We start from the raw sequence: 44,246 nt of genomic DNA, 5'->3' as shown, positions 1-44,246 counted from the left end.
TACGTACGGTTCTGTAAGAGGGATGAGGCGGTAACGCCTCACCCTACTTGATATGGGTTTAGAAAACGACAAGCAAAAAAAAGCCCAAGCCAACAAGGGGTTTGGGCGGATACAAATAGGAGTTAATAAGAAAAAAGCAGCATGTAATCAACAAAAAGGAAAAACAGTGGCATCAGAAACTCATTCTTTGCTGACTACACTTTAATAGACCCACCAGATCAAAATTAGTTCACACAAAAAGCAAAAAAATATCGAAAACTTCAAAGCCCCTTAAAAACAGTCTCTTGAGAAAGATGTCCGACCAGTGTGTGAAAGTTTGATGTTAATCACTTGTTATCTTGGTGTTGCGGGAGTATATTCAAACATATGTTTGATACGGACGATTGAAATGACGACGAGACTTACCACTAAAGACAAAATTCTGGACGTCGCTGAAGCGTTATTTGCAGACGGCGGCTTCAACGACACATCATTGCGTGCCATCACCAGTAAGGCGAACGTGAATCTAGCGTCCGTTAACTACCATTTTGGTGATAAAAAGACACTGGTTCGTGCGGTGCTAAATCGTTACTTGGAAGCGTTTATGCCGGCAGTGGAAACGGCGCTGTACCAACTTAACGAGCGAGAAGACTATGACATGGTTGACGTATTCCAGTCTCTCAAAGAACCACTGTTAGCGCTTAACGATCTTAAGCCGGGTGGTGCGAGTCGCTTTATGTCGCTAGTCGGGCGTGGTTATACAGATGTGCAAGGGCACCTACGCTGGTTCATTACGACTCGATACACAGAAACATTGGCGATGTTTACTCACTCAGTCATGCGTGCCAATCCTAAATTAGATGCTGAAACCCTGTTTTGGCGCCTGCACCTAACTCTTGGTACCTGCGTATTTACTATGGCATCGAGCCAAGCTCTGTCTGAAATTGCGCTGAGTTCATTTGAAAAAGAAGTCAGCGCAGAAGCGATTATTGACCAGATTATTCCTTACCTCGCGGCAGGTGTTGCTGCGGAGTAAAGCTTTAAAACCAAAAACGTATATAGAAACCAAATAATAAAAATACACCTGAACAAAAGGATAGGTATCATGAGCTCTCTACGAAGAAAATGGATCAGCGACCCAGCGTTTAAATTGTTTAAAAAAGTGCTACCGCCATTGTCCGCAACAGAGCGTGAAGCAATGGAAGCGGGTAGTGTTTGGTGGGACGGAGAGCTATTCTCTGGCAAGCCAAACTTCAAAACACTGCATCAATATCCTAAGCCAGTTCTTACTGCTGACGAGCAGTCCTTTATGGACAACGAGCTAGAAACTTTGCTTGCAATGCTCGACGACAACAAGATTGTTAAGGAAGATCGCGACCTACCCAAAGAGGTCTGGGATTACCTACGTAAAGAGCGTTTCTTCTCTCTTATCATTTCTAAAGAGTTTGGTGGACGTGAATTCTCACCACTGGCGAACTCAACGATTGTGACCAAGATTGCAACGCGCAGTATTAGTGCGGCTGTTTCAGTCATGGTACCTAACTCACTCGGTCCAGGTGAGCTGCTATCTCACTACGGTACCAAAGAGCAAAAAGATTACTGGCTACCAAGGCTTGCCGACGGTACAGACATTCCATGTTTCGCTCTGACAGGGCCTGAGGCGGGTTCGGATGCGGGCGGTATCCCAGATAAAGGTGTGGTTTGTTACGGTGAGCATGAAGGCAAAGAAGTGCTTGGTATCCGCCTAAATTGGAACAAACGTTATATTACCCTTGCCCCGGTTGCGACAGTGCTGGGCTTGGCATTTAAGCTTCACGATCCAGACCAGTTACTGGGTGAAAAAGAAGACATTGGTATTACCTGTGCGCTTATTCCAGCAGACCATAAAGGTGTAGAAATTGGTGAGCGCCATGACCCACTTCACCTTGCATTTATGAATGGCCCAACACGCGGTAAAGATGTGTTTATTCCTATGGAATGGCTGATCGGTGGCCAAGAGTACGCTGGACGCGGCTGGCGTATGCTCGTTGAATGTCTATCTGCTGGTCGTGGTATCTCACTTCCTGCGTTAGGTACGGCAATTGGTCACCTAACGACAAGAACAACTGGCGCGTACGCATATGTTCGTAAGCAGTTTGGTATGTCGATTGGTAAATTCGAGGGCGTGGCAGAAGCGATGGGTCGCATTGGCGGTCTTACTTACCTACTTGAGGCGACACGAACGTTAACGACCACATCACTGGATATGGGTGAGAAACCTGGGATTGTGACAGCAATTGCCAAGTATCACATGACAGAGATGGCGCGTACGATCCTAAATGATTCAATGGATATCCATGCAGGTCGCGCTATTCAAGATGGTCCAATGAACTATCTTGCCTCAAGCTACCTCGGTATTCCTGTCGCGATTACGGTTGAAGGTGCGAATATCCTGACTCGTAACTTGATGATATTTGGTCAAGGCGCGACACGCTGTCACCCTTACGTTCTACAAGAAATGGAAGCAGCAGCGAATCCAGATGCTAAGCAAGGTGCTGCCGACTTTGACAAGCTATTGTTTAAGCACATCGGTCATGCCACTAAAAATACCTTTGGTGCATTCGCTGCGGCTCTGACTGGTTCTAAATTTGTCGGTGCTCATATGAGCGGTCCAACCAAGGTTTACTACAAAGACTTAACGCGTTTGAGTAAAGCGCTTGCAGTCAGTGCAGACTTTGCAATGCTGACATTGGGCGGCGATCTAAAACGTAAAGAGATGATCTCTGCTCGCTTGGGTGATGGTCTAGCGTATCTATTTATGGCGTCAGCGGCTCTGAAGAAATACGAAGATGATGGCCGTCAAGCGTCTGACCTAGACTACGTGCATTATGCGGTTCAGCACTGTTTCCATAATGCGGCTAAATCGCTAAACGAGGCGTACAAAAACTTCCCAGCTCGTTGGGCAGGTGCCACGCTTAAAGGGCTGTTGTTCCCTCTAGGTAACCACTTCGAGAAACCATCTGACAACCTAACGCTTGAATTGGCGAAGAGCATGATGGTACCGGGTGCGCATCGTGACCGTTTGACTCACCTTTGCTACATCGGCGAGCAGCCAAACGACAAGATCGGCTTGATGGAAAATGCGTTCCTAGCGATGTACGACATTCGTGACCTAGAGAAGAAACTATTTGTCGGTGTGAAAGAAGGCAAAATTGCTAGAAAAGGTCTATTGAAAGATCGCTTACAGCAAGCGATTGAAGCGAATGTGCTAACACAGCAGGAGGTCGATAAAATCCTTGCCGCTGATGCTCTGCGCTATAAAGCGATTCAGGTTGACCACTTTAGCCACGACTTTTCTGAAGTGAGAACGGATAAAGTTGATAAGCCAAAGTTGAACAGCGTAGCATAAAGCTGCACTGTGTCGCTTAACGCGAACTAACGGTTCAAGCGCTCTAGTTACTAGAGCGCTTTTTTTTTTGTGCTATAAGTGTGAAAGTGCTCCAACCACTTGGAAAAATCAGAGAAATTGACAGAAATAGGGTGCGAACTGGAAGTGAAACTCTTATCCTACTAGGGATTTTTTGAGGAACTGAATATGATCATCAAACCAAGAATTCGTGGATTTATTTGTACTACTACACACCCAGTTGGTTGTGAAGCTAACGTAAAAGAACAAATCGCTTACACCAAAGCTCAAGGCCCAATTGCAAACGCACCAAAACGCGTTCTAGTGGTTGGTTCTTCTAGTGGTTACGGCCTTTCTTCTCGTATCGCTGCGGCGTTCGGTGGTGGTGCAGCAACAATCGGCGTATTTTTCGAAAAACCAGGGACAGAAAGAAAGCCTGGCACAGCGGGTTTCTACAACTCTGCTGCTTTCGACAAGCTAGCGAAAGAAGAAGGCTTGTACTCGAAAAGCGTAAACGGTGATGCTTTCTCTCACGAAGCGAAGCAGAAAGTTATCGACCTAATCAAAGAAGATCTAGGCCAAATCGATATGGTTGTTTACTCACTGGCTTCTCCAGTACGTAAGCTACCAGAAACAGGCGAACTCGTACGTTCTTCTCTAAAGCCAATCGGCGAGACATACACATCGACAGCGGTCGACACTAACTCTGACAAGATCATTGAAGCAAGTGTTGAGCCAGCAACAGAGCAAGAAATTGCTGATACTGTGACTGTGATGGGTGGTGAAGATTGGGAACTTTGGATCAATGCACTATCTGAAGCTGGTGTTCTTGCAGACGGTTGTAAGACAGTAGCTTACTCGTACATCGGTACCGAGCTAACTTGGCCAATTTACTGGGAAGGTGCGCTAGGTAAAGCGAAGATGGATCTAGACCGTGCAGCGGCAGAGCTAAACGCTAAACTGTCTCAGACTGGCGGTAGCGCAAACGTTGCAGTACTTAAGTCTGTTGTGACTCAAGCGAGCTCAGCAATTCCAGTTATGCCACTGTACATTGCAATGGTGTTTAAGAAGATGCGTGAAGAAGGCATTCATGAAGGCTGTATGGAACAGATCTTCCGTATGTTCTCACAGCGTCTATACAAAGCAGATGGTAGCGCAGCTGAAGTTGACGACAAGAACCGTCTCCGTCTAGATGACTGGGAACTTCGTGACGACATCCAGAAGCATTGTGCTGAACTATGGCCACAAATCACGACTGAAAACCTGAAAGAGCTGACGGACTACGTTGAGTACAAAGAAGAGTTCTTGAAGCTATTTGGCTTTGGTGTTGAAGGCGTTGACTACGAAGCTGACGTTTCGCCACTCGTAGAGTTTGACGTTATCGACCTATAATCGAAATTGGTTGAATCGAAAAGAATAAGGGGCGCATGATGCGCCCCTTTATTGTGTCTACTAAACAGTTGTATCGAGTGAACCTGATGTGTTGAAGATCAGGAGAGAATGATGAGGATAGTACCTGCTAATGTCATCAAGATGTTGGCTATCGCATAAGTGCCCGCATAACCCAAAGCAGGTATTGTCGAGCGAGCGTGCTCGTTGATCACATCCATCGCTGGTGCACAGGTTCTCGCGCCCACAATAGCACCAATAAGTAGTGCGCGGTTCATCTTAAGCACATAGTTACCGACTAAGTAGGCGAGTACGACCGGCAGTACACTGACTAAGAATGCGATCAAAATAACCTGAGGGCCGACTTGCGTTAGGTGTTCAAACATTTTTCCACCCGCACTTAATCCGATACCCACCATAAAGAACATAAGACCGAGATCTTTCACCATGTTCAGTGCCCCTTGCGGTACATAGCCGAAAGTAGGGTGGTTGGCACGCAAAAAGCCCAGGGTAATACCAGACAAAAGAAGACCAACAGCATTACCTAATCCAAACGATACTTGACCAAAACTCATGGTAATCAGGCCAAACATGATGCCAAGAATAAAGAAGCTACAAAATGCTAACAGATCGGCCATTTGGCTGTGGATCGAGATAAAACCAATTTTCTCTGCTAAGCCATGCACACGGCTCTTTTCACCACTCACCTGGAGGATATCCCCTTTGGCTAGTACGATGTTGGCGTCCATCGGCATTTCAATTTGAGCGCGAACTACGCGGTTCAAGAAACAGCCATACTCTGACAAATTCAGGCTAGAGAGACTCTTACCGGCAATGTTGTCACTTTTTACTACGATCTCTTCTTCAACAATGCGTAGGTCGAGCAAGTTGCGGTCGAAAACTTCTTTGCCGTTACGAAAGCTCGGGTCCAAACGCGCGTGACTGTCTGGGAAGCCAACTAGCGCTATTTCGTCACCTTCTTGCAAGATAGCATCGCCATCTGGATGGGCGAGAATACCATTGCGTCGAATACGCTCAATGTAGCAGCCGGTTTGACGATAGATGCCCAGCTCGCGAAGGTTCTTACCGTCGGTCCAATCAATCAGCTCCTGACCAACTCGATAGGCACGAATGATGGGTAGATACACCTTACGTTGCCCACTGCCGCCAAGGCCACGCTCTTGCGCAATCTGTTGTGCAGAGTCATGAAGGTTTTGCTTTTGAAGCTTAGGAAGTAGCTTCGCGAGCATGATCATGCTGATAAGACCGATCAGGTAAGCCATCGCATAACCAACCGAGAGGTTTTCAATCACTAGACCGAAATCCATACCGCGAGGAATCGTCGCAAGACCGGAATTGAGCGCATCTTGAGCACCCACAAGCACAGGCGTTGCTGTTAATGCACCAGCCATCACACCCGCTGACAGCCCGTAATCCAAGCCCAGATAGTGGCTCGCGAAGTAGGTCACCGTGAGAGCTGTAACCAACACCGTCAAACTTAAGATCAGGTAATGTTTGCCATCCCTGAAGAAGATACCAAAAAAGTTGGGACCTGCTTCAATGCCAACGCAGTAAATGAACAGCATGAACCCTATCGTTAGTGCCTCGGCATTAAAACTGAAACCTAGGTGTCCCATGATGAGGGAAGTAATGAGAACCCCAATAGAGTTACCAAGTTGAAGGTTACCGAAACGAATTTTGCCAAAGGCTAAGCCAATCGCAAGAACGACGAAGATTAGGAGGATCGGGTTTTGGTCAAGCAAGTTGACGACGTCTATGTTCACTAGTACGACTCAAACAGACAATGTGAAAGAATGATTAAAGTGTGGCGATTGTAGCGGAAATTTTCAAAAAGATAAGTGAATTTTTTTCGGATTTGACATTAGTTCAATTGTGGGGATTAACAAGATATAAATCATAATGTTACCTAGTAAGTCCTGTTTGATTTATACCAAAGGTGTTCAGAGTCGCAAAAAAGAAAGCCAGCGCGATTGCGCTGGCTTTGAAGTTGGATTCGTCAACTATACTTGAGTTGACTGTATGGGCGTATTAGTCGAATAGACCCAAGTTTGCTTTTGCGTAAGCTTCGAATTCAGTGCAGCCACCGATGTGGTCTTGGTCGATGAAGATCTGTGGCACAGTTTCTACTGGCTTACCAACTGTCTTTTCGAGGTCTGCTTTTGTAATGCCTTCAGCATGGATGTCAACGTAACGATAGTTAAAATCGTCGCGTTTAGCTTTTAGCGTTTCAGCATGCTCTTTTGCACGAACACAGTAAGGACAACCAGGGCGACCAAAAATAACAACGAACATTCAATTTCTCCTTGAAGACTAAACTTTTTGTGTGAACCTGCAGTACCAAAGTAAGGGTTCATCATTTTGTTGAAAACCACTATGCCTCAAGATGAGAAGGAAATAAAGCGTCATTTGTCTCTTGATGCGATAGGCAAAACCTTTCAGCGCAGAAGTTGCGCAAATCGCCGTGACGCTGGATGAAAACAAGGTGTGATGCTGTGCAAAAGTTGAGTATTTAATCGGGTGACATGCGCTAATTGCTTGGCATAAATCAAATACAGTCGCCAATGAACGTTGCATGCTGACGTTAGCTTTGTATGTTTGCTCTACCGAAAAGACTCACTAAGGTTTGTTTTTGTATTGCTGGCGGTATAGGCAATGATTCGAATAGTGAGGTGACGGTGTACCTAAAGGAATCCGGTATGTTTCAGTTTATGACTTCGAGTCGCATTATCTTTGGTGAAGGGGCGCTTCAGTCTTCTTTGTCTATTATCAATCAGTTTGGCTACAGCGTACTCCTCGTGACGGGACAAGACCGTCAGCGTGCTGAACCGGTCATTCACTATCTTCATAATCAAAACATGCGCTACCAGCATGTCGCTATTCGCGGTGAACCTAATATTACTATGGTTGAAGAAACTGCCATTATGGGCCGTCGTTTCAAACCCGATATGGTGGTTGCTATTGGTGGAGGAAGCGTTCTTGATATGGGTAAAGCGCTGGCTGCGATTATTCCTAACCAAGGAGACGTTTACGACTATGTTGAAGTGGTGGGGCGCAATGTCCCTCTCAAAACCAAACCGATTCCAATGATTGCCATTCCGACGACAGCGAGTACTGGGGCGGAAGTGACTAAAAATGCAGTGCTTAAATCGGGACAAGATAAGGTGAAAGTCAGTTTAAGAAGCCCAGATATGTTGCCTGATGTGGCCATTGTGGATCCTGTGTTGACTTACGGTACTGATGTTTATACCTCAGGACGCGGCGCTATGGACGCCTTTACCCATTTGATGGAAGCTTATGTGTGCGGAGAGCCCAATCCGCTCACGGATATGGTGTGTGAAGAGGGGCTTCGAAGACTCAGCCATTCGATCATTCCAGGTTGTAAACAAGACAATCCAAAGTCACGCGCAGATCTCTCTTTTGCAGCGATGTTAGGTGGAATGGCGATTACCAACGCAAAACTTGGTGCTGCACATGGCTTGGCATCGGCATTGGGTGGAAAGATTTCGGCGCCGCATAGTATGATAACTGCACGCCTTGCACCTCATGTCATGATGGAGAATATTAAGGCGGCTAAGCGGGCAGGGCGCAGCGACGTACTTAATCGCTATAGAACCATGGCTCAGCTTCTAACGGGTAGAAATGACGCAAGCATTGAAGACAGTATTCAATGGGTTAACATGATTTTAGAGCGTTTGTCATTGCCACATCTTTCAGATTTTGGCGTTTGTGGAACGTCGTTTGAACAAGTGGCCGCGGATGCCATGAAGTCTGTAGCGATCAAAGGAAACCCAATCCCGCTGACGGAGGATAGGCTTATCCACATCCTTAATCAGGTGTGTCAATGCCAGTGTGATAGCCATACAGAGTCTCTGGAGGAGGCAACAAATATAGAGTACCGCAATAACCCGGTAGAGACCGACTAAGAACATTTAAAACGGGCTTTAAATAGAAAAGGGAGGTCAATTGACCTCCCTTTTGAGTGTGCCGATAGACAAGCTCGAACTCATCTACAGATAATTACTAGTAATTTGGTGCTTTGTTGTAGCGAGAATCTTTAAGCGCCTCTTTAACTCGCTTAAGGTTATCTCTGAAGCCACTACCGCGGCGTAGGGTAAAGCCGGTCGCAAGCACATCGATGATCGTCATTTGAACAACGCGACTTGCCATCGGCATGTAGACGTCGGTGTCCTCTGGCACATCAACAGTAATAGACAATGAACTCGCTTTATCTAGCGGCGAGTCTTTAGCTGTAATCGCAATAACTGTCGCACCATTTTCACGAGCAAGGTGGGCGACTTCTACTTGGCTCTTAGTACGGCCCGTATGCGAGATAAGAACGATAACGTCGTTATCTGAACAGTTAATACAGCTCATGCGCTGCATAACCACATCTTCATAGCACGAGATTGGAATGTTGAAACGGATGAACTTGTTCTGAGCATCACGTGCGACAGACGATGACGCGCCTAAGCCGAAGAAAGAGATACGTTTCGCTTGAGTCAACAAGTCAACAGCGCGATTGATTTGCATTGAGTCCAAACTGTTCTTCGCCACATCCAGACATGCCATAGTGGATTCGAAAATCTTATGGGTGTAGGCATCAGGGCCGTCGTCTTCTTCTACATTACGGTTTACGTAAGGTGTACCGTTGGCAAGACTTTGTGCTAAATGCAGTTTGAAGTCTGGGAAACCTTTTGTATCGAGTCGGCGGCAAAAGCGGTTTACCGTCGGCTCACTTACATCCGCCATTTTGGCTAGCGTAGCAATGCTGGAATGAATGGCCGTCTGGGGGGACGCCATAATAACTTCAGCAACCTTACGTTCAGATTTGCTGAAATTCTCTAAGTTTTTTTGGACTTTCTCTAGTGTATTCATAGTGTTCACAGGGTAAAGAGAACAACTTGCTGACGTTGATTATCCGATAACTTGTCTTTTCATTTTTCATAATCATTCCAAATGAAAAGACAAGGTGCCGTGATGTCGAGTTTTTTATAATAGGTCGATCAACGCCAACTCCATAACCTCAGTATAAACGAAGCACTCGGTTAGCTGTAACAAAAGCTCACATGAAATCTTTAGAATATGACAGGCATCAAACAAAAAACTGGAAGAAAAAAACAATTGAGTGAAAAATGGTCGCTATTTGCCAGTTTCTAGCGCAACTTTACCGTATCACTCCCACAAAACAGAAAGAAAGTTTCATAAGTGTGAGAGTGAGATTGATTTCATACATTCGAGGGTGAGCAACCTTAGCTGCAAATTTTGCTCGCCAACGCATTAAGGGCGGACATTAATGCTGAGGCAGACAGAGCGATTTCTCGTTGCTCATCGAGTACATTGTTGAGCACTTCGATCGAAGTGAGTGGGTTCGCCAGTACAACTCGGAATACAATGGTATCGCGGCCAGACCAACGGATTGGGTTAAGTTGAGTACGAGACACGAAGGATAAACCGGTTTCGCGTTGTTTCTTTTGAACAAACTTTGTTAGCTGGTTAAGCAGATCGTGAAGTTCGTTTTTTTCACTTTCTGAAGCCAGCGTTAATGCCTGTTTGACGTTCTCTGGTACATAGCGATAGGTCAACAAACACAACTCAGGTTGACTGACGAGTTCGTAATCACATTGCTTCTCGATTAGATCGGCAAAATAGCGCGCTTTTTCAATACTCTGATTGATTAATAGCTCGTAACCGGGTCTGCTGATAATGTGCATTGCCGCGTACACCAACATCGCCATACCGGAACGAGAACCTTCAAGCGTATGACGCCCTAAGTCTTTGGAGCCTTTGCGCAAAATATACTGAGCATGGTGTTGAATGTTCTTCATCGCTTGCGGATCTTTGAACAGCACCATACCCGCACCCATAGGGATATACAGCTGCTTGTGAGCATCAATAGTGACAGAGTCTGCTAGCTCAATACCGTCCAAAATAGAGCGGTATTTATCAGACATAAGCGTCGCACCACCCCAAGCCGCATCGACATGGAAGTGACACGATTCCTCTTCACAAATAGCGGCGATGTCACGCAGTGGGTCGACGTTACCAGTTTCTGTTGTGCCCGCGACGCCAATGACGGCAAACGGATGGATATTTTGCTGTTTAAGTTCAGCAAACTTTAGTTTGAGGTCTGCCGGACAAATGCGATTGTATTCATCGGTTTTGACAGCAACCAGACCTTGTTGTCCGATACCCAACAGATCGGCTGCTTTTTTCAAAGAATAATGACCACGCTCGGAGACCAAAATGGCAAGTCCTTCATAGCGATAGTGTTTCATGGCCTTGAATAGACCTTGCTTCTCCACACCTTGAAACTCGCCATCCGCTTTGAGGGCGCGGTTTCGTGCAACCCAGAGTGCGGTGATGTTCGCGATCGTGCCACCGGAGCAAAACGCGCCTAGAGAATGCTCTGAGCTATGCATCCACTTATTGTAGAAAGGTTCAGACTCGGAATAGATTAGCTTGTGAAGCATCCCAAGAACTTGACGCTCAAGTGGCGTAAACGCTTTCGATGTCTCTATTTTCACCAAATTCTGGTTTAGCGCGATCATGATTTTTGATAATGGCATCAAAAAGTAGGGCAGCGCTGAAGTCATATGACCAATAAAGCTTGGTGAGGAAGTGTGTACTGAGTGTGAAACTAGGGTATCTAATAGGTGCTCAGTATGTGCCGATACGAATTCCGGTTGTTCAGGAATTGCGGCACTTGAGAAATCTTTCTCTATTTCATGAAGAGGTTTTTCTTCGGCAACAATATGCTCTCGCAAAAACTGGTTCAAGTTTTTGGACAAACTTTCTTCAATTTGGGTCAGCGTAGAGTCAGGTCCTTCTGGGATAGTGAATATTCGAAGGAGGCTCTCAAAGCTGACATCAGCAATTTTTTGCTCAGATACCATATCGCTATCTACTATTATTCCGTTACTGCAAGCGGCACAATCTAAACCAAATGGGCTTGAATGTCTCGCAAAAAAGTCCGGAGACGCCGATTTTTTGCCGTGCCACAGGACATTGTTACACCATTTGGTTACTTACAATGCAACAAGCTGGCGTAACAGCCAGCTTGTTGAGCGATTATACGGTGTTTTGGTCATGAGTGAATCAGTGTCGCTGACTTATCAATGGCTGATTACTTGCAATCCATCTTTTCTACTTTTTGAATCGATTGATTGTAGCGATTAAGCGCAGTTTCGATTTTCTTTGGATGACTAAGCAGGTCAGCAAATGCGCTGCGCAGTTCGTAGTTTTGTGGATGAGGTGCCGCTTGACGATCTGCGAAGCTCTTAGCCGCCATCTCACCTAGTTTGTCATCGCGTTGTGATAGCGATTTGACATCTTGCTGCTCGAGCTGAAGCCAAGTCTCTACTGATTGCTCAGTGGCGACTTTCGCTGGTTCATTACTCAGGTAATAGTGAACCGCTTCTCGATTAAGCTCAAAGTGATGCTTACGGCCTTCTAAAAACCATTGGCTTACTTCGTCGAGTTGAGGATATTCATTAGTGGTCATTTGTGCCAAGTCCTGATACCACTGGATAGAAGCGTCGATATAAGCGTCATACTTATCAGCATGGCATTGAGTTGCGTCTGCAGACATAGCGCCAAATGAAGTGCCAATCAGTGCGGCAGCAGTGAGCCATTTTTTCATTATTTTAATCCTTTGGTGGGCTAACGGGTGTCGGTACTTGTTATTATACCCAAGCAGGACGAAAGTTGAGTCTGCCTAGGAAGTGTTTGCAAGCAAGAATACAGTAATGGATTTGTATTTCCTGAGATCTAACCTGCAAGAGATACAAAAAACAGCATTAAAACCGGAACTAACAGGCTCAAAATGAATCCACTGACGATGGCTACGGGTACACATCGTACGCCGCCACTGCTTTGAATGATGGGGAGAGTAAAGTCCATAGCAGTCGCTCCAGCGTAGCCAATGGTCGTGCAAGGGCGCCGGCCAATCAACATAGGTATCATCACCAATGCAACTAGCTCGCGTAGTAGTTCGATCATAAACGAAGCGCCGCCATAAACAGGTCCGAATGCATCCCCAATCAATATTCCGGCAAGCGAATACCAACCAAAGCCAGATGCGATGGCAAGGCCCTTGTAAGGAGAGATATCAAGAATAAGTGCGCCAAGAATGCCGCCAACCATTGAGCTTACGACGATGACCGCGGCAATGGTCATTCCTTGCTTGTTGACCAATATCTGTTTGAGCGTCAATCCGCTGTTGCGAAGTTGAATACCTATAAAGAAGAGTAGAAGGATTAAGATCCACTCGCTGGCGGTTTCCACCCAGCCAAGCCCTAAAGGGAGGAGCAAGCCAAGTACTAAACCAGAGCCGACGACTGCTATTAGCTTCAGTGACTCCATTGCCATGGAAGAGAGGGGTAATTGGTTTTTGAGCTGCTCCGTTTGCAAGGGCATAAGCCTGTCGATCAGCGGAAGACAGAGTAAGTTACACCCCCCGATGACAATGAAGAACGTCACGGTGACTGTCAGGATAGTTTTAAAGTGACTACCAAAATTATCAAGAGCAGCAAGGCTTAGACCCATAAGAAACAAGATGACATAAATCAGCCATGACGTGGCTCGGTTGATGGCATCGAGTTTTCTTGCATTGGAAATGGGGAATAAGTAGCCAATACATAGCGGCGTAAAAATAAACAACATCCCTGAAAACATCGCGTTGAGCCTCTTTTGTTATCCCTAGTAGTCGCCGATAGTGGCTAATTGTCGGTATACCTTATGGTAGAAACACCAATTGGTTGAGTTACATGCCGGTGGAGTGGATGACTTCAGCAATCATGTCTTGAAAATCCTGTTCGCTCAGTGAAGTGAGTTGATACATCACTTCTGCACCATCGACGTTAATTTCCACTTCATGTTCTTCTAGTGCATCGTGATCTTGTCTACGGAACAGCAGAATATGGTTGGCAATGCGAGCCACGTCTAGATAGGACACCTCTGGACGCTCAATATGTTTAACGCGGTTGGATGCGACTTCGATAAAGTCACAATCAAAGCCCCAAGTATCAAGAACTTGTTCACTCGTTAGTGGGCAGCGTGATTGGAAAATCTGCATAGCAAGGTCAGGGTTTAAGTAGTTGCCCTTTTCTAGATAGAGGTGATACTCGTTGACCAGACAAAATAGGCCAATATCAGCAAGGAAACCGACCAATAAGGACTTATCTTGCTCTAGATGTGCATACTGCTCATTGGAAATCTCTTGAAACTTCCTTGTTACCAACACCATCACAGCCGCCAGTTCGCGCGATACCTTTGCACTATTGACCAATACTTCGTGGCATTCATCCGTTAAGTGAACAGAGTGTTTGAGTAGTTCGATGGACTGAGCTGTAACAATGTCGCGAACGCGGTAGATACCAAGCCTTGAAACCGCGGTGTTGAGATCATTACAAGTAATGTTACGGCGATTAAATATGACTGAATTAGCAACTTTAAGCACAGTTGCCGCAAGCCCTGGATCCTCGAGTAGGCATTCCGCTATATCGGGAACACCAGTGGATTCATCGTTACAAAGAGCTTGTATCTTTAGTACGACTTCAGAGATAGGTGGGAGAGAGATCTTCCCAGTATTAATTGATTGCTCGACTAAGTCTGCAAATTCCGTTTCGAGGCTTTCGATGAACAGCTGTTGGTTCTCTGGTAGCCAATAAAAAGATAAGTGGTTCATAAATATTCGAGAGGTTAAGCGATGCGGTCAGTGTACCTGCGCCAGTCCGCAATTGACAATAAGATTAGTGATTTAAATTGGCAGGGGCAACTTGTTTGCTGTTTAGAACATCATTCAATTGCCCATAGAAGTGCAATTGGTTGTGTATAGTGAGAATCTGTGAAGTGACTCGCAAATGTTTCTAGGCTAACTCGCACAACTGTGACATTGAGCCAGACTTAATTTGCAATGTGAACTATTATAAAAACATATAAAAAAGCACGGCATCTTATACCATTATAGATTGACCGAGCTGATAACAAATTTGATTTTTTTAGCTGCTATTTCTGGTGATCGATTAATCGGGGTTAAGATTAAGGATCAAAGGAAATGATAGAGCAATCTTTTTACGACTACACGACTCAATTTGGCGAATCTCAAAAACGTTCGATGTTTGGTGGCACTGGGCTCTTCAAGGACGGCGCCATGTACGCATTGATTAGCAACGATAAAGTGTTTATCCGTGGAGGCAAGAGCTTAGATGCCAAACTTCATGAGCTACAATGTGAGAAATTTCGTCATGTGAAAAAACAATCAACAGCGACGGTGAACTATTACGACATAACTCACTTATTTGAACAGCAAGCTCCTGAGCTCTGCGACTTAGTTCGAAGCTCAATCGACAACTCAGTTGATCAGCATTGCAGTAAGAATGCGGTCGAAAATCGCCGTTTGCGAGATTTACCAAACATGCAACTCACGCTAGAGCGCATGGTTAAGAAGTCGGGTATTCAAGATGTGAAAACGTTTTTGGAGCTAGGCGCACCAAAAGTATTTAATCGAGTGAAGCGCACTTATGGCAACGATGTCGATGTTAAGCTGCTGTGGAAATTTGCAGGCGCAGTAGATGGGGTGCATTGGAAGTTAATTCAAGACCCTATGAAGCAACGTTTATTGGAGCATTGTTCGAAAATAGACCAGTGATTGGTGTGGCGTAACGATGCGCAGCTATCCAGTAATTATCCCCCTTATTAAGGGGGATAACAATTGGCTCAATGCGCATTGACCGATAAATATCAAACACCCAACTCAAATCCATCATCTACACGGCGAATCAAAACATCTTTCGGTGCCGTCACGTAACTATCAGCTTTAGGCTACTGCTCTTTAGAGGTGTGGCTTAAAACCGCAATGGTCATGCATCCAGCACCAATCCCCGACTCTAAGCCAGCAGACGCGTCTTCAAAGCAAAAACAGGCATGTATCGAGCAAAGCAGTTACAAGGTGGGAAGTTAAGCCTGAGAAATGATAAAAGCGCTGAACAAGCTTACAGGGCTTGGAATGCCTTATACTTAGTATGGTGTATAAGAATTACTCAAGTCCAGGCAGTTTGGTTTTCTGACCGAACTACGCAACAAAGCCTAAGACTCAATAAGGCTCAAATGCGATTGTTGAACATATAGGTACAAGCGGCCACTAAGAGATTTGGTTCTCCTAAAAATTGGCTATCTGCCTTGAAGTTGTAGATAGCCGTAAACTGTACATCTCTGGATTTGTGACTATCCTCTAAACTCTCCGCTCAAATTAACCTTGCCTTTAGTGAGTGAATTTGCTCACGTTATTTTGCAAAGCCCCACAATGAGACATATTGCGACGCGTTAAAGGGCAAGTATTTCCATTTTGTAATGATATGTTGTAATAATGTAAAATATTAAGTCGTTAGCTCTATTTTAATAGTGTTGAATTTCAGAGAGTTAATAATAACGTTCGACAATTAGGTTTTGAAAATACGTTATTATGTTGATACTTAATTTACAAGTTATTGCACTTTTTTAGTGCGTAGTTCATTGATCATATTTATTGACAAAAATACCATTTGTATAATTTAATTCGTTATTTCAGTGAGTTATATTGTTGTTGGTGGTTTTAATGTTTGCTTACATTGTTTGTTGTTGATTACATGTTCATTTGTGATAGTGATCAACTTTATGGCTCGTTACCTAAATAATCGATGGTGAAATATTAAGTTTCCTTTAAATTTATATTTAGAACTTAAAGCGTAATAAAAGCTGTGTAATTTCAATAATAAAAGTCAGCTAAGTAAAAAAGCGTACTAGGTCGTCTTGTTTTAATTTTAATAAAATAGCTAATAAAGCTAGTTGCTAGGAATGGAGTCACCAATGAAAAAGCTCGCAATAATTACGGGATCAAAAGGCGGAATTGGTTCTGCTATCTCTTCGAAACTTGTCCAACAAGACTATCGTCTCATTGCAACGTACAGCACAGGGAATTACGAATGTGCTAAGCGCTGGTTTGATGAAAAAGGCTTTACAGAAGATCAAGTTCGTTTGTTCGAACTCGATGTGACGAACACGGAAGAGTGCAAGGAAAAGCTAGGATTGCTGCAACAAGAAGAAGGTACTTTTGACCTTGTTGTAAACAACGCTGGTATTACTCGCGACGGCCAGTTCAAGAAAATGACCTCAGACAGCTGGTTTGATGTCATCAATACCAACCTAAATAGCGTGTTCAACGTTACCCAACCTCTCTTTGCTGCTATGTGCGAAAAAGGCAATGGTCGAGTCATTAACATTTCATCTGTCAACGGACAAAAAGGCCAGTTTGGTCAAACCAACTATGCGGCAGCGAAAGCGGGCATGATTGGTTTTACTAAAGCTCTGGCGGCGGAAGGTGCGCGTTCTGGCGTGACCGCGAATGTTGTCGCTCCTGGTTATACAGGTACTCCTATGGTTGAAGCTATGCGTGAAGAAGTATTGGACTCAATTAAGAGTACTATTCCTTTAAAGCGTCTAGCTAAACCAGAAGAAATCGCCGCATCAGTTGCTTATTTGGCAAGTGAGGAAGCGGGTTATATTACAGGTGAAACAATCGCTATCAATGGCGGCTTATACATGGCGTAAAGCTAATAAGGGATAACAATGGAAAAAGTATTTATAGTTGCAGCAAAACGAACTGCAATTGGTAGTTTTGGCGGTACCCTTAAAAATATTTCAGCAGGTGACTTAGCGGCAGCAGCAATTAAAGGCGCTCTAGAGTCGACAGTAATACCCGTTGACGAAATTGATGAAGTTATTGTTGGTAATGTTGTTAGTGCAAGTCAAGGTATGGGCATTGGCCGTCAAGCGTCAATTAAAGCCGGCATTCCAACAGAGGTGCCAGCATACACACTAAATATGGTGTGTGGTAGCGGCATGAAAACCTTGATGGACGCGGCCTCTCATATTAAAGCGGGTGAAGCTGAGGTCGTTGTAGCAGCAGGTGTTGAAGTGATGTCGCAAATTCCATTTGCTATGCCAGCGACAGCGCGCAGCGGTCATAAAATGGGTGACATGACCGCAAAAGACCTATTGGTTTCGGATGGTTTGACGGATGTTTTCAATGCTTATCACATGGGTGTGACGGCAGAGAACATCGCTAAGCAAGTCGACATATCACGCGATGATCAGGACGCTTATGCGTTAAGCAGTCAGCAAAAAGCAGTCGCAGCTATTGAAGCGGGTAAGTTTGAACAAGAGATTGTTCCTGTAGAAGTCAAAGTACGTCGTAACGTGCTTGAGTTTGCTACAGACGAATATCCTAAAGTAGACGCAACCATGGAAGGTCTCGCCAAGTTAAGGCCTGCATTTGACCGTGAAGGATCAGTGACCGCTGGTAATGCATCAGGGATCAATGATGGTGCAAGTGCTCTGATTGTGGCGTCTGAATCTGCAATAAATCGTTTGGGATTAACACCACTTTGTGAGCTGGTGGCAAGTGCTCAAACGGGGCTAGATCCTCAAGTGATGGGTTTAGGTCCGGTGCAAGCGGTGACCACTGCATTAGCCAAAGCAGAGCTGACGATTTCTGATGTAAATGTGTTTGAGCTAAACGAAGCATTTGCGGCACAAGCCCTTGGTGTTATTCGTAATTTAGCCTCTGAGCATGGCGTATCTGCCGAATCAATTTTGCAACGCGCAAACCCAAATGGGGGCGCGATTGCCCTTGGGCATCCTTTGGGTGCTTCAGGTAACCGTATCATCGTGACTTTGATTCACGAGATGCTAAGAGAAAACAAAGATCTAGGTGTCGCCTCTTTATGTATTGGTGGTGGCATGGGAACTGCAGTCGTTGTTAAGCGCTGTTAATTGTGTTGTCGGAAGCCCAATTTACTGGGATAGATTTGATTTAGAAACTGGAATGTTTATTTCTTAGGAGAAATGATTATGTACACGGATATTTTCAAAGTAATCAACGAGCAGTCTGAAAAAACGTTTGAACCTTACGCAAAGTTCAACAAGCTCATGACAAAAAATGTTGAAACACTCACTGAACTTCAACTAAATGCTATGCGCGCATACAGTGAGCTAGGCGTTAATCAAATGAAAGCAGCGACTGAAATCAAAGATGTCTCTTCACTCGCGGTTTTCAATAGCCAGCAGCTGAGCACGATGTCTCGTCTATCTCAACAAATGATGGATGACAGCAATAAGCTTCAGCAAGTAGCAAAAGAGTTTAAAGAAGATCTAGAAGCGATCACTACTGACGCAGTTAAGGCGAGCACACCTGCTTAACATCAGTTTTAGGTAGCTTTAGTACCTATATAGATAGAGGGTTGCGGGGGCACTCGTTCCCGCAACCTTTTTTGTTTCCAAGAAAAGGGTTTTAGCTATGTTCCAAAACTTCTTTTCGGACTACCTTGTGAAACTGCAGGAGAGCAACCAGCAATGGTGGAAAGACTTCGAGCAAGGCAAGGCAGCCGTAAATAGCCCTCTGACTAAAGCGATGCAAGAACTCAATGCTGAGGATACTGCAGAGTTTATGGATAAGGCATCCAAGCAACCCGCCGCTATGTTGGATATGCAAACCAAGTGGTGGATGCAGCAACTCGAAATATGGCAGCGTGTTGCGCTGCAATCCAGTAAAGAACAAGTTGTTGACGTTGAAAAAGGCGATCGTCGATTCCAAGACGACGCGTGGAAAGAAGAAGCGTTTTATAACTTCATCAAGCAGTCTTACGTTCTGTTCAGCAAAACGTACCTTAATACCATCAATTCGGTTGAAGGTGTGGACGAGAAAGTCAAAGAGCGTCTCACGTTCTTCTCACGTCAAACCTTAAACGCACTGTCGCCAACCAACTTTATCGCGACTAACCCTGAGCTTTTAAAACTCACGCTTGAGCAAAATGGTGAAAACTTGCTAGCGGGTTTGCAGCAGTTTCAGGAAGACATGGAAGCGAGCGCGGACGTACTGAAAATTCGCATGACGAACACAGAAGCGTTCCAGATTGGTGAGCATGTCGCGAACACGGCCGGAGATGTAGTATTTAAAAATGAGCTGTTTGAGCTTATTCAATACCGTCCGTTGACTGAAAAGGTGAATGCCACCCCGCTATTGATCGTTCCACCGTTTATTAATAAATACTACATCCTCGATCTTCGAGAGAAGAACTCGATGGTGAAATGGCTGCTAGAACAAGGTCATTCGGTATTTATGATGTCTTGGCGAAACCCGGGTCCTTCACAAGCTAAAGTCGAATTTGGTGACTATGTGACGGAAGGGGTAGTCAAAGCGGTAGCAGCGATCGAGTCGATTACAGGTAAAGATCAGATCAATGCTGCGGGCTACTGTATTGGTGGTACGGTATTGGCGTCAACCGTGGCTTACTATGCCGCTAAACGTATGAAGAAGCGCATTGTATCAGCGTCATTCTTTACGACGTTATTAGACTTTAGCCAGCCTGGTGAAGTCGGTGCCTACATCAACGATACTATCATTCGTGCTATAGAACTTCAGAACAATTCTCTGGGTTACATGGATGGTCGCTCTTTGAGTGTGACCTTCAGTTTACTGCGTGAGAACAGTTTGTACTGGAACTACTACGTTGATAACTACCTCAAGGGCAACAGCCCTGTCGATTTTGATTTGTTGTACTGGAACAGTGATAGCACGAATGTCGCCGCAGCCACACACAACTTCTTATTGCGCCAACTGTACTTAGAGAACAAGTTGATTGCTGATAAAGGGGTTAAAATTGGCGGCGTTTGGATTGACCTGGACAAGATTCGTATTCCAAGCTATTTCATCTCCACAAAAGAAGATCATATTGCTTTATGGCAAGGCACGTATCGCGGTGCTTTGAAAATGGGTGGCAATAAGACCTTTGTACTTGGTGAGTCTGGGCATATAGCTGGTATTGTTAATCACCCTGAAAAAGAGAAATATGGTTTCTGGACAAACTCTACGCTGGATGAGTCAGCAGAAGAGTGGATTAACAACGCTGATCATCATAAAGGGTCTTGGTGGTTGCACTGGAATGAATGGCTCGGCCAATACATTCCAGAAGAACAAGTTGACCCATTCCCAGTGGGCAATGAGGACTATCCAGTTTTAGGCACAGCACCGGGTAAGTACGTTGCTCAAACCTTGCCTATTATCGAGCCTATCGATGCGAATGAGCAAACCGAGTCCGACACGTCGGAATCTCAAACTGCATAAATAACTAAGGGTCCACTGCGGCCCTTAGCTTTTTTGATGAGTTCGAGTATCCGTAACATACTTTTTTTTTCTAGGTTGATACGTATGATAAATGCATAACCAGAATCCAAGAGGTTGTTATGGAAATCGAAACACTAGAACAAAAAGTAAGCTATATCTACGGCCGCGAAATTGCTAAAGAGCTTGCTCAAAAATCATTTCCAAAAATGAACATCAAGATCATTCAAGAAGCGATCATGGAAGCGTTTATGCAAAATCCATGGCCTTTTGACCCAAATGAAGCGGAAGCGCTGAAAAAGGAAATGGAAGAGCAGCGCAAACGTGCACAAGCTGAGCATCTTGACCAAAAACAACAGTTTGAAGCTAAATTTTTTGAGCGTAACGCCGCCCGTGAACAAGTTGCGACTCACAGCTCTGGCATCCAAATCGAGATCATTGATGAGGGTGGGGTACGAGAAGAGTCAGATCCTAGCAGTCAGTTCCTTATTCGCCATAAAACCTGGCTTCTGAATGGTCAGCAGGTGGATGGGTCGGCTCACCTCCCTGAGCCAATGAGTGTCATGCTGCATCAAGCGCCCGTTGCGTGGATCGTCGCACTCAAAGAAATGCCAGTTGGAGCGACTTGGCGCCTATATGTACCTGCACACCTTGCGTACCAAGAAGACGCTCATCCGACGGTTCCAGCGGAAACTGCGGTTATTTTTGATATCAAGTTAGAGTCGATAAAGACACAATAGTATAAACGTCTATATTGTTAGAGAGACCAGCATTTAATGCTGGTCTTTTTGTTTGGGATGACATTCAATTTTGACATGATCTTTAGTTATAAATAAAACTTATCTGAAGTTGAAGAGAATATAATGCCCAGAAAGTTAATTTGGGTTGTATTTTAATTTGCTATGTGACCATTTTGTAGCGTTTGTGTTGGCTCTGGCTTTTGGTTGATAACAAGTTTGGTGATCTGTGTCACGCCGTGTGATCGGAAAACAAATTTGTGATTCTAATCGCCTAAAGGGTACTGCTAATCTGCTCCGGCTTTTGATGTCTCCATCAACAAGCAATATAAAAAAAAGGAGTAATTATGACTAATGCCAAGAAACCAATGTCACTGACGAGTCGTGTGATTATCGGTATGGTTGCAGGTATTTTGACGGGCTTCGCTATTCGAGGTCTATTTGCTGAGAACGGATTTGTAGACGCTTACATTGTAAACGGCCTTTTTGAGGTTGGTGGTCAAGTCTTTATCGCCAGCTTGAAAATGCTCGTTGTTCCACTGGTTTTCGTGTCGCTTGTATGCGGTACCAGCTCTCTTAAAGATGTCACCACTCTAGGCCGTTTAGGTGGTAAGACAGTTCTATTCTACGTTGCTACCACAGCAGTTGCCATTACACTGGCATTGACTATGGGCACGGTATTCCAGCCAGGTGCGGGTGCTGACCTAACTGCAGCAAGTTCATTTGCGGCGACAGAAGCGCCATCGCTGGGTCAAGTCATCATCGATATGTTCCCAACGAACCCAATTAGCGCAATGGCTGAAGGTAAGACCCTTCAAGTTATCGTGTTTGCCGTGCTATTCGGTATCGCGATCAGTGCCGCTGGTGAGCCGGGTGAGCGCATTGCTGCGACATTCCGCGATCTGAATGACGTTATCATGAAGCTTGTTGCGCTATTGATGAATATCGCCCCATACGGTGTGTTCTTCCTAATGGCAAAACTGTTCACAGGTCTTGGCTTGGGTGCCATCTTAAACCTAGCTGAGTACTTCCTAGTACTTACAGCGACGCTATTGCTACACGGCCTAGTTACCTACAGCGTGATGCTTAAGTCTTTCACTGGACTAAGCCCAATCACCTTCCTTAAGAAGATGGAAGATGCGGTGATGTTTGCGTTCTCGACCGCATCATCAAACGCAACCATCCCAGTTACGATGGAAACTGCGCAAAACCGTTTGGGTGTAGACAATAAAGTATCGTCTTTCACCATTCCTCTTGGCGCGACCATCAACATGGATGGTACGGCTATCATGCAAGGTGTTGCGACTGCATTTATTGCTCAGGCATTCAACATCGACCTAACTATGGGTGATTATCTAACTGTGATTCTAACGGCAACGCTAGCATCGATCGGTACTGCAGGTGTTCCTGGCGTAGGTCTAATTATGCTAGCTATGGTACTTAACCAAGTTGGTCTGCCGCTAGAAGGCATTGCACTAATCATGGGTGTTGACCGTCTACTTGATATGATTCGTACTGCTGTCAACATCACTGGCGACAGTGCAGTAACTTGTATCGTTGCTAAGTCAGAAGGTGCATTGGATCTTGAGAAGTTCAATGACCCAGCTGCGGGTGAGAAAGAAGAAAAAGTGGAATTGGCGCGTAGCTAGGCTTCTAAACCAATAAGCTATAACAATCAAAAAGGGGTCAGTGCTTAGTGCGCTGACCCCTTTGTTTTTTGTAGTGTCCTAGCTTACCCAGCAGGTTGGCAACGATACTTACTAAAGCAGTAAGTAGCGAGTGCGCCCCAAATGGCCGTAAGCAGCCATAGATGATTCCAATGCTCGCGAATCTGATACCACTCCGCACCCATTTGATTTAGCTTCAAAAAGCCACTGATAGCAGCCTGAGTAGGGAATACTGCCGCAAACCACTGCATCGGTGCAGGCAACATTTCTACTGGCCATATAAAGCCTGCAGAGAAGATAAGAGGCATTGAGCTAATGAGTACTAGCACGGTAACTAACTCTCTTCTTGGAGTGATGGCTCCAAGAAAAATGCCAATAAAGCATGACGTCAAAAAGAACGGTAGCATCAATGTCAGCATTTCAAACGGGTTGGCGAGCTTACTGATCCCGTACATATCGAAGCTGGCACCGAAATAAAACATACCAAGTAAGTAATAGATCGCAGTGAGCACTAAAGTTCGGACTGCAACGACGCTCAATACAGGGCGTAAGCTCCAGTATCCTTTACCTTGGCGCTGAGTACCGCCAACCAAACCCGATGCCATCGCCAGTGTTTGTTGAAGGATCAGAACAAATACCGCGGGCACGACGTAATCGACATACCCCATACGAGGGTTGAATGTCGGCTTAGTATTCAGCTTGGTTGCAGAATACTGCTCACTAGCCAGTTCGAGCGGCACACCATCAATAAGTAGTTTAGAAACTTTAGCTTTTGCGGCTAGCGTACCACCGGCTTGTGCCAAACCTTCAACAACCGTTCCGTAAACTAGGAAGAGTGAGGCGTCGCCAGCGTAAGCCAGCACTGGACTTTTACCTAGCATCAAATCCTTATAGAAGTGCTCGGGTATCACTAAAAATCCGGTTATTTCACCTTTTAGAAAGGCCTGTTTAGCAGCTTCAATTGTAAAGTCACGCTGGACAACATGGACGTTCGGAGTGGCGTCTACCATTCTCTCAAGTTGGAAGCTGGTTTGGCTTTGATCGAGGTTGACCACGGAGATAGGCTGCTCACGCGGCGTTTGGTGGCTATAGGGAAGCGGGTATAGGAACGAGTAGAAAATCACGCCGCCGAATACAGTTAATACCACGACTGGATTGGTTAAAATAGCGCGAAGCTCGAGTTTGATGTGATCCAGTAATGTCATGATGACAACTCCTTACTGAGATGCTTTTTGATCAGTAACACGGTAAGCGCAAGTGGGACTACATAGCCCAACATTGGAGCCAGATGCACCAATGACTGAGCCGCGTGTACGCCGTAACTTGCTTGGCTTACTTGAACCTCAATATAGTGACTGATCGGTAGAAGCTCACGCCAGAACAGCGCTAGTGGGCTCATATCAGTAGCAGGGAAGGTGATACCCATAAAAGCAAAACTCGGTGCTGTAAACGCACCCGCAAAGCTCATCGCTCGTGCTGCGTCACAGGTAAGGAAAAAGAACAGCGCACCCATTATCATACAAGCAATCGTTGTGACAAATTGCGCGATGATCAGCACCATCCAGCTTCCTTCCATAGGCCAGCCAATGATGTCATAGAACCAAATTAAAAAGGCAAACCCGAGTAAAGAGAACCAAACAAAATAGGGCATCAGTGTTGCTGCAAGGTGACGAACCAGATTGGTTTCGCCAAGCCAAGGTTTGATTCCTGCGACTCGGTAATTGGCACTGAGCACTAATACCGTGAACGAAACGATAGCGATTTGCCAAATCGCTGGCACAATTGCCGTCACTAGGAACTGAGCGTAGTTCGTGCCTTTATTGAACAGCGGAGTGATTTGGGTTCTTACTGAGACAGCTTTACCCACTGCAGCGGCGCCAGTGGTATTGCCTTTGGCAAGTGCCTTAACCACTTCTACCTGTGCGTTGAATGTACCTTGTGCCTGCAGTGCAGCGGAGTTAATCAGCCTACCAACCAAGATATATTGACTGTTATAAAACAGCGTCACTTGCGGGGGCATAGATTTCATTACCGACTTATCAAAGCCATGGGGAATGTACAAAATGGCGTAGATATCGCCGTCTATCATTGCTGTCTTAGCTTGACCTATGTCGCTGTACTGATGATCGACGCTTAGCATCGACGTCGCATCATAATTACGAACCAGTTTTTGTGACAACGTACTTTGGCTAAGGTCGACAACCCCAATAGGAAGGCTATGTGCTATCCCTTGAGAGAATATCCAGTAGATGGATAGACACAATACGATGGGCAGCCAAGTCAGGCACGACAATAACCATTTGTCGTGCCTAAGTAGATGCCACTGACTCCGAAAGTGGCTTTTCACCAACTTTCGCCTTGTGGCTATCTTCCCTAGAGCATGAGTCTGCTCTAGGGTTTTAGCTGAAGTATGGGATGATTCTTGTGGCATAGTCGTTCCTACAGTTCCACAACCAAGCTCATGCCCATTCGAAGCGGAGCCTCATCCACTGGGCGAGCTTCTACTTCAAACGTACGAAGATCAAATCCTTGCGTGGCATCGGTAGAACGCCAAGTTGCAAAATCACCCATCACTGCCACATGAGTAACTTTAAAAGTGACTGTATCGTCTAGAGCAGGGACGTAAGCGTCAAACTCGCTGCCTTTTTCAAACTGGCTCAGCGCATCTTCACGAACATTGAGTACAGCCCAAGTATCTTTGGTATCGATAACGGTCACGACAGGGAAGCCTTGCGGGGCAAGCTCACCACTATGAAGGAGCACTTGAGAGACTTCGCCGTCAAACCAAGAGTGGATTTGAGTATCGGCAGCATACGCTTCAACTTCCGCCACCGCACCGGCTGCCATACGTGCTTTTTCTGCCGCTGCAAGTTTGGTTTCGTCTCGTGCGCCTTCTTTGGTCATTTGGAACATTTGAAACGCTGCGCTTTCAGTGTATTTCGCGGCTTGCCATTGGGTTAGCGCTTCATCACGCTTTTGCTCGGCCACAACGCCATCTTTATATAGGTTGTTAACACGAAGGTAGGTCTTTTCCATTAGCGAAGCAGCGGCTTTAGCTTTACGCCATTGGTCTTCTGCGGCTTTAATTTGTTGTTGTCTCGCGCCAATTTCAGCTTCTTTCGCGAGCGCTCCAGCGGCTTTTTCGCCTGCAACCGCTTGTTCCAGCTTGGCTTCAATTTCCGGGCTGTGGATAGTGAAGATGAGCTGACCCTCAGTGACATTGTCACCTTTTCGGACGAGTACGTCATCTATACGACCAGGTACTTTTGATGAAATGCTGTATTGCTGTGACTCAATTTGGCCTTGAATATGCATTGCCGGGGCTTGGTAAGCATCGAAAAACTTATAGCCAACCCAACCAATAACGGCAACGGCGCCTAGTGTAACTAAAGTGGGTTTTACCTTGTTCATGATGCATCCTCAGATCGTAATTGGGCAGGGGTGATTGCGTTGTATTTGTAGCTGGAGAAATTGTTCATCTCGCTAGAAAGCGCGAGCAGTTTGTTTAAAGACAGCAGATATTGAAAACTCGCTGCGTCTTGTTGAGTTTTGATACTGGCCAGGTAGAGCTCAGCGTCAACCACATCGAGAGAGCGGCCTAGTCCTTGGGAGAAGGCTTTTTGACGCAGCTTCAGATTCTCTTGCGCCAGTTTGATACTGGAATTTAGCCCCTGAACTTCGTCGAGGGCTTGCTGTGCTTCAAGGTAGGTTTTTTCAACCAACACGCTCAAATCTTGGCGAGCTTGCTTGCGCAAAAACTGAACTTGAGAGACGGCGCTGCCTGCTGCTTTCATTTGTTCGCTACGACCAGAGTTTTCCAGCAGTGGTACGCTGACGCCAATACCAACTAGCCAATCGGGTTTAAGCTGGCTAGTTAAAGAGTCACCATGATAGAGACTGTAGTCACCGTACGCATAGACTTCTGGGTAGTATTTACCTTTTTCCGCTTTGATTAAGCTGCTAGCTTGTTTCTCTTTGGCATCGAGAATTGCAAGACCAGGGTAGGTATCAAGGGTTTGGTCGATAAATGCATCCAGTGGCGGTAAAGTTCGGTTAATGAAAAGTTCGTCACGTGGTTCCACTTTCTCGATTTGGCCTAGGACTTGTGTCAATGCCGCTTGAGCAATGTTTAGGCTATGCTCGGCTTTTTTACGCTCAACGACCGCTTTATCCAATGAAGCTTCTGCTTGGAGGCGCTCAACTCGGGCGATCTGTCCTTGTTCTTCCATCTTAAGGGCAAAGTCGCGATGCTTAGTCAGCCCTTTTTCAACCGCTATACGTGTATCGACGACGTTTTTGGCCAAGATGACACTGAAATAGTATTTACTGAGATCTTCATAGCGCGCTTGGACTTCCATCGCGAGCTGGCTTTGTGCTTCTTCTTGTTTACCTTCCGCCGCGGTTTGCGCAGCCGTAATACGACCACCAGTGAAGATAGGCCAGACAGCACGAATAGAGGAACTAAAAATGTCTTTGTGCTCTAGGGTAGAAGTCACGCCACCAAGCAAATTACCAAGAGCCTGCCCCAAACCAGGGATGGGAGTATTAGGTACGCCACTCAAACTGTCAGCGAACTGTTGGCCGTTCAATGTGACGTCTTGGTCAAGGCGCGTATAGTTTGCTCCCACCGTTACTTTAGGGAGGTTGAGACTGCTTGAAGCGTCTTTTAAATGGCCATATCGCTCAACATTAGCACGTTGAGCCGCTAGGGAGTTGTTGTTCTGCTGAAGCAACTGCCATGCTTCATCAAAAGAGACCTCTGCGGCTACGGTACTAAGTGAAAGCGATCCTAGTAAAACGCCCATGGCCAATGGCAGGGACTTGATCTTCATGAATGCTCCAAACAGGTGTTTATAAAATCTTTCTAGAGTATATGCTCTAATAAAATAGTGTGCAATAACTTAACTATAGATGCTTTGGTGAGAATTACGCATGTATGTGTTTGTTTTTCTGAAATTATTGATGTGTTTTGAAGTGGCGAAAAAAAGCAACATCCGGGGAGATGTTGCTTTTTACCTAGCTATTGTTGTTAGTTACCTTTAGATGCTCGTTATTACACTAGTCATGAGAAGGGCAAAGATAGCCCGCTCGCCACAACAAGTGTTTTGATTGTTTCAGCACCTTAAGTACTTCGTTGCCTGACATTTGAGGCGATGAGAACGAGACGACAACGTCTTGTTCTAAATCGTCTTCCAAAGAGGTTGTGGTTTGATAAGCCCTTACGTGAGTAAAGGTGGCTCGTCGGTGTTGCGACAGCAAAGCCTTATCAAGGCAAATTCCAAAACAGTCACGTTCCATAATCATTCCCTTATCAGATACCTAATATTGCTATTAGTTACGGGTACTACTGCTTCATTGCTTATTGTTTTTGTTGTTGCGCCAACCAGTATGATTAAAGTCGTGGGCAATAAGACATGCTTGCTCTTCTGTTTTGTACTGGGGCACTTTTCATACTATACGAAAGTGGTAGTCAAGAGTTCTAAATTTAACCTAAAAATGGTGTGATCTTAGTCAGGTTACAGAATGAACACGATTGCAACATAACGAGTGTGTAAACTGATGTAAAAATAGACAACACAATGATAACCATGTCAAAACAGTTGAGCAGTTCACAGATCGCTTTCGGTGTGGATGCTGGCATGTTGCAATACTGTTACATTGGCGTTTTGGGGAGTGTGGTAATGAAATGGAACCAGATAAGTTTTCGATACCGAATGCTGATCATCATGACAGTGTCGGGATTGTTGCAGTTGCTTGTCCTAACGCTCGCAGGCTTTAGCTATATCAAACAATCTCAAGAGCAGGAAGTAGGCTTAAAGGCCAAAGGCGTGGCGACATTTCTAGCTCAGTCTTCTGCTGTTATCCACATGATTGAGTACGATACGGCGTCGCTTATGCAAGATCGCTATCGTGGCCTCACTGAAATGATCGGTGCGGCGTTTATTGTGATTGGTGACAAGCAAGGTATCCGTCTTATACACCCAGTGGATGAGCGTATTGGCCTGCCTATGAAAGGGGGCGACAACGACCTGGCTCTGGTTCATGGTCAATCTTATGTGTCTTTTGCTGAAGGATCATTAGGTAAATCTGTTCGCGGGAAAGCGGCTGTCTTTGATCAAGACGGCAACATCATTGGTGTGGTTTCTGTCGGTTATTTGTTAGATAGACTGCAAGATCGCATTGAGCCTTACTTGTTGTTCTTATTAGGAATGGCGGTATTGGTGCTCATAGCTAATGCGATTGTTTCGTACTTCATTTCAAGACGTTTTCAAAAAGCCATTCTTGGCTTTGAACCCGAAGAGATAGGCCGCTTGTATGGTGAGCTCGATGTGACTATGAGTACCATCAAAGAAGGGGTCATCAGTATCGATACTCACGGTGTGCTGCGTTCTATTAATACCAGTGCTTGTGACATATTAGGGCTGGAAAAAGGGAAGGTCATTAACCGACCGCTGAGTAAAGCGCTACCCAATTCTGATCTCCAGTCTTTGATTGATAGTCAAGAGGCAGATCACGACATAGAACTCTATCTCAATCAGCAGCGTATCGTGGCCAATCGAAGCCCAATTGTTGTTGATAATAAGGTGGTTGGTGCCGTTTCAAGTTTCCGTCGCCGTGATGAAATTAGTGAGCTGACTGACCAACTGTCGCAAACAAAAGCTTATGCAGAGATGCTGCGCTCCCAAACTCATGAACATCGCAACAAACTCAACACCATAAGTGGTCTGGTTCAAATGGGCGAGGTGGATGCAGTACAAAACCTGATTGGACAAGAAACTGCGCACTATCAATCCCTCATTGAGTTTTTAAGAGAAACAGTCAAAGACCCTCTAATAGCGGGTATGTTGTTGGGCAAAACTGAGCGAGCTCGTGAGCTAGGTTTAACGTTAACTGTCGATGAAGAATCTCGATTAGAACCTTTGGCTGACAGCATCAATGCTGACGATCTGGTGACTATATTGGGTAATTTGATCGACAACGCGTTTGAGGCAAGCTTATCGGCTATCAAACAAACCCCGAATCAGCGACCAGAACGCTCAACAGTCGACGTATCAGTCAGTGATTTTGGCAACGAAGTCATTCTAGAGGTTATCGACAGGGGGTGTGGGCTGCCACAGCACCTTGATGTTGATGCCTTAACCACCCGAGGCGTTTCAAGTAAATCAGCCCAAAATCGCGGCGTTGGCTTGTTTTTGGTGAAACAGCTGACTGAGCGTTACCAAGGGCAGTTAGAGATGATAGACAACGACACTATGGGAACCCGTGTTACCGTATACATTCCGAAGGATGGATTAGTATGAATGACTTCACTCGAGTCATGATAATAGAGGACGATCTCAAAATTGCAGAGCTTCATCGCCGCTATTTAGACCAGATTGGTGGTTTTGAGGTTGTAGGTATTGCTACCTCAAAGCTAGAAGCAGAGATGCAGCTCGAAGTACTGGAGCCTGATTTGGTGATGCTGGATGTATATCTTCCAGATGGCACTGGGATTGAAATACTGGGTCATATTCGTAGTCTTAACCAAAAGTGTGATGTGATTCTGATTACAGCAGCTCGAGATGTCGAGACTTTGCAGCATGCGATGCGCGGTGGCGTGATCGACTATTTACTAAAGCCAGTCATGTTCCCAAGGTTAGAGGCGGCGCTTAAAAAGTATCAAAAACGTACAGAGCAGCTTCATCATGCTGACGATCTTAATCAGTCACTCGTTGATGAAATGATGCAGCAGAACAATAACGCAGATACTAATTCTGAGGCACGTCTACCGAAAGGGATTGATGGTGTTACCTTGGAAAAAATTCGTGCCCTGTTTAAACAAGATAGCCGTTTTACTGCGGATGAAGCGGGGGATAGCATTGGTGCGAGTCGAACGACTGCGAGGCGTTATCTTGAGTTTTTAATCAGTACTGGGGAGTTAGAGGCAGATGTCAATTATGGCACTGTCGGACGGCCAGAGCGGTGTTATCGACGCCAGCAACGATAGGTGTTAAAAAGCAAAGCCCCTAACATGTGTTGGGGGCTTTGTGATATTGAGAATATCAAACTGGGCTACATTTTAGGATTCAACCTTCTTCGGCTGATAGAACCACTTCTTCATCAACGAGAAAATTGAAGGTCCGATTAACACCAAGACAGCCAGCACTGTAAATGTCAGCGTAATTGGACGCTCCCATAAGAAGCTAAGCTCACCATCACTAATCATAAGCGCACGTCGAAGGTTCTCTTCCATCAAGCCACCAAGGATGAAACCGAGTAGTAGCGGGGCAAGTGGGAAGTTAGCTAGTCGCAGCGCTATCGCAGCCATTGCAATCAATAGCATGATAAACACATCCATAGTGTTGAATGAGACCAGATAAACACCAGTAATAGAGAAGAACAAAATCATTGGAAGCAGCACGGTTCTAGGAACCGCTAACAGTTTCGAGATATAAGGAATTAGTGGCAGATTCAAAATCACTAGAACAATGTTGCCAAAGTACATCGAAATAATAACTGACCAGAAGACGTCTGGGTGTTCTACAAACAAACGTGGGCCTGGCTGGATACCATAAGCGATCAGTGCACCGAGCATGATTGCAGTTGTACCTGAACCCGGGATACCAAGTGTTAGTAGTGGCACGAACGAACCACTTGATGCCGCATTATTTGCTGACTCAGGAGCAACCAAACCGCGAATGCTGCCTTTACCAAACTCTTCACGCTTCTCCTTTGGCGCAAGGTTACGTTCCATACCGTAAGAGAGGAACGCTGCAATCGTCGCACCGGCACCCGGAAGGACGCCAGTAAAGAAGCCGAGAATAGATGAGCGTATAGAAACAGGTGCGACTTCTTTGACTTCTTCCTTGGTAATTTTCATGCTACCGATATCACTGAGCTTTTTCTGCTCATCTTGGCGTGTATCTTGGTCTGGTTTTAGAATACCCATTAAGGTCTCGCCAAGCGCGAATGTTGCCATTGCCAGCAACAGGAAGCTAAAGCCATCCATAAGATCAGTCAGACCAAAGGTAAAACGCTCAACACCTACGCCTTTGTCGATCCCAACTGTAGACAGCATCAGTCCGAGTACTACCATCATCCAAGCTTTTAGCACTTGGCCTTTACCCGCGAACGCTGCAACTGCAGATAGACCAAGCAGCATCAAAGCGAAATAGTCAGAAGACTGGAAGCTCAGAGAGACTTTTGCCAATGCAGGAGCTGCAAACAGCAACATAATGGCGGATAACGTACCACCCGTGAATGAGGAGTAGGCTGCCAGTGCTAGTGCTTTACCCGCTTGGCCTTTTTGCGCCATTGGATAGCCATCGAAAGCAGTTACTACCGTCGATGAACAGCCTGGAGCGTTAATCAAGATGGAGGAGGTTGAACCGCCAAAAACGGCGCCGTAGTACACGCCTGCCATAAGAATGAGTCCCGATGAAGGGTCAAGTCCGTACGTGATAGGGATCATCAGCGCTATTGCTGAAATTGGACCAAGTCCTGGGAGCATGCCGATAAAGGTACCGACAAAACAGCCAACGATCACCATCATGATGTTCATAGGCATCACGGCCGTGGAAAGGCCTTGTAAAATTCCGTCTAACATAATGGTGTCCTACCAGATCGTAAAGATGATTCCAGGCTCAAGGTAGATATCCAAACCTTGAGTGAGTAATAGATAAAATGCGATAACAAAAGGGAATGAAGCGCCAAACAACACGGCTTTACGACGCTCGCCCAACAGATAGAACCCTGCCAAAAGGAAGAAGCTTGTCGCGAGTACAAATCCCAGATAGGTCAACCCTAATCCGTATCCAGCCATCAAGACTAAAAATCCAATGAGCAGTTTCCAGTTGAAGCGTTGCTCGTCATTACTTTTCTGGTCAGGCTGGCCAGTAATCAGCAGTAATATCGATAGGCCGATGCCGACAAACGTTAAGATAGTAGGCAAGGTACGTGCGGTGAAGGGTTCATATTCATCACCTGGAAACATAGGGATCAGCGATGTTTGGTAGCCGTAGCACAAACACAGGATCAAAAAAATCATCGCACCTACACGATCACGAGACAGCAAGTTCTCTTTTGTGAACAGCTTAGAGGTGAAATCGGACATAACTCACTCCAAATAGTGAATAAAGAAAAAGCCGTATATAAGGGTCGATGAGCGGCGACCAAGTGGATAAGTTGCCTAAGGACAAAGAGCGTTTACTCGAATAAATCTTTCCCCAGGAGATTAAGGGGTCAGTACTGCTAACGTGAACAATCCAGAATTGAAGGAGTCGAGATTGTCGCTTATATACGGCAAAAATTGGTGCACGTTGAATATACGTACGTGTTTGAATCGAGGAGGGGCGAACCCCTCCGGTATGGTTACTTTTTAAGGAAACCAAGTTCGGTCATGAGCGTACCCATTTGCTTCTCTTGGTCTTCTAGGAACTTATAGAAGTCTTGATCAGGTTTGTAGTTGTCAATCCAACCATTGCGGTCACGTACCATTGCCCATTCATCGGTGCTGTACATTTTAGTTAGCGCTGCGTTCCACTCTTTAACTTTCTCTTCACTCGCACCAGGTGCTGCGAAGAAACCGCGCCAGTTAGCAAAGACGGTTTCGTTACCATATTCTGTAAGAGTTGGAATATCCGGAGCCGCTTCAAGGCGCTTAGGTGCAGTAACGGCAAGTACTTTAACTTGTCCTGACTTAGACATTTCAAGCACTTCGCCTAGACCTGTCGACAATAACTGTGTCTCGCCTGAAAGCAGCGCAGCCATGGCTTTACCGCCTGCATCATAAGCGATGTAGCGAACTTTCTTTGCATCAAAACCTTCACCTTTAAACGCAGCCGCTACTACTAAGTGATCCATGCTGCCTCGTGCAGAGCCACCGGCGATTTTGACTTTACGTGGATTCTCTTTGAAGTCCGCGACCACATCTTCCCATGTGTTATATGGAGAATCGGCAGGGGCGACAATCGCGCCGTAGTCAGCAATCGTCGCAGCAACAGGCGTTAAATCGCGGAAAGATTGAGGGAATACACCAGTGAGTGAGCGAACCACAATCGGGGTGGAGTTGACCATTAAGGTATCTTCTTGACGCTTAGCGGTTTCGATTAGGTGAGCAATGGCTTTACCGCCGCCACCACCAGATAAGTTTTGAAAAGAGACATTGTCGACAATCTCTGCTTTCACTAACACATCACCCGTGCCACGTGCGGTCATATCCCAACCACCACCAGCACCGCCAGGGATCAAGAAGTGAATCTTATCCAGATCCGCAGCATAGCTGCCAAAAGATAGAGTAGCAGCGACGATAGACGCCGCTAGGGTAGGTTTCAATGCGTTAAACATGTTCACGTTCCTTATGTTGACTTTATTGTCTGCCAGCTTGGAGGGATCTGGCGTGACCTCTTTGGGTTAGTCAAAAGGTTATGTAATTGTTAATAAGGCATCAATAAAGCGGCGATATTGAGGATAAAGTGCATTAATTCAATTTTGTTCATAAAGTTCACAGCTTGACGTTAACGTTAGACATTAGTCTATATTGTCGACAATGTGGTTGATAGTTAGACGGCAAGTTGCTTAAATAGTCATCAGTTACTATTTATTGTCAACAATGTTGTTAGACGAGTGGGTAAGTGAAGAGATGAGTACAGAGTTTGCGATCGGTGACGTGGCCGCTTCTAAAGAAGCAACGAAGTCCGAAAATTTAACAGAGCAACTAATAGAAGAGATTGTCGAAGGAAGAATTGAGTCGGGCAGTAAGATCTCTGAGCCAGAGCTTGCGAAGCGATTTGAGGTCAGCCGAGGGCCACTCCGAGAAGCGATCATGAGGCTTGAAGGGTTGGGACTGATTGAACGAATTCCTCATGTAGGAGCGCGGGTCATCACACTGACTCAGCAAAAACTCGTTGAGCTCTATTCGGTGCGAGAAGCGTTGGAAGGTATGGCCGCTCGCTTAGCGGCTGCTCATATTAGTGATGAAGAAGTCGCAGAGCTAGAAGGCTTATTGGGTCGCCACTCTGAGCATATCGATGAAGTCGCTGGCGCCTCTTACTTCCACCAGCACGGTGATTTTGACTTTCATTATCGAATTATTAAAGCGAGTCAAAATAGCCAACTGGTTCATTTGCTTTGCAATGAGCTATATCACTTGCTGCGAATGTACCGTTATCAGTCGCCACGCACCCAATCAAGACCAGAGGCGGCGCTGAGAGAACACTTATATATCCTAGATGCGATTAAAAATCGTGACCAGGAATTGGCTGAGCTTTTGATGAGAAGACACATTTCAAGAAGCAAAGCCTTAATAGAACAAAATCTAATTTAAATAACGTGAATATCGATGTGCCTGACTTTCATAGCAAGCCATGAGCACATAAAAACAAAAGGACAAGGAGACTCGTATGTCACTTTCACCAGGCCAATCTTTCCGTGATGCCGTCATTAAAGGCAACCCGCTTCAAGTTGTAGGTACAGTAAACCCGTATTGCGCGATGATGGCGAAAAATGTTGGCCATCAAGCTATCTATCTTTCTGGTGGCGGTATTGCTAACGCATCTTACGGCCTTCCAGACCTTGGCATTACTACACTCAACGATGTGCTAGTTGATGTTGAGAGGATTACTAACGCTTGTGATTTACCATTGCTGGTGGACATTGACACTGGCTTTGGTGGCGCTTTCAACATTGCTCGCACTATCAAAGCAATGGAAAAAGCAGGCGCAGCCGCCGTTCATATTGAAGACCAAGTGGCACAAAAGCGCTGCGGCCATAGACCTAACAAAGCGATTGTTACTCAACAAGAGATGGTTGATCGCGTGAAAGCCGCGGTAGATGCCAAAACCGATCCAAGCTTTGTCATCATGGCGCGTACTGATGCGCTTGCCGTAGAGGGGATGGATAAAGCCATTGAGCGAGCTATTGCGTGTGTGGAAGCAGGCGCAGATATGATCTTCCCCGAAGCGATGACTTCACTCGATCACTACAAACAATTCAAATCAGCACTTTCAAGCGCGACGGGCAAAGATGTACCTATTCTTGCCAACATTACAGAGTTTGGCCAGACGCCATTATTTGGCTGCGAAGAGCTCGCCAGTGTCGGTGTGGATATGGTGCTTTACCCATTGTCAGCCTTTAGAGCGATGAACAAAGCCGCAGAAAATGTTTACCAGCATTTGCTCACTGTAGGTAATCAAGAAGCGTTGACATCGCAAATGCAAACCCGTGCTGAGCTGTATGAGCACCTGAATTATCACAGTTACGAGGACAAATTGGATCAGTTGTTTGCTGACAACAAGTCCTGATTTGTCCGATTGAAATCGAAACGCTAAAAATTAGAAAAACACATTTAATCCAATAACGAAACGCCGTGATAAAAGACCCTAAAAGGGCGACATACGGGAAAAGGAGTTCAATATGCCAAATTCAGCCATTGGTGGAGCAGGTCTACGAGGCCAAAGTGCAGGTACCACATCGCTATGTACTGTAGGACAATCTGGAACAGGACTAACCTATCGGGGTTATGATATTACCGATCTGGCAAACAATGCTCAGTTCGAAGAGGTCGCGCATTTGCTGCTGCGCGGGCATCTGCCCAATCAAAAAGAGTTGGATGATTATAAAACGATCCTAGTCGGGCTTCGCGGTCTACCAGAAGCGCTCAAACAAGCGCTTGAGTTAATTCCAGCCGATGCGCATCCAATGGATGTGATGCGAACGGGCTGTTCGGTATTGGGTAATCTTGAACAAGAGCTGGATTTTTCCGAGCAACAGCAAGCAACAGAGCGAATGCTTTCCTTGTTTCCTGCGATCATTTGTTATTGGTATCGCTTTAGTCACGAAGGTGTGCGCATCGATACCGAAGATCAAAGTGAAGATTGCATTGGTGGTTACTTTTTGAAAATGCTCACCGATAAAGCACCATCTGCACTGCACAAGCAAGTCATGCACTGTTCACTCATTCTGTACGCGGAGCATGAGTTTAATGCCTCTACCTTTGCAGCCCGAGTCTGCGCTTCCACACTATCCGACATTCATTCGTGTATCACTGCCGCTATCGGTACGCTTCGAGGACCACTTCACGGTGGTGCTAACGAAGCAGCAATGGACATGATCCAAGATTGGAGAACTGCCGATGAAGCAGAGGCGAACATCATGCAGATGCTTGCGAATAAAGACAAAATCATGGGCTTTGGTCATGCCATCTATAGGGAAAGCGATCCGCGTAACGCGCTGATTAAGCGCTGGTCAAAAGAGCTGTCTGAGACGGTCGGTGATACTTACCTCTATGACGTTTCTGTGCGTGTTGAATCGGTAATGAAGCGTGAAAAGGGGCTGTTCTGTAATGCGGACTTCTTCCACGCCTCTGCTTATCACTTCATGGATATCCCAACTAAGCTATTTACCCCCATTTTTGTAATGAGCCGCTTAACAGGCTGGGCTGCACACGTTTATGAGCAGCGTGCTAACAACCGCATCATTCGCCCTAGTGCGGATTATGATGGTCCTGAGGCTAGAGAGTGGACGCCGATCGAAGCGCGTGATTAGTGCTAGGGAAGGATGTGAATATGTCGAATAACACTATGAATTATCAATATCGCAAACCGCTTCTTGGCACTCAGCTTGATTACTTTGATGCGCAAGCGGCCGTTAATGATATCGAACCAGGCGTGTTTGATCGCCTGCCATACACGGCGAAAGTACTGGCTGAAAATTTAGTGCACCGCTGCGAGCCTTCGGAGCTAGAAGCGTGTTTATCTCAGCTTATTTATCGCAAACGTGATAAAGATTTTCCTTGGTATCCAGCGCGCGTGGTTTGCCACGATATTTTGGGGCAGACCGCATTGGTAGATCTAGCGGGTCTACGTGATGCTATCGCGCTTCAAGGCGGCGATCCGGCGGCGGTAAACCCAGTGGTAGAGACTCAGCTGATTGTCGATCACTCCCTCGCGGTTGAGCATGCAGGCTTTGATCCTGATGCCTTTGAAAAAAATCGTGCTGTCGAGGAGCGCCGCAACGAAGACCGTTTCCACTTTATTGAGTGGTGCAAAACCGCGTTTGAGAATGTCAGTGTGGTGCCGGCTGGTAACGGGATTATGCACCAGATCAACCTTGAGAAATTATCCCCAGTGGTACAGGTGAAAAACGGCGTCGCGTTTCCTGATACCTGTGTCGGTACCGACAGCCATACGCCTCACGTCGATGCGTTGGGCGTAATTGCCATTGGTGTCGGTGGTCTAGAGGCAGAAACGGTGATGTTGGGTCGACCGTCAATGATGCGTCTGCCGGATATCGTCGGTGTTAAGCTTACAGGGGAGCGTCAACCGGGTATTACCGCGACGGATATCGTGCTCGCATTAACGGAGTTTTTGCGTGGTCAAAAAGTGGTGTCTAGCTATCTAGAGTTTTTTGGCGAAGGCACTAAGCAGCTCACTATCGGTGACCGGGCAACAATCTCGAACATGACGCCTGAATACGGCGCGTCGGCGGGGATGTTCTACATCGACGAGCAGACCATCAACTACCTAAAACTCACAGGCCGCGAGGAAGAGCAGGTTAAGCTGGTGGAACGGTACGCCAAACAAACCGGGCTTTGGGCTGATGAGCTGGTTAATGCGGAATACGAACGTGTGCTGGAGTTTGATTTATCAAGCGTTGAACGTACCTTGGCGGGGCCGTCTAATCCTCATCGCCGATTACCCACCGCGCAGCTTAGCGAGCAGGGCATTGCAGGTGCGTGGGAGCAAAAATCTGACACCATGCCAGATGGCGCGGTAATCATTGCCGCTATCACATCCTGTACCAACACTAGTAACCCGCGCAACGTGGTCGCGGCTGGATTAATAGCCAAAAAAGCCAATGAGCTGGGTTTAGTACGCAAGCCTTGGGTAAAATCCTCGTTTGCGCCGGGCTCAAAGGTTGCCAAGCTCTACTTGCAAGAGTCGGGATTACTTCCAGAGCTAGAGAAACTGGGCTTTGGTATTGTCGCTTATGCGTGTACAACCTGTAATGGCATGAGTGGCGCGCTTGACCCTGCGATCCAAAAAGAAATCATCGACAACGACTTGTACACAACCGCAGTTTTATCAGGCAATCGAAACTTCGACGGACGTATTCACCCGTATGCGAAGCAAGCGTTTTTAGCATCTCCGCCTCTAGTGGTTGCTTATGCGATAGCGGGTACGATTCGTTTTGATATCGAGCGAGATTCGCTGGGTGTCGATGCTGAAGGTAAACCTATCTACCTTAATGATATTTGGCCTAGCGATGAAGAAATCGATGCGGTCGTTAATGCGCACGTTAAGCCTGAGCAGTTCAATCAAGTCTACCTGCAAATGTTTAAGCTAAATGATGAAGAGGCAAGTTCAAATCCACTCTACGATTGGCGTGAGATGAGCACCTACATCCGCAGGCCACCATATTGGGAAGGGGCACTGGCTAAGCCTCGTACACTAAGCGGCATGAGACCGCTAGCCATCCTCGGAGATAACATAACCACTGACCATTTGTCGCCATCTAACGCTATCTTAGCGTCCAGTGCCGCAGGGGAGTACCTCACTAGCATGGGCGTACCCGAGGAAGACTACAACTCCTATGCGACCCATCGCGGGGATCACTTAACTGCTCAGCGAGCAACCTTTGCCAACCCCAAACTGTTCAATGAAATGGTCACGGAAAATGGCAATGTTGTTCAAGGCTCATTGGCTCGAATTGAACCAGAAGGCAAGGTCACCCGCATGTGGGAAGCAATTGAAACCTACATGCAGCGTCAGCAACCTTTGATCATTGTCGCCGGTGCGGATTATGGACAAGGCTCTTCACGAGATTGGGCTGCGAAGGGGGTTCGCCTAGCCGGCGTCGAGGCAATTGTTGCTGAAGGGTTTGAGCGAATCCATAGAACCAATCTCGTTGGTATGGGCGTATTGCCGCTGCAATTCAAAGCGGGTACCGATAGAAACACCTTAGGTCTAGATGGCACTGAAACTTACGATGTCGTCGGCGATATTGCTCCGAGCTGTGACTTGGCTCTAGTGGTCACGCGCGCCAATGGCGACAAGCTCGATATTGCCGTGACTTGTCGACTAGACACGGAAGACGAGGTGGCCGTTTATTCATCTGGCGGTGTATTGCAGCGATTCGCACAAGACTTTCTCGCGAAATAGGGGGATGTAGCATGAGCAAACAAATAAAAGTGCCTGCCACATACATGCGCGGAGGGACGAGCAAAGGTGTGTTCTTTAGCCTCGAAGATTTGCCTGAAGCAGCAAAACAGCCAGGCGTTGTTCGTGACCAACTGTTGATGCGTGTCATTGGTAGTCCAGATCCGTATGCCAAGCAGATTGATGGAATGGGAGGGGCAACATCAAGTACCAGTAAAACGGTGATTGTGTCGAAAAGTAGCCGCCCTGAGCATCACATTGACTACTTATTCGGTCAAGTGGCCATTGATAAGACGTTTGTCGATTGGAGTGGCAACTGCGGAAACCTATCTGCTGCAGTCGCACCGTTTGCTATTCATAGTGGTTTAATTGACTCAAACTTACTGCCCGAAAATGGCATAGCTGAGATTAACATCTGGCAAGCCAATATCGAGAAAACCATTGTGGCTAAAGTACCGATGGTGGATGGAGAGGTTCAAGAACTGGGTGACTTCCTTCTCGATGGCGTTACCTTTCCTGCGGCGGAAATTGCAGTGGAGTTTGTTGATCCAAGCAGTAGTGATGGGTCGATGTTTCCAACGGGGAACTTGGTCGATGACCTACATGTGCCAGACGTTGGCGTGTTCAATGCCACGATGATTAACGCAGGTATCCCAACGATTTTCATCGACGCCGCCGAACTTGGTCTCGAAGGTACTGAGCTGCAACAAGACATCAATAGTGATGCTGGTTGGCTTGAAAAGTTTGAAACCATTCGTGCTCATGGGGCATTAAAAATGGGATTAATTGACGATATTGAGCAAGCGGCAACTCGCCAGCACACCCCCAAAGTTGCCTTTGTTTCCAAACCTAAACCTTATCGCTCTTCAAGCGACAAAACCATTGAGACAGCAGACATTGAACTATTAGTTAGAGCAATGTCGATGGGTAAGCTCCATCACGCCATGATGGGCACGGCAGCTGTCGCTATTGCTTGCGCTGCGAGTGTAGAAGGTACGGTGGTCAATTTGGCCGCGGGCGGCGGTGCTCGTGAGGGAGTAACCTTTGGACACCCGTCTGGAACGCTCAAGGTGGGCGCTGTGGCTTGTCAGTCTGAGCAAGGCTGGACGGTGGAAAGGGCAATTATGAGTCGAAGTGCGCGGATCCTTATGGAAGGCTGGGTTCGTGTACCGTCGGATACCTTGCTCAACGACGATATAGCGAGCTAACGACGTTTCAAACTACTTAAGACATATTGGAGGACGCACTATGTCTGTATATCAAAAAGAGTACCAATGGGCAGAGCAACAACCGGAATCCTTCTGGCAGCATCAAGCGGAAAATATTGATTGGTTTGAAGCGCCGAAAACCATCTTGGCGAAAGACGACAACGGCATCGAACGCTGGTTTCCTGACGGAGTAATGAATACCGCATGGCTAGCCTTAGATTATCATTGTGAACAAGGCCGAGGTGATAATACCGCCCTGATTTACGACTCACCCGTCACAGGAGTTAAAGAGCGTTATAGCTATCAGGTAATGCGTGACAAAGTGGCAAAAATCGCGGGAATGCTTGCATCGCAGGGCGTCACGAAAGGCGATAGGGTCATTATCTATATGCCGATGATCCCAGAGGCCGCGATGGCGATGCTAGCGTGTGCCCGCCTCGGTGCAATTCACTCTGTCGTATTTGGCGGTTTTGCCCCTAATGAACTGGCGGTACGAATTGAAGATGCGGAGCCTAAGGTTATTATGACTGCGTCTTGTGGCGTTGAGGTCAACAAGGTTCTGCCATACAAACCGCTTGTGGATCAGGCCATCATGGATAGCCGCTGGAAACCCGATAAGGTGCTCGTGCTACAACGCCCGCAGTGCCTTGCAGAGCTAAATCAAGAGCGCGATCTTGATTGGGCAGAGCAGTATGAACGCGCACTGCCTCACGCATGTGTGCCAGTATTAGCGACTGACCCGCTCTATATTCTGTATACCTCTGGCACAACGGGCAAACCGAAAGGTGTGGTACGCGACAACGGCGGTCACGCTGTGGCAATGAAATACTCCATGAATGCCATCTACAACATGCCAACCGATGGGGTGTTTTGGGCAGCATCCGATGTGGGTTGGGTCGTTGGGCACTCTTACATTGTTTATGCGCCGATGATACATGGCTGCACGTCGATTTTGTTTGAAGGTAAACCGGTGCGAACGCCTGATCCGGGTGCGTTTTGGCGCGTTTGTGAAGAGTATCAGGTGAAGGTCCTATTTTCCGCTCCGACAGCGTTTAGAGCGATTAAGAAAGAAGACTCAGAAGGTCTAGAGTTAAATAAGTATGATTTGAGCGCCTTAAACAGCATCTTTATGGCTGGCGAGCGACTCGATCCTCCAACATTAGAGTGGGTGCAAAGCCAAACCAATAAACCTGTGATTGACCATTGGTGGCAGACTGAAACAGGGTGGGCAATTTCATCGAATCCGGTAGGGCTTGAGTCAATGCCAATCAAAGCGGGCTCTTCGACTATGCCAAGTCCGGGTTTTAAAGTCGAAATCTTGAATGAGTTAGGAGAGCCTGTTGGCGCCAACCAACAGGGTTTTGTGTCCCTAAAACGTCCGCTTCCACCAAGCTGCCTAACCACGGTATGGCGTAATCACGATAGATTTGATTCTGGTTATCTAAGTCAATTTGAAGGTTACTACGTCTCTGGCGATGGCGGTTATCTCGATGAAGATGGCTATTTGTTTATCATGGGTCGGGTGGACGACGTAATCAACGTGGCCGGGCATCGCCTGTCAACCGGTGAAATGGAAGAGATTGTCGGTGGTCACCCAGCGATTGCTGAATGTGCGGTTGTAGGTGTCCATGATGATTTAAAAGGCCAGCTGCCACTCGGTCTTGTGGTGCTTAAAGATGGCGTGAAAGTGGACAGTGGCGCGTTGGAAACTGAGCTTGTTGGTAAAGTACGTTCTGAAATCGGTGCGGTAGCGTGCTTTAAGCATGCGCTGGTTGTCGATAGACTACCAAAAACACGCTCAGGCAAGATCTTACGCCGCGTTATTAGGCAAATCGCTGATGGTGAAACCTACACGGTACCTTCAACGATCGATGATCCAGCGAGTTTGTCTGAGATAGAAAAAGCGCTTAACCCGAGCTAATTGACAAATAGGAGAGGTAAGAAACTACCTCTCGTCCATTTGAACCGAACTCATGTGCCACATTTTCAGGACATGGTTCGGTTCTTCACAAGTGCCAAATAACATTTGATATTTGGGTACAAAAGGTTCGCCAATATAGGTGGTTCGGCTGAACTTACCTGTTTTGACATCTACCTGCGTCACCACTCGCCCTTTGAAGTTTTGAAATATCACAAACTGATTGCTTTGAAACACCAATTGGTCTTGATAGAACCAAAACTGATCCGCAGATGTGTCTAAACGGCACTTTAACGGCAACTCCGCGCTTAAAGCTCCGCTAGGAAGTAGAGCGATAAATAACCAAAAACGAGAAAGTGTCATAACCAATCCTTTAGTTTTTCTGTAAGTATAGTGAGTAATTCCCTAAGCTTGATGGGCGCGCCCAATTGTTAGGTTTTTTTATTTGCACATCCCTGACAAAACCCTCACACTATGTGCACATTTGTGACCTGTTTGTTTAACCATTAAATCGAGCGTATACCGATGACTTCACCTCGCATCTCACTTCGTTCTGCGACTATTCAAGATCTCGATATTCTTAATGATTTAATGTTTGAATTGCATGAACACCACCATAGTGCGGTACCGACAGACTTCAAATCTGCTGAT

The 44,246-nt window shown here is 46.2% G+C and carries 36 protein-coding genes (1 of these 36 only partly in view); 20 read left to right on the top strand and 16 right to left on the bottom strand.

The window, feature by feature from the left end:
* Positions 1 to 388: 388 nt before the first annotated feature.
* The 3 genes from psrA to fabV all read left to right on the top strand — a co-directional run bounded on the left by psrA (position 389) and on the right by fabV (position 4,756).
* Positions 389 to 1,015 carry a TetR family transcriptional repressor PsrA gene (gene psrA, locus ACJB0T_RS13430; protein ID WP_479290357.1) on the top strand — a complete coding sequence of 209 codons (627 nt, stop codon included), beginning with the start codon at positions 389 to 391 and terminating at the stop codon, positions 1,013 to 1,015.
* A 69-nt stretch (positions 1,016 to 1,084) separates the two neighbouring features.
* Positions 1,085 to 3,367: an acyl-CoA dehydrogenase gene (locus ACJB0T_RS13425; RefSeq protein WP_479290356.1), complete on the top strand. Its 2,283-nt coding sequence runs from the start codon at positions 1,085 to 1,087 to the stop codon at positions 3,365 to 3,367.
* Between the two features lie 186 nt (positions 3,368 to 3,553).
* Positions 3,554 to 4,756 carry an enoyl-ACP reductase FabV gene (gene fabV / locus ACJB0T_RS13420; protein ID WP_479290355.1) on the top strand — a complete coding sequence of 401 codons (1,203 nt, stop codon included), beginning with the start codon at positions 3,554 to 3,556 and terminating at the stop codon, positions 4,754 to 4,756.
* Positions 4,757 to 4,854: 98 nt separating this feature from the next.
* Here the strand turns inward: fabV and ACJB0T_RS13415 are convergent, their stop codons facing one another.
* Together ACJB0T_RS13415 and ACJB0T_RS13410 are read right to left on the bottom strand one after the other, a co-directional pair.
* Entirely contained in the window at positions 4,855 to 6,537 is a 1,683-nt protein-coding gene (locus ACJB0T_RS13415) for an aspartate:alanine antiporter (protein ID WP_479290353.1), read from the bottom strand.
* Between the two features lie 265 nt (positions 6,538 to 6,802).
* A complete protein-coding gene (locus ACJB0T_RS13410) occupies positions 6,803 to 7,066 on the bottom strand; it encodes a GrxA family glutaredoxin (RefSeq protein WP_112479812.1) in 264 nt (87 codons plus the stop codon).
* Between the two features lie 404 nt (positions 7,067 to 7,470).
* On the opposite strand from ACJB0T_RS13410, the gene ACJB0T_RS13405 reads away from it, so the two are divergent.
* Complete coding sequence (locus ACJB0T_RS13405; RefSeq protein ID WP_479290351.1) at positions 7,471 to 8,697, top strand: iron-containing alcohol dehydrogenase; 1,227 nt, start codon at positions 7,471 to 7,473, stop codon at positions 8,695 to 8,697.
* Between the two features lie 97 nt (positions 8,698 to 8,794).
* Here the strand turns inward: ACJB0T_RS13405 and ACJB0T_RS13400 are convergent, their stop codons facing one another.
* From ACJB0T_RS13400 to ACJB0T_RS13380, 5 genes are all read right to left on the bottom strand, one after another.
* The gene (locus tag ACJB0T_RS13400) at positions 8,795 to 9,649 is read right to left on the bottom strand and encodes a MurR/RpiR family transcriptional regulator (protein ID WP_418641467.1); all 855 of its coding nucleotides are present in this window, start codon (positions 9,647 to 9,649) and stop codon (positions 8,795 to 8,797) included.
* Between the two features lie 374 nt (positions 9,650 to 10,023).
* Positions 10,024 to 11,667 (bottom strand): pyridoxal-dependent aspartate 1-decarboxylase PanP, encoded by a 1,644-nt coding sequence (gene panP / locus ACJB0T_RS13395; protein ID WP_479290349.1) that lies wholly within the window; start codon positions 11,665 to 11,667, stop codon positions 10,024 to 10,026.
* 230 nt (positions 11,668 to 11,897) lie between these two features.
* Positions 11,898 to 12,413 carry a hypothetical protein gene (locus ACJB0T_RS13390; RefSeq protein ID WP_479290347.1) on the bottom strand — a complete coding sequence of 172 codons (516 nt, stop codon included), beginning with the start codon at positions 12,411 to 12,413 and terminating at the stop codon, positions 11,898 to 11,900.
* Between the two features lie 128 nt (positions 12,414 to 12,541).
* Positions 12,542 to 13,447 carry a LysO family transporter gene (locus tag ACJB0T_RS13385; protein ID WP_479290345.1) on the bottom strand — a complete coding sequence of 302 codons (906 nt, stop codon included), beginning with the start codon at positions 13,445 to 13,447 and terminating at the stop codon, positions 12,542 to 12,544.
* An 88-nt stretch (positions 13,448 to 13,535) separates the two neighbouring features.
* Positions 13,536 to 14,459: an HDOD domain-containing protein gene (locus ACJB0T_RS13380; protein WP_479290343.1), complete on the bottom strand. Its 924-nt coding sequence runs from the start codon at positions 14,457 to 14,459 to the stop codon at positions 13,536 to 13,538.
* Between the two features lie 369 nt (positions 14,460 to 14,828).
* On the opposite strand from ACJB0T_RS13380, the gene ACJB0T_RS13375 reads away from it, so the two are divergent.
* The 7 genes from ACJB0T_RS13375 (at position 14,829) to ACJB0T_RS13345 (ending at position 23,316) form a co-directional block, all read left to right on the top strand.
* On the top strand, positions 14,829 to 15,422 hold the full coding sequence (locus ACJB0T_RS13375; RefSeq protein WP_479290342.1) for a TfoX/Sxy family DNA transformation protein: 594 nt from the start codon (positions 14,829 to 14,831) through the stop codon (positions 15,420 to 15,422).
* A gap of 1,196 nt (positions 15,423 to 16,618) precedes the next feature.
* On the top strand, positions 16,619 to 17,359 hold the full coding sequence (locus ACJB0T_RS13370) for an SDR family oxidoreductase (RefSeq protein WP_112460850.1): 741 nt from the start codon (positions 16,619 to 16,621) through the stop codon (positions 17,357 to 17,359).
* A gap of 18 nt (positions 17,360 to 17,377) precedes the next feature.
* On the top strand, positions 17,378 to 18,583 hold the full coding sequence (locus ACJB0T_RS13365; protein WP_479290340.1) for an acetyl-CoA C-acetyltransferase: 1,206 nt from the start codon (positions 17,378 to 17,380) through the stop codon (positions 18,581 to 18,583).
* 78 nt (positions 18,584 to 18,661) lie between these two features.
* Positions 18,662 to 19,009 (top strand): phasin family protein, encoded by a 348-nt coding sequence (locus ACJB0T_RS13360; RefSeq protein ID WP_479290338.1) that lies wholly within the window; start codon positions 18,662 to 18,664, stop codon positions 19,007 to 19,009.
* 97 nt (positions 19,010 to 19,106) lie between these two features.
* A complete protein-coding gene (gene phaC / locus ACJB0T_RS13355; protein WP_479290336.1) occupies positions 19,107 to 20,933 on the top strand; it encodes a class I poly(R)-hydroxyalkanoic acid synthase in 1,827 nt (608 codons plus the stop codon).
* A 119-nt stretch (positions 20,934 to 21,052) separates the two neighbouring features.
* On the top strand, positions 21,053 to 21,670 hold the full coding sequence (locus ACJB0T_RS13350) for an FKBP-type peptidyl-prolyl cis-trans isomerase N-terminal domain-containing protein (protein ID WP_479290334.1): 618 nt from the start codon (positions 21,053 to 21,055) through the stop codon (positions 21,668 to 21,670).
* A 344-nt stretch (positions 21,671 to 22,014) separates the two neighbouring features.
* Positions 22,015 to 23,316: a dicarboxylate/amino acid:cation symporter gene (locus ACJB0T_RS13345; protein ID WP_042499845.1), complete on the top strand. Its 1,302-nt coding sequence runs from the start codon at positions 22,015 to 22,017 to the stop codon at positions 23,314 to 23,316.
* 83 nt (positions 23,317 to 23,399) lie between these two features.
* Here the strand turns inward: ACJB0T_RS13345 and ACJB0T_RS13340 are convergent, their stop codons facing one another.
* From ACJB0T_RS13340 to ACJB0T_RS13320, 5 genes are all read right to left on the bottom strand, one after another.
* Complete coding sequence (locus tag ACJB0T_RS13340; RefSeq protein ID WP_112460853.1) at positions 23,400 to 24,539, bottom strand: ABC transporter permease; 1,140 nt, start codon at positions 24,537 to 24,539, stop codon at positions 23,400 to 23,402.
* Positions 24,536 to 25,681 (bottom strand): ABC transporter permease, encoded by a 1,146-nt coding sequence (locus tag ACJB0T_RS13335; protein WP_479292266.1) that lies wholly within the window; start codon positions 25,679 to 25,681, stop codon positions 24,536 to 24,538. Before ACJB0T_RS13335 ends, ACJB0T_RS13340 begins: the two co-directional genes overlap by 4 nt.
* A gap of 92 nt (positions 25,682 to 25,773) precedes the next feature.
* Positions 25,774 to 26,745, bottom strand: a complete 972-nt coding sequence (locus ACJB0T_RS13330; protein ID WP_479290331.1) for an HlyD family secretion protein — start codon at positions 26,743 to 26,745, stop codon at positions 25,774 to 25,776.
* Positions 26,742 to 28,139, bottom strand: a complete 1,398-nt coding sequence (locus ACJB0T_RS13325; protein WP_479292265.1) for a TolC family protein — start codon at positions 28,137 to 28,139, stop codon at positions 26,742 to 26,744. Before ACJB0T_RS13325 ends, ACJB0T_RS13330 begins: the two co-directional genes overlap by 4 nt.
* A gap of 253 nt (positions 28,140 to 28,392) precedes the next feature.
* Positions 28,393 to 28,632, bottom strand: coding sequence for a cation transporter (locus ACJB0T_RS13320; RefSeq protein ID WP_042499850.1), 240 nt, complete (start codon positions 28,630 to 28,632; stop codon positions 28,393 to 28,395).
* 383 nt (positions 28,633 to 29,015) lie between these two features.
* Here ACJB0T_RS13320 and ACJB0T_RS13315 point away from each other — a divergent pair, with 383 nt between their 5' ends.
* Together ACJB0T_RS13315 and ACJB0T_RS13310 are read left to right on the top strand one after the other, a co-directional pair.
* Positions 29,016 to 30,635, top strand: coding sequence for an ATP-binding protein (locus tag ACJB0T_RS13315; RefSeq protein ID WP_479292264.1), 1,620 nt, complete (start codon positions 29,016 to 29,018; stop codon positions 30,633 to 30,635).
* Entirely contained in the window at positions 30,632 to 31,321 is a 690-nt protein-coding gene (locus ACJB0T_RS13310) for a response regulator (protein ID WP_479290329.1), read from the top strand. The genes ACJB0T_RS13315 and ACJB0T_RS13310 overlap by 4 nt, the downstream gene beginning before the upstream one ends.
* 72 nt (positions 31,322 to 31,393) lie before the next feature.
* On the opposite strand, the gene ACJB0T_RS13305 is transcribed toward ACJB0T_RS13310, so the two are convergent.
* The 3 genes from ACJB0T_RS13305 to ACJB0T_RS13295 all read right to left on the bottom strand — a co-directional run bounded on the left by ACJB0T_RS13305 (position 31,394) and on the right by ACJB0T_RS13295 (position 34,659).
* Positions 31,394 to 32,920 (bottom strand): tripartite tricarboxylate transporter permease, encoded by a 1,527-nt coding sequence (locus tag ACJB0T_RS13305; RefSeq protein ID WP_479290327.1) that lies wholly within the window; start codon positions 32,918 to 32,920, stop codon positions 31,394 to 31,396.
* 9 nt (positions 32,921 to 32,929) lie between these two features.
* Entirely contained in the window at positions 32,930 to 33,427 is a 498-nt protein-coding gene (locus ACJB0T_RS13300; RefSeq protein ID WP_479290325.1) for a tripartite tricarboxylate transporter TctB family protein, read from the bottom strand.
* Positions 33,428 to 33,684: 257 nt separating this feature from the next.
* Positions 33,685 to 34,659, bottom strand: a complete 975-nt coding sequence (locus ACJB0T_RS13295) for a tripartite tricarboxylate transporter substrate binding protein (RefSeq protein WP_479290323.1) — start codon at positions 34,657 to 34,659, stop codon at positions 33,685 to 33,687.
* A gap of 295 nt (positions 34,660 to 34,954) precedes the next feature.
* Here ACJB0T_RS13295 and ACJB0T_RS13290 point away from each other — a divergent pair, with 295 nt between their 5' ends.
* From ACJB0T_RS13290 to ACJB0T_RS13265, 6 genes are all read left to right on the top strand, one after another.
* On the top strand, positions 34,955 to 35,638 hold the full coding sequence (locus ACJB0T_RS13290; RefSeq protein WP_479290322.1) for a GntR family transcriptional regulator: 684 nt from the start codon (positions 34,955 to 34,957) through the stop codon (positions 35,636 to 35,638).
* Positions 35,639 to 35,714: 76 nt separating this feature from the next.
* The gene (gene prpB, locus ACJB0T_RS13285) at positions 35,715 to 36,614 is read left to right on the top strand and encodes a methylisocitrate lyase (protein ID WP_479290320.1); all 900 of its coding nucleotides are present in this window, start codon (positions 35,715 to 35,717) and stop codon (positions 36,612 to 36,614) included.
* Between the two features lie 112 nt (positions 36,615 to 36,726).
* Positions 36,727 to 37,857, top strand: a complete 1,131-nt coding sequence (gene prpC, locus ACJB0T_RS13280) for a bifunctional 2-methylcitrate synthase/citrate synthase (protein ID WP_479290318.1) — start codon at positions 36,727 to 36,729, stop codon at positions 37,855 to 37,857.
* Positions 37,858 to 37,877: 20 nt separating this feature from the next.
* Positions 37,878 to 40,472: a Fe/S-dependent 2-methylisocitrate dehydratase AcnD gene (gene acnD, locus ACJB0T_RS13275; protein ID WP_479290316.1), complete on the top strand. Its 2,595-nt coding sequence runs from the start codon at positions 37,878 to 37,880 to the stop codon at positions 40,470 to 40,472.
* 11 nt (positions 40,473 to 40,483) lie between these two features.
* Entirely contained in the window at positions 40,484 to 41,677 is a 1,194-nt protein-coding gene (gene prpF, locus ACJB0T_RS13270; protein ID WP_479290314.1) for a 2-methylaconitate cis-trans isomerase PrpF, read from the top strand.
* 40 nt (positions 41,678 to 41,717) lie between these two features.
* Entirely contained in the window at positions 41,718 to 43,598 is a 1,881-nt protein-coding gene (locus ACJB0T_RS13265; RefSeq protein WP_479290312.1) for a propionyl-CoA synthetase, read from the top strand.
* A 24-nt stretch (positions 43,599 to 43,622) separates the two neighbouring features.
* Here the strand turns inward: ACJB0T_RS13265 and ACJB0T_RS13260 are convergent, their stop codons facing one another.
* A complete protein-coding gene (locus ACJB0T_RS13260) occupies positions 43,623 to 43,958 on the bottom strand; it encodes a hypothetical protein (RefSeq protein ID WP_479290310.1) in 336 nt (111 codons plus the stop codon).
* Positions 43,959 to 44,120: 162 nt separating this feature from the next.
* Here ACJB0T_RS13260 and ACJB0T_RS13255 point away from each other — a divergent pair, with 162 nt between their 5' ends.
* Positions 44,121 to 44,246 carry the 5' portion of a GNAT family N-acetyltransferase gene (locus ACJB0T_RS13255; protein WP_479290308.1) on the top strand. The gene runs 393 nt beyond the window's last position, so only the first 126 of its 519 coding nucleotides appear in the window; it begins with the start codon at positions 44,121 to 44,123; its stop codon lies off the right edge, out of view.

It is taken from the genome of Vibrio sp. CB1-5, assembly GCF_059412285.1.
Note: the sequence above shows the minus strand (reverse complement) of the source record. Positions and strands in the feature narration are given on the sequence as shown.

Coding starts and splice junctions, on each gene's coding strand:
- ACJB0T_RS13265 (WP_479290312.1), top strand. CDS start 41,718: ATGTCTGTATATCAAAAAGAGTACCAATGGGCAGAGCAACAACCGGAA.
- ACJB0T_RS13380 (WP_479290343.1), bottom strand. CDS start 14,459: ATGAACCACTTATCTTTTTATTGGCTACCAGAGAACCAACAGCTGTTC.
- ACJB0T_RS13330 (WP_479290331.1), bottom strand. CDS start 26,745: ATGAACAAGGTAAAACCCACTTTAGTTACACTAGGCGCCGTTGCCGTT.
- ACJB0T_RS13340 (WP_112460853.1), bottom strand. CDS start 24,539: ATGACATTACTGGATCACATCAAACTCGAGCTTCGCGCTATTTTAACC.
- ACJB0T_RS13305 (WP_479290327.1), bottom strand. CDS start 32,920: ATGTTAGACGGAATTTTACAAGGCCTTTCCACGGCCGTGATGCCTATG.
- ACJB0T_RS13315 (WP_479292264.1), top strand. CDS start 29,016: ATGAAATGGAACCAGATAAGTTTTCGATACCGAATGCTGATCATCATG.
- ACJB0T_RS13400 (WP_418641467.1), bottom strand. CDS start 9,649: ATGAATACACTAGAGAAAGTCCAAAAAAACTTAGAGAATTTCAGCAAA.
- panP (WP_479290349.1), bottom strand. CDS start 11,667: ATGGTATCTGAGCAAAAAATTGCTGATGTCAGCTTTGAGAGCCTCCTT.
- ACJB0T_RS13325 (WP_479292265.1), bottom strand. CDS start 28,139: ATGGGCGTTTTACTAGGATCGCTTTCACTTAGTACCGTAGCCGCAGAG.
- ACJB0T_RS13385 (WP_479290345.1), bottom strand. CDS start 13,447: ATGTTTTCAGGGATGTTGTTTATTTTTACGCCGCTATGTATTGGCTAC.
- ACJB0T_RS13405 (WP_479290351.1), top strand. CDS start 7,471: ATGTTTCAGTTTATGACTTCGAGTCGCATTATCTTTGGTGAAGGGGCG.
- ACJB0T_RS13390 (WP_479290347.1), bottom strand. CDS start 12,413: ATGAAAAAATGGCTCACTGCTGCCGCACTGATTGGCACTTCATTTGGC.
- phaC (WP_479290336.1), top strand. CDS start 19,107: ATGTTCCAAAACTTCTTTTCGGACTACCTTGTGAAACTGCAGGAGAGC.
- ACJB0T_RS13365 (WP_479290340.1), top strand. CDS start 17,378: ATGGAAAAAGTATTTATAGTTGCAGCAAAACGAACTGCAATTGGTAGT.
- acnD (WP_479290316.1), top strand. CDS start 37,878: ATGTCGAATAACACTATGAATTATCAATATCGCAAACCGCTTCTTGGC.
- prpC (WP_479290318.1), top strand. CDS start 36,727: ATGCCAAATTCAGCCATTGGTGGAGCAGGTCTACGAGGCCAAAGTGCA.
- ACJB0T_RS13310 (WP_479290329.1), top strand. CDS start 30,632: ATGAATGACTTCACTCGAGTCATGATAATAGAGGACGATCTCAAAATT.
- ACJB0T_RS13320 (WP_042499850.1), bottom strand. CDS start 28,632: ATGGAACGTGACTGTTTTGGAATTTGCCTTGATAAGGCTTTGCTGTCG.
- ACJB0T_RS13290 (WP_479290322.1), top strand. CDS start 34,955: ATGAGTACAGAGTTTGCGATCGGTGACGTGGCCGCTTCTAAAGAAGCA.
- ACJB0T_RS13300 (WP_479290325.1), bottom strand. CDS start 33,427: ATGTCCGATTTCACCTCTAAGCTGTTCACAAAAGAGAACTTGCTGTCT.
- ACJB0T_RS13425 (WP_479290356.1), top strand. CDS start 1,085: ATGAGCTCTCTACGAAGAAAATGGATCAGCGACCCAGCGTTTAAATTG.
- psrA (WP_479290357.1), top strand. CDS start 389: ATGACGACGAGACTTACCACTAAAGACAAAATTCTGGACGTCGCTGAA.
- fabV (WP_479290355.1), top strand. CDS start 3,554: ATGATCATCAAACCAAGAATTCGTGGATTTATTTGTACTACTACACAC.
- ACJB0T_RS13360 (WP_479290338.1), top strand. CDS start 18,662: ATGTACACGGATATTTTCAAAGTAATCAACGAGCAGTCTGAAAAAACG.
- ACJB0T_RS13295 (WP_479290323.1), bottom strand. CDS start 34,659: ATGTTTAACGCATTGAAACCTACCCTAGCGGCGTCTATCGTCGCTGCT.
- ACJB0T_RS13350 (WP_479290334.1), top strand. CDS start 21,053: ATGGAAATCGAAACACTAGAACAAAAAGTAAGCTATATCTACGGCCGC.
- ACJB0T_RS13370 (WP_112460850.1), top strand. CDS start 16,619: ATGAAAAAGCTCGCAATAATTACGGGATCAAAAGGCGGAATTGGTTCT.
- prpF (WP_479290314.1), top strand. CDS start 40,484: ATGAGCAAACAAATAAAAGTGCCTGCCACATACATGCGCGGAGGGACG.
- ACJB0T_RS13410 (WP_112479812.1), bottom strand. CDS start 7,066: ATGTTCGTTGTTATTTTTGGTCGCCCTGGTTGTCCTTACTGTGTTCGT.
- prpB (WP_479290320.1), top strand. CDS start 35,715: ATGTCACTTTCACCAGGCCAATCTTTCCGTGATGCCGTCATTAAAGGC.
- ACJB0T_RS13375 (WP_479290342.1), top strand. CDS start 14,829: ATGATAGAGCAATCTTTTTACGACTACACGACTCAATTTGGCGAATCT.
- ACJB0T_RS13260 (WP_479290310.1), bottom strand. CDS start 43,958: ATGACACTTTCTCGTTTTTGGTTATTTATCGCTCTACTTCCTAGCGGA.
- ACJB0T_RS13345 (WP_042499845.1), top strand. CDS start 22,015: ATGACTAATGCCAAGAAACCAATGTCACTGACGAGTCGTGTGATTATC.